This window comes from Ideonella sp., from assembly GCF_041914305.1.
Taxonomy (GTDB): domain Bacteria; phylum Pseudomonadota; class Gammaproteobacteria; order Burkholderiales; family Burkholderiaceae_C; genus Ideonella.
Map to the genome: position 1 here is coordinate 230,687 of NZ_JAYSDQ010000002.1, position 56,486 is coordinate 287,172.

General features: G+C 69.5%; 51 protein-coding genes (2 of these 51 running past the window's edge). 24 read left to right on the forward strand and 27 right to left on the reverse strand.

Annotated elements, in window-relative coordinates:
* Positions 1–657 carry the 3' portion of a hypothetical protein gene (locus ACE3SG_RS03790; protein WP_374562655.1) on the forward strand. The gene continues 249 nt to the left of window position 1, outside the view, so only the last 657 of its 906 coding nucleotides appear in the window; its start codon lies off the left edge, out of view; it ends in the stop codon at positions 655–657.
* Positions 658–671: 14 nt separating this feature from the next.
* On the opposite strand, the gene ACE3SG_RS03795 is transcribed toward ACE3SG_RS03790, so the two are convergent.
* Positions 672–1,802: an HD-GYP domain-containing protein gene (locus ACE3SG_RS03795; RefSeq protein WP_374562656.1), complete on the reverse strand. Its 1,131-nt coding sequence runs from the start codon at positions 1,800–1,802 to the stop codon at positions 672–674.
* 118 nt (positions 1,803–1,920) lie between these two features.
* Positions 1,921–3,573, reverse strand: a complete 1,653-nt coding sequence (locus ACE3SG_RS03800) for a rhamnogalacturonan lyase B N-terminal domain-containing protein (RefSeq protein WP_374562658.1) — start codon at positions 3,571–3,573, stop codon at positions 1,921–1,923.
* Between the two features lie 247 nt (positions 3,574–3,820).
* Between ACE3SG_RS03800 and ACE3SG_RS03805 the strand changes: the two genes are divergently transcribed.
* On the forward strand, positions 3,821–5,080 hold the full coding sequence (locus ACE3SG_RS03805; RefSeq protein WP_374562660.1) for a glycoside hydrolase family 5 protein: 1,260 nt from the start codon (positions 3,821–3,823) through the stop codon (positions 5,078–5,080).
* Positions 5,081–5,131: 51 nt separating this feature from the next.
* Here the strand turns inward: ACE3SG_RS03805 and ACE3SG_RS03810 are convergent, their stop codons facing one another.
* Positions 5,132–6,133: an aldo/keto reductase gene (locus ACE3SG_RS03810; RefSeq protein ID WP_374562662.1), complete on the reverse strand. Its 1,002-nt coding sequence runs from the start codon at positions 6,131–6,133 to the stop codon at positions 5,132–5,134.
* A 154-nt stretch (positions 6,134–6,287) separates the two neighbouring features.
* Between ACE3SG_RS03810 and ACE3SG_RS03815 the strand changes: the two genes are divergently transcribed.
* Together ACE3SG_RS03815 and ACE3SG_RS03820 are read left to right on the forward strand one after the other, a co-directional pair.
* The gene (locus ACE3SG_RS03815) at positions 6,288–7,265 is read left to right on the forward strand and encodes an AraC family transcriptional regulator N-terminal domain-containing protein (RefSeq protein ID WP_374562663.1); all 978 of its coding nucleotides are present in this window, start codon (positions 6,288–6,290) and stop codon (positions 7,263–7,265) included.
* Positions 7,265–7,900 (forward strand): VOC family protein, encoded by a 636-nt coding sequence (locus ACE3SG_RS03820; protein WP_374562664.1) that lies wholly within the window; start codon positions 7,265–7,267, stop codon positions 7,898–7,900. The genes ACE3SG_RS03815 and ACE3SG_RS03820 overlap by 1 nt, the downstream gene beginning before the upstream one ends.
* A 5-nt stretch (positions 7,901–7,905) precedes the next feature.
* Here ACE3SG_RS03820 and ACE3SG_RS03825 read toward each other — a convergent pair whose 3' ends face one another.
* Entirely contained in the window at positions 7,906–8,520 is a 615-nt protein-coding gene (locus ACE3SG_RS03825) for a DUF2239 family protein (protein WP_374562665.1), read from the reverse strand.
* 220 nt (positions 8,521–8,740) lie between these two features.
* Between ACE3SG_RS03825 and ACE3SG_RS03830 the strand changes: the two genes are divergently transcribed.
* From ACE3SG_RS03830 to ACE3SG_RS03890, 13 genes are read left to right on the forward strand one after another with little or no spacing between them, the layout of a single operon-like run.
* Positions 8,741–10,306 (forward strand): PilN domain-containing protein, encoded by a 1,566-nt coding sequence (locus ACE3SG_RS03830; RefSeq protein WP_374562666.1) that lies wholly within the window; start codon positions 8,741–8,743, stop codon positions 10,304–10,306.
* Positions 10,306–11,124 carry a hypothetical protein gene (locus ACE3SG_RS03835; RefSeq protein WP_374562667.1) on the forward strand — a complete coding sequence of 273 codons (819 nt, stop codon included), beginning with the start codon at positions 10,306–10,308 and terminating at the stop codon, positions 11,122–11,124. The genes ACE3SG_RS03830 and ACE3SG_RS03835 overlap by 1 nt, the downstream gene beginning before the upstream one ends.
* A 2-nt stretch (positions 11,125–11,126) precedes the next feature.
* On the forward strand, positions 11,127–11,684 hold the full coding sequence (locus tag ACE3SG_RS03840; RefSeq protein ID WP_374562668.1) for a hypothetical protein: 558 nt from the start codon (positions 11,127–11,129) through the stop codon (positions 11,682–11,684).
* On the forward strand, positions 11,681–13,342 hold the full coding sequence (gene mshL, locus ACE3SG_RS03845; protein WP_374562669.1) for a pilus (MSHA type) biogenesis protein MshL: 1,662 nt from the start codon (positions 11,681–11,683) through the stop codon (positions 13,340–13,342). The genes ACE3SG_RS03840 and mshL overlap by 4 nt, the downstream gene beginning before the upstream one ends.
* 21 nt (positions 13,343–13,363) lie before the next feature.
* Entirely contained in the window at positions 13,364–15,073 is a 1,710-nt protein-coding gene (locus ACE3SG_RS03850; protein WP_374562670.1) for a GspE/PulE family protein, read from the forward strand.
* 6 nt (positions 15,074–15,079) lie between these two features.
* Positions 15,080–16,330: a type II secretion system F family protein gene (locus tag ACE3SG_RS03855; protein WP_374562672.1), complete on the forward strand. Its 1,251-nt coding sequence runs from the start codon at positions 15,080–15,082 to the stop codon at positions 16,328–16,330.
* Between the two features lie 48 nt (positions 16,331–16,378).
* Entirely contained in the window at positions 16,379–16,855 is a 477-nt protein-coding gene (locus ACE3SG_RS03860) for a hypothetical protein (protein WP_374562674.1), read from the forward strand.
* 51 nt (positions 16,856–16,906) lie between these two features.
* Entirely contained in the window at positions 16,907–17,278 is a 372-nt protein-coding gene (locus ACE3SG_RS03865; RefSeq protein WP_374562675.1) for a prepilin-type N-terminal cleavage/methylation domain-containing protein, read from the forward strand.
* A 37-nt stretch (positions 17,279–17,315) separates the two neighbouring features.
* Positions 17,316–20,675 carry a DUF6701 domain-containing protein gene (locus ACE3SG_RS03870; protein WP_374562676.1) on the forward strand — a complete coding sequence of 1,120 codons (3,360 nt, stop codon included), beginning with the start codon at positions 17,316–17,318 and terminating at the stop codon, positions 20,673–20,675.
* Positions 20,675–21,163 carry a Tfp pilus assembly protein FimT/FimU gene (locus ACE3SG_RS03875; protein WP_374562677.1) on the forward strand — a complete coding sequence of 163 codons (489 nt, stop codon included), beginning with the start codon at positions 20,675–20,677 and terminating at the stop codon, positions 21,161–21,163. Before ACE3SG_RS03870 ends, ACE3SG_RS03875 begins: the two co-directional genes overlap by 1 nt.
* On the forward strand, positions 21,160–21,633 hold the full coding sequence (locus ACE3SG_RS03880; protein ID WP_374562678.1) for a prepilin-type N-terminal cleavage/methylation domain-containing protein: 474 nt from the start codon (positions 21,160–21,162) through the stop codon (positions 21,631–21,633). Before ACE3SG_RS03875 ends, ACE3SG_RS03880 begins: the two co-directional genes overlap by 4 nt.
* On the forward strand, positions 21,630–22,535 hold the full coding sequence (locus ACE3SG_RS03885) for a type II secretion system protein J (RefSeq protein WP_374562679.1): 906 nt from the start codon (positions 21,630–21,632) through the stop codon (positions 22,533–22,535). The genes ACE3SG_RS03880 and ACE3SG_RS03885 overlap by 4 nt, the downstream gene beginning before the upstream one ends.
* Positions 22,532–22,996, forward strand: coding sequence for an MSHA biogenesis protein MshP (locus tag ACE3SG_RS03890; RefSeq protein WP_374562680.1), 465 nt, complete (start codon positions 22,532–22,534; stop codon positions 22,994–22,996). Before ACE3SG_RS03885 ends, ACE3SG_RS03890 begins: the two co-directional genes overlap by 4 nt.
* Positions 22,997–23,271: 275 nt before the next feature.
* Here ACE3SG_RS03890 and ACE3SG_RS03895 read toward each other — a convergent pair whose 3' ends face one another.
* Together ACE3SG_RS03895 and ACE3SG_RS03900 are read right to left on the reverse strand one after the other, a co-directional pair.
* Positions 23,272–23,619, reverse strand: a complete 348-nt coding sequence (locus ACE3SG_RS03895) for a four-helix bundle copper-binding protein (protein ID WP_374562681.1) — start codon at positions 23,617–23,619, stop codon at positions 23,272–23,274.
* A 67-nt stretch (positions 23,620–23,686) separates the two neighbouring features.
* The gene (locus ACE3SG_RS03900; protein WP_374562682.1) at positions 23,687–24,127 is read right to left on the reverse strand and encodes a heavy metal-responsive transcriptional regulator; all 441 of its coding nucleotides are present in this window, start codon (positions 24,125–24,127) and stop codon (positions 23,687–23,689) included.
* Between the two features lie 99 nt (positions 24,128–24,226).
* On the opposite strand from ACE3SG_RS03900, the gene ACE3SG_RS03905 reads away from it, so the two are divergent.
* Positions 24,227–25,123: an MBL fold metallo-hydrolase gene (locus tag ACE3SG_RS03905; protein WP_374562683.1), complete on the forward strand. Its 897-nt coding sequence runs from the start codon at positions 24,227–24,229 to the stop codon at positions 25,121–25,123.
* A 70-nt stretch (positions 25,124–25,193) separates the two neighbouring features.
* On the forward strand, positions 25,194–26,804 hold the full coding sequence (locus tag ACE3SG_RS03910; RefSeq protein ID WP_374562684.1) for a diguanylate cyclase: 1,611 nt from the start codon (positions 25,194–25,196) through the stop codon (positions 26,802–26,804).
* A gap of 30 nt (positions 26,805–26,834) precedes the next feature.
* Here ACE3SG_RS03910 and ACE3SG_RS03915 read toward each other — a convergent pair whose 3' ends face one another.
* Entirely contained in the window at positions 26,835–27,173 is a 339-nt protein-coding gene (locus ACE3SG_RS03915; protein ID WP_374562685.1) for a nuclear transport factor 2 family protein, read from the reverse strand.
* Between the two features lie 162 nt (positions 27,174–27,335).
* On the opposite strand from ACE3SG_RS03915, the gene ACE3SG_RS03920 reads away from it, so the two are divergent.
* The gene (locus ACE3SG_RS03920; RefSeq protein WP_374562686.1) at positions 27,336–27,527 is read left to right on the forward strand and encodes a hypothetical protein; all 192 of its coding nucleotides are present in this window, start codon (positions 27,336–27,338) and stop codon (positions 27,525–27,527) included.
* Positions 27,528–27,737: 210 nt separating this feature from the next.
* Here ACE3SG_RS03920 and ACE3SG_RS03925 read toward each other — a convergent pair whose 3' ends face one another.
* Entirely contained in the window at positions 27,738–29,849 is a 2,112-nt protein-coding gene (locus tag ACE3SG_RS03925) for a phosphocholine-specific phospholipase C (protein ID WP_374562687.1), read from the reverse strand.
* A gap of 158 nt (positions 29,850–30,007) precedes the next feature.
* On the opposite strand from ACE3SG_RS03925, the gene ACE3SG_RS03930 reads away from it, so the two are divergent.
* Positions 30,008–31,048 carry a ligase-associated DNA damage response exonuclease gene (locus ACE3SG_RS03930; protein WP_374562688.1) on the forward strand — a complete coding sequence of 347 codons (1,041 nt, stop codon included), beginning with the start codon at positions 30,008–30,010 and terminating at the stop codon, positions 31,046–31,048.
* Entirely contained in the window at positions 31,045–32,817 is a 1,773-nt protein-coding gene (locus ACE3SG_RS03935) for an ATP-dependent DNA ligase (protein WP_374562689.1), read from the forward strand. Before ACE3SG_RS03930 ends, ACE3SG_RS03935 begins: the two co-directional genes overlap by 4 nt.
* Here ACE3SG_RS03935 and ACE3SG_RS03940 read toward each other — a convergent pair.
* The 6 genes from ACE3SG_RS03940 to ACE3SG_RS03965 all read right to left on the reverse strand — a co-directional run bounded on the left by ACE3SG_RS03940 (position 32,798) and on the right by ACE3SG_RS03965 (position 37,654).
* Positions 32,798–33,952, reverse strand: a complete 1,155-nt coding sequence (locus ACE3SG_RS03940) for an FG-GAP repeat domain-containing protein (RefSeq protein WP_374562690.1) — start codon at positions 33,950–33,952, stop codon at positions 32,798–32,800. The two genes, ACE3SG_RS03935 and ACE3SG_RS03940, sit on opposite strands and share 20 nt — an antisense overlap.
* Positions 33,953–34,363: 411 nt before the next feature.
* The gene (locus ACE3SG_RS03945; RefSeq protein ID WP_374562691.1) at positions 34,364–35,047 is read right to left on the reverse strand and encodes a hypothetical protein; all 684 of its coding nucleotides are present in this window, start codon (positions 35,045–35,047) and stop codon (positions 34,364–34,366) included.
* A 167-nt stretch (positions 35,048–35,214) separates the two neighbouring features.
* Positions 35,215–36,054 (reverse strand): hypothetical protein, encoded by an 840-nt coding sequence (locus ACE3SG_RS03950; protein WP_374562692.1) that lies wholly within the window; start codon positions 36,052–36,054, stop codon positions 35,215–35,217.
* A gap of 75 nt (positions 36,055–36,129) precedes the next feature.
* Positions 36,130–36,678, reverse strand: a complete 549-nt coding sequence (locus ACE3SG_RS03955; RefSeq protein WP_374562693.1) for a hypothetical protein — start codon at positions 36,676–36,678, stop codon at positions 36,130–36,132.
* A 184-nt stretch (positions 36,679–36,862) separates the two neighbouring features.
* The gene (locus ACE3SG_RS03960; RefSeq protein ID WP_374562694.1) at positions 36,863–37,432 is read right to left on the reverse strand and encodes an NADPH-dependent FMN reductase; all 570 of its coding nucleotides are present in this window, start codon (positions 37,430–37,432) and stop codon (positions 36,863–36,865) included.
* A 36-nt stretch (positions 37,433–37,468) separates the two neighbouring features.
* Positions 37,469–37,654 carry a hypothetical protein gene (locus ACE3SG_RS03965; protein ID WP_374562695.1) on the reverse strand — a complete coding sequence of 62 codons (186 nt, stop codon included), beginning with the start codon at positions 37,652–37,654 and terminating at the stop codon, positions 37,469–37,471.
* A 137-nt stretch (positions 37,655–37,791) separates the two neighbouring features.
* On the opposite strand from ACE3SG_RS03965, the gene ACE3SG_RS03970 reads away from it, so the two are divergent.
* Entirely contained in the window at positions 37,792–38,247 is a 456-nt protein-coding gene (locus ACE3SG_RS03970; protein ID WP_374562696.1) for a PA2169 family four-helix-bundle protein, read from the forward strand.
* Positions 38,248–38,312: 65 nt separating this feature from the next.
* On the opposite strand, the gene ACE3SG_RS03975 is transcribed toward ACE3SG_RS03970, so the two are convergent.
* From ACE3SG_RS03975 to ACE3SG_RS04030, 12 genes are all read right to left on the reverse strand, one after another.
* Entirely contained in the window at positions 38,313–38,456 is a 144-nt protein-coding gene (locus ACE3SG_RS03975) for a hypothetical protein (protein ID WP_374562697.1), read from the reverse strand.
* A 40-nt stretch (positions 38,457–38,496) separates the two neighbouring features.
* Entirely contained in the window at positions 38,497–39,090 is a 594-nt protein-coding gene (locus tag ACE3SG_RS03980) for a DUF4142 domain-containing protein (RefSeq protein WP_374562698.1), read from the reverse strand.
* On the reverse strand, positions 39,087–39,287 hold the full coding sequence (locus ACE3SG_RS03985; RefSeq protein ID WP_374562699.1) for a hypothetical protein: 201 nt from the start codon (positions 39,285–39,287) through the stop codon (positions 39,087–39,089). Before ACE3SG_RS03985 ends, ACE3SG_RS03980 begins: the two co-directional genes overlap by 4 nt.
* A 50-nt stretch (positions 39,288–39,337) precedes the next feature.
* Positions 39,338–40,630, reverse strand: coding sequence for a cation:proton antiporter (locus tag ACE3SG_RS03990; RefSeq protein WP_374562700.1), 1,293 nt, complete (start codon positions 40,628–40,630; stop codon positions 39,338–39,340).
* A gap of 240 nt (positions 40,631–40,870) precedes the next feature.
* Positions 40,871–41,122 (reverse strand): hypothetical protein, encoded by a 252-nt coding sequence (locus ACE3SG_RS03995; protein ID WP_374562701.1) that lies wholly within the window; start codon positions 41,120–41,122, stop codon positions 40,871–40,873.
* Positions 41,123–41,193: 71 nt separating this feature from the next.
* On the reverse strand, positions 41,194–42,747 hold the full coding sequence (rpoN, locus tag ACE3SG_RS04000) for an RNA polymerase factor sigma-54 (protein ID WP_374562702.1): 1,554 nt from the start codon (positions 42,745–42,747) through the stop codon (positions 41,194–41,196).
* Between the two features lie 296 nt (positions 42,748–43,043).
* Positions 43,044–45,203 carry a response regulator gene (locus ACE3SG_RS04005; protein WP_374562704.1) on the reverse strand — a complete coding sequence of 720 codons (2,160 nt, stop codon included), beginning with the start codon at positions 45,201–45,203 and terminating at the stop codon, positions 43,044–43,046.
* A 135-nt stretch (positions 45,204–45,338) separates the two neighbouring features.
* Complete coding sequence (locus tag ACE3SG_RS04010) at positions 45,339–51,659, reverse strand: HAMP domain-containing protein (protein WP_374562705.1); 6,321 nt, start codon at positions 51,657–51,659, stop codon at positions 45,339–45,341.
* A gap of 246 nt (positions 51,660–51,905) precedes the next feature.
* Positions 51,906–52,832 carry a cation diffusion facilitator family transporter gene (locus ACE3SG_RS04015; RefSeq protein WP_374562706.1) on the reverse strand — a complete coding sequence of 309 codons (927 nt, stop codon included), beginning with the start codon at positions 52,830–52,832 and terminating at the stop codon, positions 51,906–51,908.
* A 4-nt stretch (positions 52,833–52,836) separates the two neighbouring features.
* On the reverse strand, positions 52,837–54,198 hold the full coding sequence (locus tag ACE3SG_RS04020) for a sorbosone dehydrogenase family protein (protein WP_374562707.1): 1,362 nt from the start codon (positions 54,196–54,198) through the stop codon (positions 52,837–52,839).
* A gap of 14 nt (positions 54,199–54,212) precedes the next feature.
* Positions 54,213–54,401, reverse strand: a complete 189-nt coding sequence (locus tag ACE3SG_RS04025; RefSeq protein WP_374562708.1) for a DUF6496 domain-containing protein — start codon at positions 54,399–54,401, stop codon at positions 54,213–54,215.
* A 94-nt stretch (positions 54,402–54,495) separates the two neighbouring features.
* Positions 54,496–54,732: a hypothetical protein gene (locus ACE3SG_RS04030; protein ID WP_374562710.1), complete on the reverse strand. Its 237-nt coding sequence runs from the start codon at positions 54,730–54,732 to the stop codon at positions 54,496–54,498.
* Positions 54,733–54,952: 220 nt separating this feature from the next.
* Here ACE3SG_RS04030 and ACE3SG_RS04035 point away from each other — a divergent pair, with 220 nt between their 5' ends.
* A complete protein-coding gene (locus ACE3SG_RS04035) occupies positions 54,953–55,195 on the forward strand; it encodes a hypothetical protein (protein WP_374562711.1) in 243 nt (80 codons plus the stop codon).
* A gap of 52 nt (positions 55,196–55,247) precedes the next feature.
* On the opposite strand, the gene ACE3SG_RS04040 is transcribed toward ACE3SG_RS04035, so the two are convergent.
* Positions 55,248–56,486, reverse strand: the 3' portion of a protein-coding gene (locus ACE3SG_RS04040) for a diguanylate cyclase domain-containing protein (protein ID WP_374562712.1). It continues 534 nt past the right edge of the window; only the last 1,239 of its 1,773 coding nucleotides appear in the window; its start codon lies off the right edge, out of view — the gene reads right to left on this strand; its stop codon occupies positions 55,248–55,250.

The following is a 56,486-nucleotide window of genomic DNA, read 5'->3' on the forward strand; positions in this document are numbered from 1 at the left end:
CGCACCGGCGAGCGCGTGATGGCCGTGATGGCGGTCGATGGCGTCAACATCATCAGCGGGCAGACGGCGTCGTGGAGCCAGAGCGGCTACGTGCTCGCACCCTGGCAGAGCTACGAGATCACCGGCTGGCGCAAGAGCGACGACGAGGTCGCCGCCTTCGAGTTCACCTCGCTGCCGGACTCATATGCCGCGCGCACCGGCCGGCCCGACGACGTGGGCGTGATCGGCGTGGCGGTGTTCACCGAACGTGTGCAGTGGCAGCCCCCGCCCCCACCAGCGCCCCGCGCACCCAGCGTCGGGCGCTTGGAATCGCGCCGCTCGGATGCCGGCAACGGCAGCGCCGCGCCCAGCGGGCTGGCCGACAAGGCGGCTGAGTCGGTGGCCTCGGCCAACGGGGCCGCCCAGCCCGCCGCACCGGCGCCTGCCGAGCGGCTGGGCACCGGCCACGGTGCACGCGAGTCGTCGTACGTGACCAGCACCAACTTCGTTCGCAGCAGCGTACGGCCGGCGGAGATCGTCAGCCTGCAGTACGACTGCTACGAGAACCTCGCCCGCGCCGGCATCGTCCCGCCAGTCGGCTGGGCCGACCCGAGCCCGCGCCCCTTCCCGAGGTCGGCACAGAACTCGGGCTACGTGCCCAACCCGCCCTCGCGCTGAACCCGGCGTGGCGGTCAGGCCGCCATCGCCGCCTCGGGCGAATCGGCAAAGTGCCGCGCGATCTCGCAGCAGTCTTCGAACCCGGCCTCGAAGGCGTCGGCCACTGCGGGGTCGAAATGGCGGCCGCGCTGTTCGAGCACCAGGTCGCGCGCCGCGTTGATCGCCCACGCCGGTTTGTAGACACGTTTGCAGATCAAGGCGTCGAATACGTCGGCCAGCGCCATCAGGCGCGCGGCCACCGGGATGTCGTCGCCCGCCAGGCCTTCGGGGTAGCCGCTGCCGTCCCACTTCTCGTGGTGGCTGCGTGCGATCTGCTTGGCGTAGCGCAGAAAGCTCAGGTCGCTGGCCGAATGCGGCTCCAGCCCCACGTCGCGCTCGGCCTGCTCGATGGCTTCGGCGCCGAGCCGGGCATGGGTCTGCATCACGGCCCACTCGGTGGGCGTCAGATGGCCGGGCTTCAGCAGGATCTGGTCAGGGATGCCGACCTTGCCGATGTCGTGCAGCGGCGCCGACCGCACCATCAGGTCGATTGCCTGCGGGCTCAGCTCGGCCTCGAAGCGCGGGTGCTGCTGCAGGCGGGTGGCCAGGATGCGGACATAGCCCGCCGTGCGACGCAGGTGGTTGCCGGTTTCGTTGTCGCGCGTCTCGGCCAGGCGCGCCAGCGCGTGGATGCTCACATCGCGGATGTGCTGGTTCTCGACCATGCGGCGCGCCACCTCGGCTTCGAGGTCGCGGTTCTGCCGCATCAGGTGGGCACGGGCCTGGTGCAACTCGACATGGGTGGACACCCGGGCCAGCAACACGCGCAACCGGATCGGCTTGGCGATGTAGTCCACCGCACCGAGCTCCAGGCAACGCTCTTCGTCGGCCGTGCCGCCGGCGGCGGTGACCAGGATGACAGGGATCTCGCGCAGGCGCTCGTCGGCGCGCAGGTGCGCGAGCACCCCGTAGCCGTCCATCACCGGCATCATCAAGTCCAGCAGGATCAGCTGCGGCAGCGGGTCGTTGGCCATCATGGCCAAGGCCATCTCACCGGACATGGCGGTACTGACCTGGTACTGCGATTGCAGTGCCGCATCCAGAAGCGCAAGGTTCTGGATGTTGTCGTCCACCACCAAGACTCGTGCCCGCGGGCCCTCGCTCATGGTCTTCTCCCTTTGGCGCCCGCCAGGTGCGCCACTGGGGGCACATCGAAGTGAGCGACCCAACGATAGGCTTCGTCGGGCGAGCTGTCCAGTGGGGGGGGGGCGGCCGCCCTGCCGGTCAGGGGGCGCGCATGAAGTCGAGCGCGTCGTAGGCGAAGCCGGGGCTCAGAAAACCCGTGCCCGACGAGCCGCTGGCCACGCCGAGCGTCAGCAGGTTGTCGCCGACGACGAGCGCGCTCGCCGGCACGGCCACCTGGTAGAGCGTGTTGTTGCCGCGGTAGGTGCCGACCGTCAGCGTGCGCGTCGACGGCTGCGCCGAGGGCGGCAGGATCGGCGCACTCCATTGGTTGATCTTCACCAGCGGCCGGCCGCCGGCAAAGGCCACGGTGATGCCCATGCGCAGCGTGGAGGCGGTCACCTGGTCGGCCGTCAGCGTGAAGTGCACGCTGAGGTTGCCGTTGACCTCTTTCCACTGGTAGGCCGGGAAGTCGCGGCCCGGCCTGGACACGCCGACCGTGTAGGCCGGTGTCGCCCACGCCGCCATCCGCGCGTCGGACGGGTGCATCGTCGTCACCTTGTCGCCGTTCACGAACTCGGCCGGGCTACCGTCCCAGTCGCCAATGCGCCAGACCGCCTGGGCACTCGCCGGGTCGCCGGCGATCTTGAAGGCCTTCACGGTGGTCTTCTGGCCGGCGCCCACCGTCACCGGCCGCTGGTCGACCGCGAGTTCGTTCTTGTAGACCGTCATCGTGTAGTCGCCGGGCAGCAGGCCCGTCGCATCGAAACGGCCGTCGTCGCTGGCGGCCTCGGCCCAGTACTGCGCCGTGGCATTGGCAAAGCCCACGGTGTAGCCGTGCTTCGCATCGCGCCCGCGCAAGCCCAGGCCCACCACCCGCCCGCGCGCCGCCTTGCCCACGAAGCCTTCCAGGCCCATGTTGGCGAACCACGGCGCGTCGACGGCCGGCGGCTTACTGCCGTCGTTGAAGACCAGCGTGTAGCGGTTCAAGATGCCGAGGCGAAACGCCTCGGTCTGCGCCTCGCCGTAGTTGATGATGTAGGTGATCTCCTGGTTGGTGTCGGTGGCCTGGTTCAGCAGGCTGCGGTAGAACGGGCCGCCCGAGTTGCCCTCGTTGTTGTCACGCACCACCCACAGGCCGACGTTCGGGCCGCGTGCGCCGATGGCGTGCCAGTCTTTCAGCCGCTTGTTCGAGTAGTGCTTCGAGCGGGTCGTGCCGTCGGCCAGGCCGAAGATGTCGCCCGACTCGATCGCACCGGTGTTGCCGCGGATGTCCGACGGCTCGGGGCCATCGGGCAATGCGCCGATCGGCACCCGCAAGATGAAGCGCGCGAGGTTCAGCGTGTCCGGCTCGCGCGTGAAACGGGTCGCCATGTAGATGCGCGGCTCGCCGCGTTGTGCCAGGTAGTAATGCGTCAGTTCGCCTGCGCGCACCGTCACCTTGATGTGGTCGGCATCGACCTGCGCGGCCTGCACGTCGACAGCGGCCGTGTTCTTGTAGAGGTAGTCGAAGCCCGAATTGACCTGGCTGCCGCGGCTGGCGTCCTGGTATTGCACGCCCTGGTAGACCATCGAGGCGATGTCGCCCGGCGACTGGGTGCTCGAGCCGTAGTCCGCCCGGCGGATCTTGAACACCAGGCCACCGCCGGTGTCGACGGTGAAGTAGGTCGCGTCGGCGCTCAGGCCAAAGTCCGCCATGGCCATCGCAGGGGCGGCACCGAGCAGCAGCGCCAGTGCCTTCGAGAGTCGGTTCATGTCGAAGCCCACGTGAATTAAATAGTCAGACTATTATTGCAACGCCGCCCCAGCGCGCGGGGGTGCGTTACACCGGCTCACCAAGCCTGGCGCCGGCCTCGCCCCATGCGTGGCAGGCGATCGCAACGCCCGTTGCAGCTGTTACCTCGCTGCGCGGGCGCACCGCAGTTTTTTTCTAGCCATGCCGCCTGCGGCCCACCTACATTGGCCCGCAACAGAGGAGGAGCCCACGGCCATGGTGAACGCAATGTCTGGAATCCGCCGCCTCGTCGGCATCGGCCGATCGCTGTGGTTGCTGGCGGCCTTGTGCAGCGGCACGGCCAGCATGGCGCAGCCGCCCGAATCGTGGCAGGGCCTGCGTGTCAGCGGGCAGAAGATCGTCGACGCGACCGGCAAGAACTTCGTGATGAAGGGCTTCGGGGCCGGCGAGTGGACCAATGTCGAGGCCTACATGATCGAGTGGCCCGATGGCGACGGCAAGTACCTCTGGTACTACGGCCACACTCGCATCCACGAGACCTTGGCCGGCATGATGAGCCCGTCTGCCTACGACAAGTACTGGCAGGACTGGAACCACAACATCATGACGGAAGACGACTTCGCGCGCATGCAGCGCTGGGGCGTCAACACCTTGCGCGTGTCGATCAACCACCACTGGTTGTCGCCGTCCGATGGGGTCTACCTGCAAAGCGGCTGGGACTGGCTGGACCAGATGGTCGCGTGGGGCAAGGCGCACCACATCGCGATCGTGCTGTGCCTGCATGCGGCGCCGGGTGGGCAGAGCAACGAGCTGATGTCCGACACCGTCGACGGGGTGCCGCACCTGTGGACCGAGCCCGATGTCTACCAGCCGTGGACGATTCGCCTCTGGCAGGCGATTGCTGCCCGCTACGCCAACGAAACTGCGGTCGCCGGCTACGAGCTGCTCGACGAGCCGATCATCAACAAGGCCAAGCCACGCAGCGGCGGCGACAAGCTGCGCGCGTTCTACGTGAAGCTGAGCGACGCGATCCGCGAGGTCGACCCCAACCACATCATCTTTGCCTGCGGCACCGAATGGTGCGGCTCACCTGCGGCGATGCGCACGATCCTGCCGCCGTGGGACGACAACATGGCGCTGGTCTTCCACAAGTACTGGGACAAGAACAACCAGGACTCGATCCAGGGTTATCTCGACATCCGCAGCAAGCACAACGTGCCGCTGTTCAACGCCGAGACCGGCGAGAACAGCAACGCGTGGGCGCAAGGCATGGTCGACCTGCTCGACAAGAACAACATCGGCTGGGCGTGGTGGACCTACAAGAAGGTCAACAACGACACCCAGCCCTGCAACGTGCGCGAGCCGGCCAACTACAACAAGGTGCTGGCCTATGTCGAAGGCAAGGGCCCGAAGCCCTCGCAAGCGGCCGCCGACCGCATCATGCTGGAGTTGGGCGCCAACACCGCGACCTCGAAGTGCGTGTGGAACGACGGACTGTTGCAGGCGCTGTTCAACACCAACCATTGACGGGTCGGCAAGGCACCGCGAAGGCGCCCCGCCCTTCTCGCCGAGGCCCGATCAGCCGTTGACGCTCGCCATGCCCGCCGCCGGGTAACGCTCGCCCGCCACCGGGTGCTCGGCCAGCACCTGATCCAGCTTGGCCAGCAACGGTGCGTCGATGGACAGCACGGCCGCCGCCGCGTTCTCCGTCAGCCGCGTGATCTGCCGTGTGCCCGGGATCGGCACGATGTCCGGCCCGCGGCCCAGCAGCCAGGCCAGGGCCAGTTGCGCCGGCGTCAGGCCGTGCTCGGTGGCCAGTGCGTTCACCGCGTCGGCCAAGGCCAGGTTGCGCGCCATGTTGTCGCCCTGGAAGCGCGGGTTCTGGCGCCGCCAGTCGTTGGCGTCCAACGCATCGGCGCTGCGGATCGCACCGGTCAGGAAGCCGCGGCCCAGCGGCGAGTACGGCACCAGCCCGATGCCCAGCTCGCGGCAGGTCGGCAGGATCTCGGCCTCGACGTCGCGCGTCCACAGCGAATACTCGGTCTGCAGCGCGGCGATCGGGTGCACCGCGGCGGCGCGGCGGATGGTGGCCGCCGAGGCCTCGGACAAGCCCAGGTGCCGCACCTTGCCGGCCTTGACCAGCTCGGCCATCGCGCCCACCGTCTCTTCGATCGGCACGGTGCGGTCGACGCGGTGCTGGTAGTACAGGTCGATGTGGTCCACGCCCAGCCGCTGCAGGCTCGCGTCGCAGGCGCTGCGCACGTACTCGGGCCGGCCGTCGACGCGAATGAAGGTGCCGTCTTCGGCCCGCACGTTGCCGAACTTGGTGGCGATCACCACCTCGTCGCGGCGCGCCTTCAGCACCGGCGCCAGCAGGCGCTCGTTGCTGCCCACGCCGTACATGTCGGCGGTGTCGAAGAAGTTGATGCCGATGTCCAGCGCCTGGTTCAGCACCGCGAGCGAGCGCTCGTCTTCGGCCGCGCCGTAGAAATCGGACATGCCCATGCAGCCCAGGCCGATCGCCGAAACGGTGAGATCGCCTCGGCCCAGGTGGCGTCGGGGGTAGGTGGTGGCGGTCATGCTGCGTTCTCCTTGCAGGTCGTTGTCGATGGTCGTCAGCGTAGGCGCCTGCCACCGCGCAGCGATAGTCGATTGCTCGGCCATGCTTGCCTGATCCTCCAGGACCATGCCCCCACGGGTCGCCGCGTCGCACACGCCGCCCCACAATCAGCGCATGGTCGATACCGCCTGGCTCACCCCACCCGAGGCCGTTGCCCACACCCCCGCCTCGGCCCTGCCCCCGCCCGACGAACGGCAGGCCGAGATGGTGGCGATCGCGCGCCAGTTCGCGCTGGCCGAGGGCTCGCACGAAACCACCATCCGCGGCCTGCACCTGATCCGCGCAGACGGCCCGGGGCAGCGCCTGCCCGCTGTCTACGAGCCCGGCGTGGTCGTCGTGCTGCAAGGGCGCAAGCAGGCGCGGCTGGGCAACGAGGTGCTGGGCTACGACCCGCTGCACCACCTGGTCGTGTCGGTGACGATGTTGCCGACCAGCCAGATCCTCGAAGCCTCGCCCGACGCGCCGTACCTGTGCCTGCGCCTGAACGCCGACACCAGCGAACTCGCGTCGCTGCTGCTCGACGCCGGGCCCGCGGGCGCCGCACCCGGCGGCGCGCCGGCGCTCGACCGCGGCCTGCACGTGGCGCGCAGCTCGCCGGCGATGCTGGACGCCGTGCTGCGGCTGCTGCGCCTGCTGCGCACGCCGGCCGATGTGCCGGTGCTGGCGCCGCTGGCGATGCGCGAGATCTTCTACCGCGTGCTGACCGGCGAGCTCGGCCACCGCCTGCGCGCGCTGGCCGTGGCCGAGAGCCAGGCGCAGCGCATTGCCCGCGCGATCGAGCTGCTCAAGCGCCGCTATGCCGAGCCGCTGCGCATCGACGACGTGGCCGAAGCCGCGCACATGAGCGCGTCGAGCCTGCACCAGCATTTCAAGCAGGTCACCTCGATGTCGCCGCTGCAATACCAGAAGAAACTGCGCCTGCACCGCGCCCGCCAGCTGATGATGGCCGAGGGGCTGGACGCGGCCGTCGCCGCGCACCGGGTGGGCTACGAGAGCCCGTCGCAGTTCAGCCGCGAGTACCGCCGCATGTTCGGCGCACCGCCCCGCACCGAGATCCAGCAGGCCCGTGGTGCCGTGGTGACAGCGCGTTGATGCTGCAGCTCGACCACATCACCATCGCCGCCCTCGACTTGGCCAGCGGCGTGGCCTGGGCGCGCGACAAGCTCGGCATCGACATCCCGCCCGGCGGCCAGCACCCGCTGATGGGCACGCACAACCACCTGCTGCGCCTGGCCGACGACCTGTTCCTCGAGGTGATCGCGCCGGACCCGGCCGCCGCGGCGCCAACGCGCGCCCGGTGGTTCGGGCTGGACAGCCCGGCCGCCCGCCAAGCCTTGGCGCGGTCGCCCCGGCTGTGGACCTGGGTCGCGCATTGCAACGATCTCGACCACGCCCTGCGCCACATCGAGGGCAGCGCCGGCCCGGCCGTGCGCGTCACCCGTGGCGCGCTGGCCTGGCGGATCGGCGTGCCGGACGACGGCCACATGCCTTTCGACGGCGCCTTCCCGACCCTGATCGAGTGGCCGCCCGGCCCTCACCCGGCCAGCCGCATGGTCGACCTGGGCTGCAGCCTGCTGACCTTCACCGTGCAGCACCCACACGCCCGGCAGATCGCCGCGCAACTCGAACCCCACTGGCACGACGCCCGGGTGGTGTTCGAGCCCGGCCCGGCTTGCCGCTTGGTCGCCCAGATCCACACGCCGGGCGGCGTGCGGGTGCTGGGCTGAGCAGGTCACAGCTCGTCGCTGAACGCCAGCATCGTCGCGTGGTCCGCCACGTCGGCGGGCCAGGTGGCCACCAGTTCGACAAAACGCTTGCGGTCATGGGCCAGCAAGGCCTGTGTCGCGTCGTCATAACCCGGCAGGTTCGCGGCGATGGTCGCCATGAACTGTTGCGCCCGCTCCTGTGCCTGGCGCCTGTGACCCGTGTCGCCATGGGCTTGCCGCGCCTGGTCGACCAGCTTGCGCAGCGCCACCGAGGCGCCGCCGGGTTGGGCCGAGAGCCACGCCCAGTGCCGCGGCAGCAGCGTCACCTCGCGGGCCACCACGCCCAGCTTCGGCCGGCCGCGCCCACGCGGCTCGCCGGCAGGCTCTTGCGCCTCGTCGAAGGCCGCCTGTGCGGCCGTCAGCCCCAGCAAGGCCGCCAGGCGGGCGACCACTTCGTCGTCGGTACCACGGGTGTCGATGTCGACGCAGCGGCCGGTCTGGTCGTCGAACACCAGCACCGGGCCGGTGGCCCCGCCGTCTCGTGCCCGCTTGGCCCGCAGCGCCACAACCTGCAGCGGCCCCTGGGCGATGCGGCGAACGCCGTCGAAGCCGGTGTACGAGGTGAAGGTGTCGGCGCCCATCGCTGGCCTTTGCAGAGATCGGTTTCTATCCGGGGCAAATGACGGCGTCAACAGGGCCCGGGTGCCCTCGCCCAGCCAGCCCAGCAGGTCACAGGGCAATCGGCATTCCTGCAAGAACGGGCCGCCCCAGCAGGCTTAAGGCTGCATTTCTGGCGCTTTTCGATCGACTGCCCGCGGGCCTGAACACCCACCATTGGCGGCGAACGATCACCACCACCCCGTGCCCACCATTTCAATGCGTCGTCCTGTTGCCACCGGTTGGATCGCCTGCGTACCGCAGGCGGCCGGCCTGCGCCTGGCGCTGGTCGAAACCGGCGAGCGCCCTGTCGTGCGCTGGCTGCACAGCGAGGCGGCCCGGGCATCGGGCGCCGTGCTGCGCCGCGCCCGCCGCGCCGCGCCGCGTGGCCGCTGGGCCAGCGTGGCCCTGCTCGACCGCGGCCAGTACCAGCTGCTGCAGACCGAAGCCCCCGAGATGCCGCCCGAAGAGTGGCGCGACGCGCTGCGCTGGCGCCTGAAGGACCAGGTCGAATTCCCGGTCGATGGCGCCGCCATCGACCTGCTGCCCATGCCGCCGCAGGCCGGGCCGCGCAACCAGCGCACCTTGCTCGCCGTGGCCGCGCCGGCCACCGCCCGCCTGGCCCTGCGCCGCGACGGCGAAGACGCCGGCTGGCAATGGCAGGCCATGGACGTGGCCGAGACCGCCCTGCGCAACCTCAGCGCGCTGCTGGCCAGCCCCAACCGCGGCCACGCGCTGCTGCACCTGGGCGAGACCCATGCGACGCTGGTCATCACCGTGGCCGGCGCGTTGCTGCTGTCGCGCCAGATCGAGGTGCCGCGCGCGCAACTGGCCGATGCCGACGAATTCAACCGCCAGCAAGCGATGGAGCGCGCCGGCCTGGAGTTGCAGCGCACGCTCGACGGCTTCGATCGCGTCTTCAGCCAGGTGGCTGTCGAGCGGCTCGATGTGCTGCCCGGCCCCGGCGCCGAAGGCCTGGCCGATTTCGCCCGCGAACTGCTGTATGTGCCGGTGCTGGTGGCCAAGATCGCCGACAAGCTCGACACCTCGCCGCTGCCGGCCGACACCGACCTGAGCGACCACTGGCTGGCCATCGGTGCCGCCCTGCGCCGCCCCGCCGTGGACGACGCCGCGCCGGTCGCCGCATCCGACACACCGGCCGAGCCCCGCCAGGCCGACCTGAACCTCGACCCGCCGAGCCAACGCCCGCGCCCGCAACCCTGGCGTGCCAGCCAGGGCCTGCTGGCCGTGGCCGGTGGCCTGCTGGGCGCCTGGGCCCTGGCCCACGGCATGGACACCTGGGCCACCTACCGCCAGCAACAGGCCGACGCGCTGGCACAGGCCCTGCCGCAGCAGCGGGCCCAGCTCGAAGCGCGCGACCCCAGCGGTGCCGACGCGATCCAGCGCCTGGCCGCCGAGCGCGACCGCCTGCAGAACCTCGAAGCCGACCAGCGCCGCCTGCGCGCGCAGATCGACGAACACATGAAGCGTGGCGCCAGCGGCTACACGCCCTACTTCATGGCGCTGTCGCGCCAAAGCCAGCCCTCGGTCTGGATCACCGGCTTCAGCGTTGCGCCGAACAACGGCGCGATCGAGCTGCAGGGCCGCATGACCGACGCCGCCGCGCTGCCCGGCTACCTGCAACGCCTGAACCAGGAAGGCAGCTTCAAGGGCCGCCAGTTCGCCCGGCTGCAACTGGCGCAGGGCGAAGGCCTGACCGAATTCACGCTCGCCGGTGTCGGCGCCGATGCACCGGCGGGAGCCAGATGATGGATTGGCAAGACCGCCTGTTCGACCTGCGCCAGCGTGTGCTCGCGCAGGCGCGCCGCTTCGACGCCCGCCCCAAGCGCGAACGCGTGATGATGCTGATGGCCGTGGCCGCGGTGCTGCTGCTGGCGGGCGACCGCTTCTGGCTGACGCCCGCGTTCCGCCACTTCCATGCCGCGTCGTCGGCGCTGACCACCGCCCGTGTCGACCAGCAACTGCTGGCCGACGAATCCGACCGCCGCCGCGTGCAGGGTGATGCCCAGCGCCGCGCGCTCGATGCCGACATCGCCCAATGGCGCCAGCGCACCACCCAAGGTGCGCAAGCCCTGGCCGATACCCAGGCCGGGTTGATCGGGCCCGACCGCATGGTCGCGCTGCTCGAACAGATGCTGCCCAAGCAGGGCGGCGTCAAGATCGTCGGGCTGAAGACACTGGCCCCGCAGGACGCGCGCCTGCCGCTGCCGGCCCAAGCCGCCACACCCGCCCCGGCCACCGCCGGCCTGGCCCTGCCGGCCCTCGCCGCCTCGGCCGTGCCGGCCCTGGCCAGCGCGCTGGCCGCGCCGAACGGCAGCGCCACCCCCAACCCCACCCCGGCCGTGCTGCCGCCCAGCGACGGCGCCCCGCTGTACCGCCACGGCGTCGAGATCACGGTCGAGGGCGCCTATGGCGACCTGATGGGCTACCTCGCCTCGCTCGAGGCCCTGCCCGGCCCGCGCCTGCTGTGGGGCGGCGTCAAGCTGAAGGTCGAAAAGCACCCCACCGTGCAGCTGAGCCTGACGGTCTACACGCTGAGCCTGGACCGGGCCTGGCTGGAGCTGTGACGATGAGCCCATTCACCGCCCTGCGCTGCTTCGTGGTCGGCCTGTTGCTCGGTGTGGTTGCCGTGGCGACCAACACCGCCCACGCCCAGCCCGCCGCCACCGCCTGGGCCGACCCCACCCGCCCGGCCGGCGCCCTGGCGGCCGAGGCCAGCGCCTCGGCGCCGCGCGCGGCCCGTGCCGCCAGTGCCGCATCGGCAGCCGCCGCCGCCCCGCAACTGCAATCGTTGCAGGTCAACGCCAATGGCCAGTCGACCGCGCTGGTCGATGGCCGCGTGGTCCAGGCCGGCGACACGCTCGGCGGCGCCCGCATCGTCGCAATCGATGCCGACGGCCTGACGCTGCGCGACGCCAAGGGCCGCACCGAACGGATGCTTCTGATCTCTGCGTCGATCGCCAAGCGCGACAGCAGCACGCCGGCGCCGATGGCGACGGCCCCCCACGATGCGCGGCCGGCCACGGCCCCCAGCAACGGATCGCGGCCCGTGGCCGCTCTTGCGACCGGTGCAGCAGTCACTGCCGGCCCCATTGGTCGCGGCGGACGCGAAGGACAACGCCCATGAACTTCACCCTTGCCCCTGTTCGCCGACACCTCACGGCCCTGGCTGCCGGCCTGGCCCTGGCCACCGGCGCCCACGCCGCCGACCCCGGACGCTTCGACCTGTCGGTCAACAACGCGCCGGCCGCGCAGGTCTTCATGCAGATCGGCACCGGCACGCCCTACAGCATGCTGGTCACGCCCGAGGTCTCGGGCAACGTCTCGGTCACGCTGAAGAACGTGACCGTGATCGAAGCGCTCGAATCGCTGCGCGACCTCTACGGCTACGACTTCAAGGTCACCGGCACCCGCGTGCTGGTGCTGCCGAACACGGTGCAGTCGCGCCTGTTCAAGGTCAACTACCTGCCGGGCCGCCGCCAGGGCGGCTCTGACCTGCGCGTGAGCACCGGCTCGGCCGCGATGTCCGGCGCCGGCAGCCCCACGCCGAACGGCAGCAACAACAACGGCAGCAGCAACGGCAACAACACCAGCAACCCGTCGACGCCGGGCCAGAGCAGCCGCCCCATCTCTGACAGCGCGCAGGTCCGCACGACCAGCGACGCCGACTTCTGGACCGAAGTGCAGGCCTCGCTGAACGCGCTGGTCGGCAACACCAACGGCCGCGGCGTCGTGCTGAACCCCGCCGCCGGCGTGATCGTCGTCAAGGCGACGCCGGCCGAGCTGCAGCAGGTCGAAAAGTACCTCGGCGCGATCCAGCTGTCGATCGAGCGCCAGGTGATGCTCGAAGCCAAGATCATCGAAGTGCAGCTGTCCAAGGACGCGCAGGCCGGCATCAACTGGGCCGGCTTCGGCCGCGTGCTGGGCGACAAGCTCGCCGGCTCGTTCGGCGTGGTCGGTGCCGGCACGGTGCTCGGCACGACCGGCGCGATCGGCAACAACGACGTGGCCGCCACGCCGGCCAGCAACCTGACCACCAACGCCACCGGCCGCGGCTTCTACGGCCTGGCCCTGCAGTCGCCCAACTTCGCCGCGCTGATCAACTTCTTGCAGACGCAGGGCGACGTGTCGGTGCTGTCGAGCCCGCGCATCGCCACGCTGAACAACCAGAAGGCGGTGCTCAAGGTCGGCAGCGACGAGATGTTCGTCACCGGCATCACGACCAACACCACCTCCTCCGGCAACAACACGGTCTCGTCGCCGACCCTGACGCTGACGCCCTTCTTCTCGGGCATCGTGCTCGACGTGACGCCGCAGATCGATGCCGAGGGCGTCGTGATGCTGCACGTGCATCCGGCCATCAGCAACGTGGCCGAGAAGACCAAGGCGATCGACCTCGGCTCACTGGGCAACTACCGCCTGCCGCTGGCCGCCAGCACCGTCAACGAAAGCGACAGCATCGTGCGCATCGGCGATGGCCAGATCGTCGCGATCGGCGGCCTGATGGTGCAGACGAACTCCAACAACAAGAGCGGCGTGCCCGGCCTGCAAGACGCGCCGCTGGTCGGCGGCCTGTTCCGCCAAACCAGTGACCTCAGCTCCAAGCGCGAGCTGGTGATCCTGATCAAGCCGACGGTGATCCAGGGCGACGGCACCAACTGGCCCGACGCGCCGACCGCGCAGATGGGCGCCGGCACGCCCACCGCCCGCATCGACGACGCCGCCACCAGCCGCGTGTCGGTCCCCGGCTCGGGCCTGAAGCTCGACAACACGCTGACCCGCTGACGTTTTCGAAAAGCGACACCGATGGCCCGCCCCGAACGCATCCGACTCGGCGACCTGCTGATCCAGGAACAGCTGATCTCGCAAGAGCAGCTGGAAAAAGCCCTGGCCGAACAGAAGCAGTCCGGCCGCAAGCTGGGCCGCATCTTCATCGACTCGGGCTTCGTCACCGAAGTCCAGATCGCCAAGGCCGTGGCGCGCCAGCTGCGTGCGCCCTTCGTCGAGCTGACCGGCCGCATCATCCGGCCCGAGATCGCCCGCCTGCTGCCTGAGGGCCAGGCCCGGCGCATGCGCGCCCTGCCGCTCGAAGAGACCCCCGCCGGCCTGCGCGTGGCGATGGCCGACCCGACCGACATGGCGGCCTGGGACGAACTGAACCGCCTGCTCAAGCGCGAGATCGACCTCGCCGTGGCCGCCGAGAGCCAGCTGCTGGCCGCGCTCGACCGCAGCTACCACAGCACCGAAGAGATCGCCGGCCACGCCCAGGCCCTGCAGGCCGACCTGGCCAACGTGACGCAAGAGTTCGGCGACCTGCTGGGCCTGTCGACCGCCACCACCGAAGACGCCCCCGTTGTTCGCCTGCTGCACTCGGTGTTCGAAGAAGCGCTGCGCGTGCGCGCGTCGGACATCCACATCGAGCCGCAAGAGCGCACGCTGCGCATCCGCTTTCGCATCGACGGCGTGCTGCATGTGCAGACCGAAGCCGACCCGAAGATCGCCACTGCGGTGGCGCTGCGCCTGAAGCTGATGTCGGGCCTGGACATTTCCGAGAAGCGACTGCCGCAAGACGGCCGCTTCCACGTCAAGCTGCGCAACGGCACGGTCGACGTGCGGATCTCGACCATGCCGACGCAGTACGGCGAATCGGTGGTGATGCGTCTGCTCAGCCAGAGCGGCGGCCTGCTGTCGCTGGACAAGGTCAACCTGCCGCCGGCCGTCGACCACGCGCTGCGCCGCGCCATCGCCCGCCCCAGCGGCATGGTGCTAGTCACCGGCCCCACCGGCTCGGGCAAGACGACCACGCTGTACGCCGCGCTGAACGAGCTGAACGACAACGAACGCAAGATCATCACCGTCGAAGACCCGGTCGAATACCGCCTGGCGGGCATCAACCAGGTGCAGGTGATGGACAAGATCGACCTGAGCTTCGGCCGCGTGCTGCGCGCCGCGCTGCGCCAAGACCCGGACGTGATCCTGGTCGGCGAAATGCGCGACCAGACCACCGCCGAAATCGGCCTGCGCGCCGCGCTGACCGGCCACCTGGTGCTGTCGACGCTGCACACCAACGACGCACCGTCCACCCCGATGCGGCTGATCGACATGGGCGTGCCGCGCTACATGGTCGCGATGTCGCTGGCGATGGTGTTGGCGCAACGGCTGGTGCGCGTGATCTGCAGCCAGTGCTCTGAAGACTACACCCCCGACCCGCACCAGCACGAATGGCTGCGGCTGGAGCTGGGCGACAAGGTCGACCACCACCGCTTCCGCCATGGCCGCGGCTGCCCGGTCTGCAACGACACCGGCTACTCGGGCCGCACGGGCGTCTACGAGTTCATCGAGATGACGCAGGAGCTGGTCGAGACGATGAACCACGGCCACGCCGCCGACTTTGCCCGCGCCGCCAAGAAGCAGATGGGCAAGCTGACGCTGCGCGGCGACGCGGTGCGCCTGGCGACCGAAGGCCGCACGACGATCGAAGAAGCGATGCGTGTGGCGACGCAGCTGGACGGGTAACGCGGAATGATGCGTTTCGCGTACACCGGCCGCAGCGCGGCGGGGCCCGTCAATGGCACCCTTGAAGGGGCCGATGCCAATGCCGTGGCCGACCTGCTGCTGGCGCGCGGCGTCACGCCGCTGCGCATTGAGGCCGAAGCGGGCGCGGTCGAGGTCGTCGAAGGCGCCCCGACCCCGGTACTGGAACGGCTGAAGGCGATGCTGCAGCCGCCCGTGCACACGGTCGACCTGATGCTGTTCTGCCGCCAGCTGCACACGCTGATGCGCGCCGGCGTGCCGATCCTGCGCGCCCTGCTCGGTCTGCAGGAATCAGCCACCCACCCCGGCATGAAGGCCTGCCTGGCCGAGGTGCGGCGCAGCCTTGAATCGGGCATCGAGCTGTCGATGTCGTTCGCCCAGCAGTCGCAGTTGTTCAACGGCTTCTTCGTCGCGATGGTGCGCGTCGGTGAAATGACCGGCCGGCTCGACGAGGTGTTCGACCGCCTGTTCCAGCACCTCGAGTTCGAGATGTTCATGCACCAGCAGGTGAAGTCGGCGCTGCGCTACCCGAGCTTCGTGATCGCCGCGATGGTGGCGGCCATCGGCGTCATCAACGTGATGGTGATTCCGGCCTTCGCCGGCGTGTTCGCGACCTTCAATGCCGAGCTGCCGCTGCCGACCAAGATCCTGCTGGCCACATCCAAGTTCACGGTCGATTTCGGCTGGCTGATCGCCCTGGCCGGCATCGGCGCCTTCTTCGGCTGGAACACCTGGCGCCGTACGCCCGCCGGCAAGCTGAAGTGGGACGAGTTCGTGCTGAAGATGCCGGTGGCCGGCAAGATCGTCCGCAAGGCGATGCTGGCCCGCTTTGCGCGCGGCTTCTCGATGGCGCTCAAGAGCGGCGTGCCGATCGAGCGCGCGCTCGCCGCCGTGTCGCAGACAGTCGAGAACGCCTTCATCGCCAAGCGGGTGGACGGCATGCGCGAAAGCGTCGAGCGTGGCGAATCGATCACCCGCTCGGCCGCGGCCACGGGTGTGTTCACACCGGTGGTGCTGCAGATGATCGGTGTCGGCGAAGAGACCGGCGCGATCGATGAGCTGATGGAAGAGGTGGCCGACCTGTACAGCAACGAGGTCCAGTACGAGCTGAAGACCTTGAGCCAGCAGGTCGAGCCGATCCTGATCGTCTTCCTCGGCGCCCTGGTGCTGGTGCTGGCGCTCGGGGTGTTCCTGCCGATGTGGGACCTGGGGCGTGCCGCCTCGGGCAACCATTCCTGACGACGGCGATGAATGCGCATGTGGTCCGCCCGCCTTCGTTCACCCCGCATGCGGGGCCTGTCGCGGCTCGAATTCGCGGTGGCCGTGGTGCTGGTCGGCGTGCTGATCGCAGTGGCGCTGCCGCGGCTGGCCTCGTCGCGCGTCGCGGCGCGCCAGGTGCGGCTGAAGATGCTGATGGCCACCACCCAGGCCACCGCCAACCTGTTTCACCTGCGCTGCGAATCGCAGCCGCCGGCGCCCGGCGGTCTCGACCCGGCCTGCGGCGAGCTGCCCTTGCAGGGCCAGAAAGTGGTCGGAATCCACGGTTGGCCGGCCGCCAGCGCCGATGGGATAGCGGTAGCCGTCAATTCCTGGGGCGACACGGCCGATATCGACTGGCGACCCGACCGGATCGACGGCGTTCCCGCCCTGCGGGCACGCTTGAAGCCCACGGCAGTTGCCGGCGAATGCGAGTTCATCTACGCCCAGGCGGCATCGCCGGGTGCGGCCCCCCGCATCGAGCTGATAGATGCCACCTGTCCCTGAAGTAACTCTCGAAACCTGTTCTCCCGCCCTTTTTCTCATAGGAGTTTTGACATGAAACGTATGCAAGCCGGCTTCACGATGATTGAACTGATCGTCGTCATCGTCATCCTCGGTGTCCTGGCCGCCGTGGCCATGCCCAAGTTCGTCGACGTGTCGGGCGACGCCAAGGCCGCCGCCCTGCAAGGCGTGGCCGGTGCCGCCACCTCGGCCATGAACGTCAACTACGGCGCCCGCAAGGTCAACACGGGCAAGGGCTCGGCCGTCACCAACTGCACCGACGCCGCCACGCTGATGCAAGGTGGCCTGCCCACCGGCTACACGATCACCGCCGCGGCGATCGCCCCGGACGCGACCGTCAGCTGCACGATCACCCAGACCTCGGGCGGCGCCACCGCGACCTTCACCGGCCTGGGCATCCTCTGACGCCACGATGCCGCATTGCGCGGCATCATGGGCGCCTATGCTGAGCCACCTGGCCCACCAGCTCAAGAACGCGGCCCCGCTGTCATGGCGGGCCGCGTTTTCTTTGCTTCTGGCGCTGCTGTGCGTGCTGCCGCTGTCGGCCCGAGCGGCCACCTACACCTTCAAGAGCGACACCTATGCATGGGAAACCACGACCAACGCCCTGGTCTGGGACAGGCTGTGCACGGCCTACCCGGGTGACGACGACCAGGCCACCATCACCCTGACCGGCGGCTTCACCTTCACGTTTGCCGGCACCGCCTACTCGTCGCTGCGGGTGCTGGCCAACGGCGCCATCCAGTTCGGGGCCGACACCGGCTTCATGCGCACGTACACCAACACCGCGCTGCCGGCTGGCGCCGCCGCCGCCCGCTCGGGCTGCGCTGCCGGCAACACCGCTCGGACCATCATGGGCTACTGGGACGACCTGGACCCCAGCCACGCTGGCTCGGGCGGCGTCACCTGGCAGCAAAAAGGTACCGCGCCGAACCGCTACCTGGTCGTCTCTTGGAACGGCGTCTACCAGTACTCGACCACCACGCCCTACAGCTTCCAGATCGTGCTGTACGAGAACGGCGAGTTCAAGTACCAGTACGGCAACGACAACGCCACCGGCGCCTCGGCCACCATCGGTGTCCAGGTCTCCGACACCGACTACACCCAGTACTCGTACAACAGCGGCTACAACGCCAACGGCAGCGCGATCCGCTGGTTCATCCCCAGCGGCACGCCCACCCGCCTGGCCGAGTACCGCATGGACGAATACTCCTACACCGGCAAGGTCGGCGAGGTGAGCGACTTCACCGGCAACGGCTACAGCGGCGTGCGCGTGGGCTCGGCTGCCAGCAATGCCAGCGGCTACGTCTGCCGCGGCATCGACATCCCTGCCAACACCGACACCTCGATCTCGGCGGTCGACACCACGATCGATGTCGACTCTGCCCTCGGCGCCGACGGCGGCATCAGCTTCTGGTACCGCAACAACGCGGCCTGGAACACCTCGCCCGAGGCGATGCTGTTCGACGCCAGCGGCTCGGCCAGCCGGCCGTTCTTCCTTGCGCGCAAGAGCACCGGCGCGCTGCGCTTCGTCGTCGCCGATTCCGCCGGCGCGCTGGTGGACGTGACCTCCAGCACGCGCACGACCGCGGCCAACACCTGGACGCACATCGCCGTGACCTGGCGCCTGAAGAGCGGAGCCGGCCAGAGCACGGCCCGCATCTTCGTCAACGGCGTGCAGGTCGGCGCGGTCAGCGCCACGACCAACGGCATCATCGACACCAGCCTGCTGACGCTGTTCCTGGGCGATAACCGAACCACGGCCATCCCGGCCAACGCCACCTCGGCCTCGGCCAATGGCCGCCTCGACGAAGTCAGCGTCTACAACTACGAGATCAGCGCGCTCGAGATCGCGTCCGACATGGCGGTCAGCCACAGCTGCCTGCCGCCGCTGCACCATGTGGAGATTCGCCACGCCAGCGGCACCGGCCTGACCTGCACGCCCAGCACGCTCACCGTGGCCGCCTGCCAGGATGCCAGCTGCGCCACCGCCTACACCGGCGGCCTGACCGGCACGCTCACGGCCACCGGCACCCCCAGCGTCGTCTGGCCCGCCGGCGCCAACTTCACGATCGCCTCGGGCGCCAGCACCACCACCACCAACGTGCAGGTCACGACACCCGGCAGCGTGGTGTTCGGCACCTCGGGCCTGAGCGTCACGCCATCCAACTCGACCAGCTGCAACTTCGGCAGCCCGGCCTGCACCTTCACCGCCAGCGACGCGGGGCTGCTGTTCGACGTGCCCGACCACGCCGCCGACGCGTTGCAGACGGTCAGCGTGAAGGCGGTGCGCAAGTCCGACAACGCCTTGAGTTGCACGCCAGCCTTCGCCAGCACCAGCAAGATGATCAACTTCAGCTGCGGCTACACCAACCCGGGGACTGGCACGAAACCCGTCGTGGTCGGGAGCACCACCATCGCCTGCGGCGGCGCCGGCCAGGGGGTGATGCTGGCGTTCGACGCGACCGGCACCGCCAGCACCACGGTGCAGTACGCCGACGCGGGCCAGATGAGCGTGACCAGCAAGTACACCGGCAGCGGCAGCGACGCCGGGCTGGTGATGACGGGCAGCGACAGCTTCGTCGCAGCGCCGTCGTCGTTCGCATTCACGTCGTACCCCACGCCACCCGCCACGGTCAAGGCCGGCGTCAACTTCTCGGCCACGCTGACGGCGCGCAACGCCAATGGCGCGGCCACACCGAACTTCGGCCAGGAGACCACGCCGGCCGCTCCCACGATCACGTTCACCAAGGCCTTGCCCGCCGGCGGGGCCAGCGGCAGCTTCACCGGCAGCTTCGGCAGCTACAGCGGCGGCAGCGCCACGGCCAGCAATCTGCAATGGAGCGAGGTCGGCCAGGCTGACCTCACGGCGACGCTGACCAACTATCTGTCCAGCGGCCTGAACGCCACCGGCACCACCGGATCGACCGGCGCCGTCGGGCGCTTCATCCCCGACCATTTCTTGCTGCAGGTGGCCGAGCCCACCGCCTGCCCCGGCGCCACCTTCTACTACGCCGGCCAGCCGATCAACACCGTCACGATCACCGCACAGAACGCGAGCAACGGCCAGACCAGCAACTACACCGGTGCCTTCGCCCGCGCCACGACGATCAGCGATGCGAACGCACTGACCGTCGGCAGCTTCAGCAACAACGTGGTGGCGGCTACGTCGTTCACCAACGGCGTCGCCACGCTGTCGACATCCGCCGTCGGCCCCATCTACTCGTTCACCACCAAGCTGACCGCGGAAAGCGCCATCAAGCTGCGCGCCACCGACACCGATTCGGTCACCGGCAGCGCCACCGGCAACACCAGCATCCGCAGCGGCCGGCTGGTGCTGTCCAACGGCTATGGCAGCGAGAAGAGCACGCTCACACTGCAGGCCCGCACCGACTACTGGAGCGGCGCGGCCTGGGTGAAGAACAGCGACGACAGCTGCACGTCTGTCCCGGTCACGGCACTGGCCTTGTCGAACTACCGCGACTACAAGGGCAACGCAGGAAGCTGGACGACGACTGGCTCTGCGATCACGATCACCAGCGGCAGCGGCACGCTCACGCTCACCGCCCCGACGGGCGGCGCCACCGGCACGGTCGACCTGGCGCTGAACCTGGGCAGCACCGCCGCCGATCAGTCGTGCCTGTCGACCCACCCCGCCACCACAGGCGCCGGCCTCGCCTGGCTGCGCTCGAACTACGGCAGCTGCGCCGCCACCTGGGACCGCGACCCCTCGGCACGCGCCGCCTTCGGCGTCTACAGCCCTGAAACCCGCAAGACCGTCCATGTGCGCGAGATCTTCTGATGTGCGCGAGATCTTCTGAATCGACGCCGCAGCGCGGCTTCACGATGATCGAGCTGATCGCCATCCTGATCCTGGTGGGCGTGTTGGCGGCGGTCGCCATGCCCAAGCTCGACACCGCGGTCAGCCTGCGCAACGACACCGCGCGCGACGAGGTGCTGGCCGCGCTGCGCTACGCCGGGCAGACAGCCCAGTCGCACCGCCGCCTGGTCTGCGCCGATGTGAGCGCCACCGCGGTCACGCTGCGCATCGCGACGAACCGGCCCGCATCGGCCTGCGACACCGCGCTGACCGGCCCCGACGGCAGCGCCAGCTTCACCAGCAACCCCGGCTCGTCGACCTTCACGCTCTCGCCCAGCGGCACGATGTACTTCCAGCCCGACGGCCGCGTGACCAGCGACGGCGCCGGCACCACCGCCAGCGCCCGATCGCTCGCGATCACCGGCGTCGGCAGCATCACCATCGGCGGTGAGACGGGCCTGGTCCGATGATGCGCCGCCCCGCCACCACACGCCGGCCCCAGCTCGGCTTCACGCTGGTCGAGATGATCATCGCGATCGTCATCCTCGGCGTGGGCCTGGCCGGCGTGGCGGTGGCGTTCTCGGTGGCGATCGGCCGCAGCGCCGACCCGGTGATCAACCAGCAGCTGCTGGCGATCGCCGAAGAGATGATCGAAGAGGTGCAGCTCAAGCCCTACCTCGCCGCGGCCAACAGCGCGCCCGCCGGCTGCGCCCGCGACACCTACAACGACGTGTCGGACTACAACGGCTACACCACCAGCGGGCAGATCTGCACCGTCGACGGCGTGGCGGTCACGGCGCTGGCGGGTTACTCGGTCTCGGTCGGCGTGGCCACGGCCACCTTGTCGGGCGTGGCCGAGGCCAAGCGCATCACCGTCACCGTCACGCGCGGCTCGCAGAGCCTGACGCTGGTCGGCTGGCGCACGAATTTCGCCGCATGAAGAACCTCAAGAAACGAAGCGCCGTTCCCAGCCGGCGTTGCCTTGGGGGCGCGCAGAGGCAACGCGGCTTCACGCTGATCGAGCTGATCATGGTGATCGTGATCGGCGCGGTGCTGGCCGCCACGCTCGCCGTCTTCCTGCGCCCGGCCTTCGACAGCTGGATCGCGCTGCGCACCCGGGCCGAGCTGTCGCACCAGGCCACCAACGCCTTGCGCCGCATGCGCGACGAGGTGCGCTCGGCCGTGCCCAACTCGATCCGCAGCCCCGGCTCGCAATGCGTGGAGCTGGTGCCCACGCTGACCGGCGCGCGGCTGCGGCGCGACACCGACACCGTGACCGCCGGCGCGATGCCGCTGGACACCAGCGCCGCGACCACGCAGTTCGACGTGATGACCACGTTCTCGACCACGCCCAGCGTCGGCGACTATGTGGTGATCGACAACCAGAACCCGGGCGACGTGTACAGCGGCAGCAACCGGGCGGCGATCTCGGCTGTTGCGGCCCCGCCCAAGGCGGCATTCGGGCGCCACCGCGTGACCGTGGCCTCGACCCAGTTCCCCGCCGGCTACGACGGCAACCGCATGGTCGTCGTGCCGAACAGCCAGCAGGCGGTGTTCTACGTCTGCGAGGGCGCCGACGGCACGCTCGATTCGTCAGGCAACGGCAAGGGCGTGCTGGCACGGCTGTCGCACTACGGCTTCAACAGCGGCTACCCCGGCAGCTGCCCCAGCGCGGCCAGCGGCGAGGTGCTGGCCAGCTCGGTCAAGTCATGCCGCTTCATCTACGACCCGGCCCAGGGCGCCACGCAGCAAAGCGGCTTCGTCTCGATGCAGATCGAGATCACCCGCAATTCCGAAACCGCCGGCCTCGTCGTCGGCGCCCATGTGGCGAACGTGCCATGACGCCGCGCCACCCATCGACAGCGCATCGCCAGCATGGCCTGGGCGCCATCGCCGCGATCATCGTGCTGGTGCTGCTCGCCGCGTTGTCGGCCGCCGTGGTGCGCATGAGCACCGCGCAGCAAATGGGCAGCGCGCAAGAGGTGAGCGCCGCCCGCGCCTCGCAGGCCGCGCGGGCCGGCATCGAGTGGGGGCTGTACCAGGCCTTCCGGGGTGGCTGGACAGCCTGCGCCGGCAGCACCCAAACGCTGGACCTGAGCGCCGACCTCGGCATGCGCGTCACCGTGACCTGCAACTCCACCCTCTACAACGAAGGCGAATCATCGCCGGGCACGAAGCAGACGGTGCGTGTCTTCACGCTCGATGCGGTGGCCTGCAACAGCAGCGGCAACTGCCCAGACGCCAGCCGATCCACCGGCCCGACCTACGTCGAGCGGCGGATGCAGATCCACGCCAGCAGTTGAGCGTGCCGACTGCGGCGCGGCCACCTCGCCGGCCGCAGGATCGCTGTTTGCCCCCAGGCCATGCCTTGCCCCAGGAACACCCGTGAACGCCCGACATGACGCCCTGCTCGCCCTGACCGCCAGCGTGCCGTGGCCGCTGCCCCTCCAGGAGGGGTCCCCAGGCGTGCCCCATGACGTGCTCGGGAACGCGCCGCCCGCCTCGCCGCCACCGGCGCCCTCCGATCAGCCACCGCCGGGGCAAGACCCACCGGCGCCGAGCGCCGGCTGAGCGCGGGTCAGGTGTGCCGCTCGGCGGCGTGCTTGGCGCAAGCCTCGGCGCAGCGCTCGCAGGCCTGGCGGCAGCGCACGCAGTGGTCGGCCTGGTGCTTCGCGCATTCCGCGGCGCAGGCCCGGCACAGGTGCTGGCACAGCGCGCAGAAGTCGCCGTGGTGGATCGACCGCCGCGCCAGCGCCTTCAGCGTGGCGTCGCAGGCGTCGGCGCAGTCGAGGTTGATCAGCGCGCACTGCGCCATGTGCGGGTTCACGTCGTGCAGGTCAGACGCTGCGCAGTCCAGGCAGGCGCGCAGCGCGTCCTGGCAGGCGGCGATGCAGGCGCTCAGATCGTCGTGGGCTTGTTGAACCATCGTCATCTCCCGTGTTGGTGGATGACCTTGCGCGGCAAGCGGGGTGCCCACGCGCCGCGGGCAGCCCTCAGGCCCGGCGCCGGCGCGGCCCCGCCAGGCGGCGCACCGGCGCAGGCGCCGTCGCCTTGGCGGTGGCCTGCTGCACGGTCACCTCGGCCTGCGGCTGGCACCGCAGCGAGCCCAGCGTGGCCAGCACCTCTTTGCGCAGGTTGCGCAGCTGCTTGATGTGGCCGTCGATCTCGGCCAGCTTCTTGTTCAGGTGCGACTCGATCTCGGCGCGCTGCACCTGGCCGGCGTTCAGCCGCGGCAGGATCCAGCGGATCTCGGCCAGCGAAAAGCCCAGCGCCTGCGCGCTGCGCACGAAGCGCACCCGCTGCGCGTCGGCGTCGCTGTAGACGCGGTAGCCATTGGCCGCGCGGCCCGGCGGCGCCAGCAGCTTCTCGCGCTCGTAGTAGCGCAGCGTGTCGGGCGACACGCCGGTCAGCTGGGCCAGGGCACCGATGTTCATGCGAGCTCCATGAGGGCTTGACCTTGGAGCTTACTCCAGGCTTTAGCCTTCGGGCCCGTTGACGCTTTTCTGCCTTTCCTGCTCGAACCCACCACCCCCATGCTCAAGACCACCTTCGCCGCCCTCGCCTTCTGCCTCGCCAGCCTCACCGCTTCGGCCGCCGACGAGCCGCCCGCCGCGCCCGCCAGCGTGCGCTTCGCCATCGTCAAGACCGCCTCGCTGCAGACGCACGAGTGGCTGCTGTTTTCCGGCGGCCGCTTCGAGCCGGCCGAGACCGCGTTCTCGGCCTTTCTCATTCAGCATGGCAACGACCGGTTCCTGTTCGACAGCGGGCTGGGCAGCCAGGTCGATGCGCAGTACGCCGCCGACATGCCGGGCTGGAACCGGCCGTTCTTTCGCTACGACCAGCCGGTGCGGCCGGCGAAAGACCAGCTGGCCGAGGCCGGCATCGGGCCCATCACGCGCATCGTCGTGAGCCATTCGCACTGGGACCACCTGAGCGGCCTGTCGGACTTTCCGCAGGCCGAGGTCTGGCTGGCCGCCGCCGAGCATGCGCTGGTCAACCAGCCGAGCCAGGCGGTGGGCGGTGTCTGGCCCTCGCAGGTGGCCGGCATCACCGGCTGGAAAGACATCGTCTTCGACCGCGGGCCGTTCGAAGGCTTCGATGCCAGCCACGACCTGTACGGCGACGGCCGCGTGGTGCTGGTGCCGATGCCGGGCCACACGCCGGGCTCGGTCGGCCTGTTCGTGACCACCGATTCGGGCCGGCGCTTCTTCTTCGTCGGCGACGTGGTCTGGAACGCCGGCGCGCTGAAGACCGGGGCGCCGAAGCACTGGGCCGCGCGGCTGTTCGTCGACCACGATGTGGCGCAAACCCAGGCCGCGATCGAGTTGATCCGCGCGGCGATGGCCCGCGACCCGAAGCTGGTGGTGGTGCCTGCGCACGATGCCAAGGTGCAGGCCGCGCTGGGTCTCTTCCCGGCTTGGGTGCAATAGTCGTCGCAAACCCCGAGCATTTGCGACGCAGGCGGTCAACTCGGCATGGAGATTGCCGTAAATACCGCCCATGACCCGTCCCCCGACCGAGATTGGCCCCCTGCACGCCGCGCGCGCCGCGGTGGATGCCGGCAACATGCACGAAGTCTCATTGCTGGCCGGGGCGGCCTGGCGGGCCGCGGCGCAGGCCGACGACCAGAGCCGGGCCGAGGCGGGCTACCTGCTGACGATGGCGCAGTTTCGCCTGGGGCGTTGGCCGGCCGTGATCGACAGCGGCGAGGCCGCCTCGGCGCTGCTGCACCGCACCGGCGAGATCGCGCGCCAGGTCGAGGTGCTGCGCTGGGTGACCATCGCCGCCAGCGAGCTGGGCCGCTTCGACCTCGCCTTGACCTGCGCCAACGAATCGTGCCGCGTGGCCGAGGCCGCCGGCCAGAAGGGGCCGCTCGCGCTGTCGCTGATGGCGCTGGGCATCTGCATCGAGCGCATGGGCGACCCGTGGCAGGCCCACCGGCTGGTCGAAGAGGCTCGCCTGCTGATGCAGGGCGAGAGCAACCCCTACGCCCAGAGCATGATCCTGAACAACCTGTGTGCGTCGTACATCGGGGCGTTCTACCTGCTGCGCGACGGCGCCACGGCGGCCGAAGCCCGCTCGGTGCTCGAAAAGGCCGTGGCCCATGCGCGCGAGGCGATGCCGCTGGTGGCGCAGATGCCGAACAACCCGATCCTGTGCGCGATCGTCGAAGGCAACCTGGCCGAGGCGCTGCTGCACCTGGGCGAGCGCGCCGAAGCCGAGCGCCTGCTCGACAGTGCGCTGGGCCGCGTGATCGAACAAGGCAACACGGCCCATGGCTGGCGCATCCGCTATGCGCGCGGCGAGCTGCTGCTGGCCCGTGGCGACGCTGCCGGCGCCAGCCGCGAGCTGACCGCGCTGTGGCAAGAGCTGGAAGGCAGCGAGCAGACCAACACCCTGACCCGCGTGCACGATGCGCTGTACCGCAGCTGGAGGGCCCAGGGCGACCAGGGCCGCGCCCTGGCCCATCTCGAGGGTTTCGAGGCGCTGGAACGCAAGCGCGTGGTGGCGCAGCTGCAGGCCCAGTCGCGCCTGTTCGTGACCCGTGTCGAGGCCGAGCGGGCGCGCTTCGAGGCACAGGCCGAGCGGCTGCGCGCGGCCGAGTTCGAATCCGAATCGCAGCGCGACCAGCTGACCGGGCTGGGCAACCGCCGCCACCTCGACCGCCGCATGCCACCGGTGCTGGCCTCGGCCGCGAGCGCGGTCAGCCCGCTGAGCGTGGCGCTGGTCGACCTGGACCACTTCAAGCACATCAACGACCGCTTCGGCCACGCCGTCGGCGACCAGGTGCTGGTGCGCATCGGCGACCTGCTGCGCGCCCACACCCGCGGCAGCGACATGCTGGTGCGCCTGGGTGGCGAAGAGTTCCTGATCGTCTTCACCGAAACCGCGCTGCCGCTGGCGCAAGAGGTGAGCGAGCGCCTGCGCGAGCGGGTGCAGGCGCACGACTGGTCGACCATCGCGCCCGGGCTGACGGTGACACTGAGCATCGGCCTGACCTCGGCCCCGCCCTACGACCTGGCCACGCTGTCGCAATCGGCCGACCAGGCGCTCTACCAGGCCAAGAGCGCGGGCCGCAACCGGGTGCTGGTCTGCGCCGAGCCGGCGTGAGGGCTGTGGCCTGATGGCCCGCCCCGCGGCCTACTGCGGCGCGAACATCCAGGCGCTGCGGATCAGCCCGTCGCGCACCACATAGGCCGCCACCGCCTCGACCACCCCGTCACCCAAGCCGGTGATGCGCTCGTGGTCGATGACCTTGTCGCCCAGCACCGTGCGGTGCACCAGCTCGGCATGCAGCGCCGGCAGGTTGAAGCGGTGGTCGCGGTAGAACTCGCCGAGCGCCTGCCGGCCCTTGAGCGCCGGCGTGGTGGCCGGCACGCGGTACAGCTCGGCGTCTTCGGCATAGGTGGCGACGAAGGCCGCCAGGTCGTGGCGGTTGTAGGCGTCGAGCTGGCGTTGAACGATTGCTTCGGGGCTCATCGGCTGGCCGTGGTGCTAGCGGGTTAGAAGTGCGCGAAGCACCGGCCTTTTCCGGCGCTTGCGCATGCGAGCGCCGCAGTCTAATGCCCGCAACGGCAATGCAGCAGGCTCGACCACGATCGCAGCAGCGCACCGGCCGGCGAACCCACGGGAGCTCCTGCCATGTCATCACCAATGAACGCGATCCACTTCAAGGCGGATCTCCATTCCCCCTTCAGCCGCGACTCGCTGCCGCAGATCCTCGGCCCGCGAGACCAGCGCGACTGGATCCTCTCGTCGCTCGACCTGCGCGAGGGCTGCAACGTGCGAGAAGTGCTCGAGACCTTGCCGGCCGAGCTGTGGGACCTGTTCTGACCCGCTGAAGACCGCGGCCGGGCCGCCGCGAGACGGCCCGGCCGCCGATCAGCGATTCAGGGCGACGCTGAATGAGTCCCCGCGAGGCGGCGCGCCCTGGTTTGGGATGGGCTGCAAGGCGCAAACCACAGCCATAGCTCGTGCTATGGCGAGGATTTGCAACGCAGCAGACCGCCCAAACCAGGGATGCGCGGCCCGCGTGGGACTTGTTCAGCGTTGCCTTAGCCGCAGGTTGCCCAGTGCCGGGTCGCTCGAGCTGGGCAGCCCGTTCTCGACGTGGCCGGCCAGTTGCACCTCGAAGCCGGTGTCGCCGTCGACGGTCAGCACCAGGTCGTACCAGCCGAAGGTGGGCGCCAGGTCCCACTGCAGCGTGCCGCGTGCGTCGGCCGCCAGCTCGATCGACTGGCTTTGCCCGCTGTAGCGGTCGAGCGCATGGACCACCGCCTTGCGTGAGGCCAGGTTGTGCAGGTCGAGCTTCAGCGTCTGCGCCTTGGCGCCGTAGACGTCGCGCACCTCGAGCTGCGCCTTCTTGTCGCCGCTCACGCTGCCCTTGTAGCCGCGCAGAAAGCCGTTGGGCCCACGCACCGTCAGGTCGTAGCTGCTGGCACCGACCGCTTTCACCGGCCAGTTGCCGAACAGCTTCTTGCCCGGCTCCACCGTGTAGCTGCGCGGCAGGTCGCCGGCGCGGCCCGAGTGCACCTGGAACACCGCGGTCGCATCACCCACGTTGCCGAAGCGCAGCCGGTAGCTGCCGTCGGCCGCCACCACGTGGCCACGCGCGTGCAGCGCATACGGCAGCGCGCGGGCGCGGCGCAGGCCCGGCTCCTGCTGCGGCAACTGGTCGTCTTGCGGCGCCACCACGTGGTAGCTGTCGTGACGCACCAGGTCGGGCGGGAAGTACGCGTCGGTGCTGGGCAGCGGCACCAGGCCGGCATCGGGGTTGGCGAAGTCGAAGGCCGAGGTCAGGTCGCCGGTCACGGCGCGGCGCCACGGCGTGATGTTGGCCTCGGTCAGGTCGGGCTTGCCCTGGCCGAAACGCGCCTCGAGGAAGCGGATCACCGAGGTGTGGTCGAAGACCTGCGAGTTGACCCAGCCGCCCTTGCTCCACGGCGAGACCACCAGCAGCGGCACCCGCATGCCCAGGCCGTAGGGCCCGGCCGAGTAGCTTGAATTGCCGGCAAAGATCTCGTTGACGGTCGACACGGTGGAATCACCCTGCGCCGGGGTCTGCGGCGGCACCGGCGGCGGCATGTGGTCGAAGAAGCCGCCCTCCTCGTCGTAGTTGATCAGCAGCACCGTCTTGCTCCAGACCTCGGGGTTCGAGGTCAGCGTGTCCAGCACCTGCGAGATGTACCAGGCACCGTAGTCGGCCGGAAAGTTCGGGTGCTCGCTGTAGGCCTCGGGCGCGACGATCCAGCTGACCTGCGGCAGCTGGCCGCTGGCCACGTCTTGCTTGAACAGGTCCATCAAGTGGTTCGGGTCGCGGCCCTGGTTCTTGATGCGGGTACCGGTCTTGCCGTGGTCGGCCAGGGGGTTGCCGGGCTTGGCGTTCTGGAACTGATGAAAGTACAGCAGCGAGTTGTCGCCGTAGTTGCCGATGTACGCATCGCCGGTCCAGCCCCACGAGTGCGCGGCGTCGAGGCCCTCGCCTTCGTCCTGGTAGACCTTCCACGACACGCCGTTGCGCTGCAGGCGCTCGGGGTAGGTGCTCCAGTCGTAGCCGGCTTCGGCGTTGGTGATGACCGGGCCGCCACCCTTGCCGTCGTTGCCGACCCAGCCGCTCCACAGGTGGTAGCGGTTGGGGTCGGTCGGGCCCATCAGCGAGCAGTGGTAGTCGTCGCAGACGGTGAACGCATCGGCCAGCGCGTAGTGGTAGGGGATGTCGCTGCGCACGTGGTACGTCATCGCGCTCAGGCCCTTGTTCGGCACCCACTGGTCGTGGCGGCCCTTGTTCCACGCGGCGTGGGTGTCGTTCCAGCCGTGCGGCGGGTCGGGCAGGAAGGTCAGGCCCAGGTTCTCGACCGGCGGGCGGAACGGCAGCAGCTCGTCGTTGCCGCTGGGCTGGTGCCACACGGTTTTGCCCGACGGCAGCTTGATGACGCGCGGGTCGTTAAAGCCGCGCACGCCGCGCAGCGTGCCGAAGTAGTGGTCGAACGAGCGGTTCTCCTGCGTCAGGATCACGACGTGCTCGACATCGTTGATCGTGCCGGTGCGGCGGTTCGCCGGGATGGCCAGCGCGCGGGCGATGCTGGGCGGCAAGGCGCCGGCAGCGGCACCTGCGCCCATCATCTGCAGAAAGGAGCGGCGGGAAGCTTCGGTCATGCGGTGACTCCTCGTGGGTGGTGGAGCATCGGCCTCGTGGTGAGGGGACAGGGGCCGTTTGCGAAGGCGCGTACGCTAGGACGAATCTTTGACAGCACGGTGTCAGTGCGTAAGCCCTTCGACGGCCGAAAGTCATTGCTTGCGATAGCCTGCGATCGATGACCACGGATCTGATCGTCCAGCGGCCCGAAGGCCTGTACTGCCCGCCGGGCGACTTCTACATCGACCCCTGGCGGCCGGTGGCCCGCGCGGTCATCACCCACGCCCACAGCGACCATGCGCGCTTCGGCCACGGCCACTACCTGGCCGCGGCAAAGTCCGAAGGCGTGCTGCGCTCGCGGCTGGGCGAGATCAGGCTGCAGACGCTGGGCTACGGCGAGGTGGTCGATCACCACGGCGTGCGATTGAGCCTGCACCCGGCCGGCCATGTGCTGGGCTCGGCGCAGGTGCGGGTCGAGCATGGCGGCCAGGTGTGGGTGGCCTCGGGCGACTACTTCGTCTCGGGCGCCGACGACAGCAACACCACCTGCGAACCCTTCGAGCCGGTGCGCTGCCACTGCTTCATCACCGAGTCGACCTTCGGCCTGCCCATCTACCGCTGGCAGCCGCAGCGCGCGGTGTTCGACGACATCAACCGCTGGTGGCGCGCCAACGCCGACGCCGGCCGCGCGAGCCTGTTGATGGGCTACAGCTTCGGCAAGGCGCAGCGCATCCTGGCGGGCGTCGACCCCGCGATCGGGCCGATCGTCGTGCACGGCGCGGTCGAGCCGCTGAACGAGGCCTACCGAGCCGCCGGCGTGGCGCTGCCGCCCACGCTGCACGCCACCGAGGTCGACAAGGCCGCGCTGTCGCGCGCGCTGGTGGTCGCCCCACCGTCTGTGCAAGGCTCGGCCTGGACCAAGCGCTTCGGCGACTACAGCGACGCCTTCGCCAGCGGCTGGATGCAGCTGCGCGGCGCGCGCCGCCGCCGCGCGGTCGACCGCGGCTTCGTGCTCAGCGACCACGCCGACTGGCCGGGCCTGCAACGCGCCATTTCGGCGACCGGCGCCGAGCGCGTGATCGTGACCCACGGCTACGAGGCGATCATGGTGCGCTGGCTCGAAGAGCAAGGGCTGCAGGCGGGGGCGTTCAAGACCGAGTACGACGACGAGCGGGCCGACGTGCAAAAGCCTGGTGGCGACGTGGCGGGCAACGAATGAAACGCTTCGCACAGCTTTTTGAAGAGCTGGACGCCAGCACCGCGACCAACGCCAAGGTCGATGCGCTGAAGCGCTACTTCGCACAGGCCAGCGACGCCGATGCCGCCTGGGCGGTGTACTTTCTCTCGGGCGGCAAGCCGCGCCAGGTGGTGCCCACCGGCATATTGACCGAGCTGGCGCGGCAGCAGGCCGGCATCGCGCCGTGGTTGTTCGACGAGTGCTACCAGGCCGTGGGCGACCTGGCCGAGACGATCGCCCACGTGCTGCCCACCGCCACCGAAACCAGCGATGTCGGCCTGGCCGAGTGGGTCGAGCGCCGGTTGCTGCCGCTGCGCGAAGCATCACCCGAGCAGCAGGCCGAGCGCATCGCCGCCTACTGGGCCGAGCTGGACGCGACCGGCCGCTTCTTGTTGACCAAGCTGATCGGCGGCGGCTTTCGCGTCGGGGTCAGCAAGCTGCTGGTGCAGCGGGCGCTGGCCGCGCACGTCGGCATCGATGCGAAGCTTGTCGCGCAGCGCATGATGGGCTACACCGACAAATCGGCCCGCCCCGACGCCCGCGGCTACCGCGCGCTGCTGTCGAGCGATGCCGCGTCGGCCCCGGCCGATTCGGGCCAGCCCTACCCGTTCTTCCTCGCCCATGCGATGGAGGGCGCGCTGCACGAGTTCGACACCCGCCTGGGCCCGCCGGACGACTGGCTCGTCGAATGGAAGTACGACGGCATCCGCGCCCAGGTGGTGCGGCGCGCGGGCCAGATCTGGGTCTGGTCACGCGGCGAAGAGCTGGTGACCGAGCGCTTCCCCGAGATCGTGCACCTGGCCGGCCAATGGCCCGACGGCACGGTCATCGATGGCGAGATCCTGGTCTGGATGCCGGGCGCGCAAGGCACCCACCAGCCCGCGCCGTTCAACCTGCTGCAGCAGCGCATCGGCCGCAAGACGCTGAACAAGAAGGTGCTGGCCGAGGCACCGGTCAGCCTGATGGCTTACGACATCCTCGAATGGGACGGTGACGACCTGCGCAGCCGCCCCCAGCGCGAGCGCCGCGAGCTGCTCGAGGCGCTGGCCGCGCACGCCAAGGGGCTGATGGTGTCGCCGGTGGTCGAAGGCGGCAGCTGGCCGGCGCTGGCCGCGCTGCGCGAACAGTCGCGCGAGCGGGGTGTCGAAGGCTTCATGCTCAAGCACCGCGAGGCCCGCTACGGCAGCGGCCGCACGAAGGCAGAGGGCACCTGGTGGAAGTGGAAGATCGAGCCGCTGTCGGTCGACGCAGTGCTGATCTACGCCCAGGCCGGGCACGGCCGGCGCGCCAGCGTCTACACCGACTACACCTTCGCAGTGTGGAGCCGCACGCCGCGCGACGCGGCCGAGGCGCAGGCGGTGGTCGATGCGATCGCGCGGCGCGAGCCGCCGCAGCCGGGCGGCCTGCAGCTGGTCGCCTTCGCCAAGGCCTACTCGGGCCTGACCGACGAGGAGTTTCGCGAGGTCGACCGCGTGATCCGCGCGACCACGCTGGAGAAGTTCGGCCCGGTGCGCAGCGTCAAGCCCACGCTGGTGTTCGAACTCGGCTTCGAAGGCATCAACCGCAGCACGCGGCACAAGAGCGGCATTGCCGTGCGGTTCCCGCGCATGCTGCGCATCCGCGACGACAAGCCGCTGCACGAGGCCGACACGCTGGCCACGCTGCAGGCGCTGATGAACACCGGTTCACCCGCGCCCGCCCAAGAGCCTGACGACGACGGCAGTGCGCCGCTCAGTGACCCCAGCCGATGACGTAGTTCGGCCCGTGGTATTCGACGCCGCCGTTCTCGAGCAGCACCTTGTTGCCATCGACCGTGTCGGCGAGGTGGCCGCAGCCTTCGTAGTCTTGCGTCATCTGGGTGCGGGTCCAGCCGTTGCGCGACTTGGCCTGGTAGACCAGGTCGGGCGCCTTGTCGCGCAGCGTGGTTTCGCATGACACGTCGGCCAGCACCACGTAGACATCCGGCCGACCATCGGCATTGAAGTCGCCGACGGTCAGCGAGCGGCCGACGGCCGGCAAGGTGTCGGTGAAGGCCGGCCGCACGAAATACGGCGCCTTGCCGGTGTTGAGCCAGATCTGGAACTGGCCGGTCGAGGTGATCAGCACCAGGTCGTCGCGGCCGTCGCCGTTCATGTCGGCCAGCTTGGCGACCGTCCACTCACCCTTGATCGCGGTGGACGACAGCTCGTCGAAGTCGCCCTTGCGGTTGTTGATGTAGATGTGGCCGGTGCCCTTCTCGTGGCAGACCAGCAGGTCGTCCCAGCCGTCGTGGTTGACATCGCCCTTGGCCACGCACTGCGCGCCGCGCGCGCCGGTGGCCAGCGTGGTGGCCTCGACGAAACGCTTGCCGCCCTGGTTGAGGAACAGGTGGTTGATGTTGATCTGGCCGTCGTCGCGGATGGTCGACAGGTTGCTCAGGTAGATGTCGGGGTAGCCGTCGTGGTTGAAGTCGAGAAAGATCGGCCAGCGCCCACGGCCATACGGGTCTTCGGCGCCGAAATCCACCGCCTGCGTGAAGACACCGTCGGCGCCTTGCATCCACAGCTCTTTCGGCCCCTGGCCGGTGCCCTTTTCGGCACCGACCGCGCAGTACAGGTCGAGCCGGCCGTCGAGGTTGACGTCGGCCGCGTCGCAGTCGTGGCGGTCGACCCAGTCGAAGATCTGGTTCGACGGCACGTAGCCGCCGGGCGACCAGTACCAGATGCGGTCTTCCGAATGGTGGCCGGTGACGAAGATGTCGTCATGGCCGTCGCGGTTGAAATCGGCCACCACCGAACCCCAGGCCTTCGTGGTCTCGATCAGATCGGCCTTGTATTGCGCCTGCGCCGGCAGCGAAAAAGCAGCCAGCAGCACGCCGCCCGCAACAAATTTTGCAAGCTGTTCCAATGAAATAACCTCCCAGAAGGGCGACATGGCTCTCCCATCCCCGGGAAAACCAGGACTGGATTGTGGTGTGGGGTGGTGGCAGCCCGGAAATCACGATTTCGAGGCAGCTTCGTCGCATTTTGCACGGCCCGCGCACCGCCTCCTGGCGGCCCGGCATCGGTGGGTATGCGGATTGCTCACACAGGCCTGAGCGCGGTAGAGCCGCAGGGGCGCAGGGCCCCAGGCGGGCGAGACGCGCCATCGGTTTTCGTGTGAGTGATTGAGTCTGGCCTGCCCGCGCCCAGGGTGCGGGCCGTTCAGGCCGCCCGCGCGAAGGGCTTGCCGGGGGGCTTGTCTTTTGCGCGGGCACCTTTTTTCAAGGTGTGCCCACACGACGGGCCCTGCCGGGCCCGCATTTTTTGAGCGCCGTGCTCAGAGCTTGGGCAAAGGCGCCGTGGCCGGGGTGACCGACGTGGCCAGCTTGGTCTGGGCCAGCGGGGCCTGGGCCATGGTCGCGGGCTGGTCGGGCAGCACGTAGACCACGCCGCGCTGGCGGCCCAGCGTCGGGCCGACCACCTGGTCGAAGAAGGCGCCGCTGACGATCACGCAGCCTTGCGAGATGCGGTTGTCGTCGGGGGTTGGCGAGGCCAGCCGCTCGGGGCGGCGCTCGGCCGGGTGGGCCGGTCGCAGGCGGTGGATCGCGAAGGCCGCGTCGTAGTCGACCCAGACGATCGCCTCACCCTTGTTGTTGTGGCCCGGCTCCGAGTCGAAGCGCCCGGCCGGCGTGGTGCGCTCGGCCGAGGGGATGTAGCCGCCGGCCTTCTTGCCGATGTCGGGCGCGCTGTCGTCGCCTTTGGCCAGGCCCAGCAGCACGGGCGTCGTGCCGCGCAGCACGCCGTCGGCGCCGAAGACATAGATGCGCGCGTTCTTCTTGTCGACGATGGCCACCGGGCGGCCCTGGGCGTCGCCCTGCTCGAAGGCGATCTGCGCCATCGAGCGGGCATCGGCCGATGCGCTTTCTTCGAGAAAGTCGACCTTGATGGCGGAGGCCTCGACACCGGCGAAGGCACCGGCTGCCGAGACCCAACACAGAGCCGCCAGGCATGTCGCACGCATGCCTTTGAATCCCACCACACCCATCGCGTCTGCTTCCCTTGCCCATCGAAGACGAGCCGGGCGTGTGGACCCGGCTCAAGATGGGGGAAATGCTAAACGCAAGGACGGTAAGCAATCGCGACAACAGCCCGGCAAGCCGGGCGTATTTGCCGTCAAACAGGGTGGCTTTACACGGCGGAAACCCCTGGGGGAGACACCAAGTGGCTCAGAGAGCTGGTGGAGACAAGGTGGTATGGCGTCTCGATGCCCGGGAACACCTGGTTCAGCGGTTTGACCTCGGGCAGCACATAGACCACGCCGGGGTGGGCCTGGAACATCGGCCACACGACCTGCTCGAAAAAGCTCACCGGCAGGTTGATGCAGCCGTAGCTGATGCGGTTGTCGCTCGCAGTGGGGGTGGCCAGGCGTTCGAGCCGGCGCTCCTTCGGGTTGGTCGCGCGCACCCGGTGCATCGACACCGCCGCGTCGTAGTCGACCCAGACCACGTCTTCTTGCGACGCATTGCGGCCACGCGCCGCCACAAAACGGCCGGCGGGCGTGGTGCGCTCTTGCGGCTTCACGTCGGCGATGGCCTTGTCGCCGATGCCCGGCACGGTGTCGTCACCGGCGGCGTAGCCCAGCAGCACCGGGCTCGCACCGCTCAGCTTGCCGCTGGGGTCGAAAACATAGACGCGGGCATTGCGCTTGTCGAGGATGACGAAGTGCTGCACGCCGTTGTCGGCCGAATCGACCACCCACTGCGCCAGGCGCCGCACGTCTTTCGATGGGGTTTCGCCGCCCCAGTCGAGCCGGCGTCGAATGACCGCCGGCGCCGGCACCACTGCTTGCGGCAGCGCGGGCGCCACGCCGGGCGGCGCGGTGGCCACCGCGGCGGGGTCGATGGCCGGCGTGGGCACCGAGCGCTGGGGCAGCAGGTGGTGGCGCATCGGCACCGCCACGGCCAGCACGACCGCGCCGATCAGCAGGCCTTGCTTGAGCCCTTCGGTCACATCGCGACTGATCATCATTCTTTGAACTCCTCACGGCCGCGGGCCCGGCGGCGACCTGCGCTGCCGGGCCTCGCGTCACCTCAGCGGGCGGTATCAGTTGCGGTCCGGGCGCGGGGTGCGTTCGGTGTCGGCGCTGTTGTTCTTGCCCATGTTGTAGATCGGGTCGTTGGGCGAGTTCAGGTCGATGTGGGTCTCGGCCGGCGCAGTGCTGGTCGACGGGCTGCCGTTGCTCTGGTTGACGGCGTCCGTGGTGTTGGCCGGCGTGGTGCCGCTGGTTGTGTCGTAGCTGCTGGCCGGCGGCGTGCTGGTCGATGCGGGCGGCGTGCTGGTCGTGTCAGCGGCCCACGGGCTGTTCGCATCGGTGCTCGGCGGCGTGGCGGTCGACGACGTGGAGGCCGACGAGGTGGTGGTGTCGGCGGGCATCGTGGTGGCCGGGCCGGCGGCCGTGGGGGCGGCGGTCTCGTACGGGTTGTTGTCGGTCACGCTGTCGTGCGCCCAGTGCTTGGGCACCGAGTTGTCGACGGCGCCGTTGATGTTCGCGTTCGGGTAGGCGCCTTCGTCCGAGCTTTGCGCATAGGCGAAGCCCAGGGTGGCCACCATGGCGGCGGTGGAGACGGCGGTGATCAGTGACTTCTTGGACATGTGTAACTCCTTGCTGTGTGTGTACCCCCATGGGGTGGCTGGAAGCGGGTTCCGCTGGACCGGAGGACTGCCCGGTGCAACCGACTCTAGGCTTCGCGCCTGGGCTTGCGGGTCCTCCGCCGGAGCGTCTGCCTGTAGGAAAAAACCGCGTCGATGCGAATGAGGCTGTCGGGGGCCACCGGCCTCAGGCGCGGCTCGCGGCCTGCTTCGCGCCGCCGTGCACATCCACGAACGCGCGGTACGCGTCCATCCAGTGCTGCAGGAAGGCGCGGGTCTTGTCGTCAGTGACGTCGCCGGCCTGCGTGATCAGGCCTTCGCGGTAGTGCACGAAGGCCTCGGGCTGGTTCAGCGTCGGCACGTCCAGGTAGGCCAGCACGTTGCGCAGGTGCTGCTGTGCCATCGCCGTACCGATCGCGCCGATCGAGGTGCCGATGACCCCGGCCGGCTTGCCGGCGAACGAGTTCTTGCCGTAAGGGCGCGACGCGGTGTCGATCGCGTTCTTCAGCACGCCGGGGATCGACCGGTTGTATTCAGGCGTCACGAACAGCAGCGCGTCGGCGGCTTCGATCTCCTGCTTCAGGCGCCTGGCCTGCTCGGGTGGCGCCGCGTCGTGGTCCTGGTTGTACAGCGGGAGGTCGCCGATGGCGATGTGCTGGTAGACCCAGTCTTGCGGGCCCATGCGGGCCAGCGCGCGGGCCAGCTGCAGGTTGAACGATTCGGCCCGCAGGCTGCCGACGAGGATGGCGACTTTCATTGGGGGGTCCGTTCGCGCGGTGGCGCAGTGGGTGGGCTACGGGGTATCGAGTGCGGCGCCCGGGTCTTCTTCACCCGCGACCGACTCTTCGCTGAGATCGGCGGGTGCGATCGACGGGTCGACGCGCCGGCGTGGCACCGGCAGCGGCGCAGGCGCTGGCACGTCTGCGGCCGGTGGCCGATCGGCGCGCTCGTCTTGAGCCAGAGGGCGTTGGGCAGTCATCACCCATCGGGCAGCAATCGACATGCCCGGATGAGGTGGCGGCGTGACGCCACCGCGGGCATGCGGCGTGCCGATCAAGCGGCGGACGCCCCTCGGGGCGCCTGACAAACCACCCTCGCCACACCAGAAAGGCCATCATGGAACATTCCGACCTGATCGATACCCTGAACCACCTCGTCTCGACCTGCAAAGACGGCGAGTACGGCTTTCGCAGCTGCGCTGAGCACGTCAAGAGCGAGAGCCTGCGCAGCGTGTTCAACGCGCGCGCCGACGAGTGCCGCCAGGCCGCGTCCGAGCTGCAGGCGCTGATCCAGCAGAACGGCGGCAAGCCCGACGACGGCGGCACCGCCACCGGTGCCATGCACCGCGGCTGGGTCGCCGTGAAGGGCACGTTGACCGGCTACAGCGATCTCGCGATGCTCGAAGAGTGCGAGCGCGGTGAAGACACGGCGCTCGAGCGCTATCGCCAGGCGCTGCAAGAGCCGCTGCCGCCGGAGGCGCTGCTGGTGATCCAGCGCCAGTACGAAGGCGTCAAGCGCAACCACGCCCAGGTGCGCAGCCTGCGCGACACCGCGCGCGCCGCGGCGTCCTGACCTGGCGCTCAGCCCAGGGCGAGCGCAGGCCGCTCGCCCTGGACGACGCTGATTTCGACGTTGCTTTAGCGGCTGCAGCCCGCCGGCGGTGCTGGCTCGGGCTGCGGCACCTCCATCGGCAGATCACCCGGCGTGGCCGGCATCTCAGGCGGTGGAGGCGGCGGCACCGTGTCCGGTGGCGGCGGTGTCACGTGAAGCTGCAGCAACATGCGGTGTCCTTTTCGGCAAACCTTGCGGGCGAACGGTGAACTAACGACCCAGCGTGACGTTCGGGCCCAATGCGCGGGCGGCCTGCAGGTGCTCGCGCAGCATCGGCAACGCGGCCGAAGCCCAGGCTTTCAGCTCGGCGTCGCGGCCGGTCAGGGCCTGCTGGTCAAAGCTCGCCACGGCGCGCTGATGGTCGGCCACCAGCTGCTTGCCATAGGCCTGGTCGAACTCGTCACCGGTCAGGCGCGCCAGCTGGTCGAGCACGGCCTGGCGTTCGCGGCCCAGGTGGCTCGGCCACGCCACGCCGCGCGCCGCGGCAATGCCTTGCAGGCCCGCGTTGAGTTGCCCGTGGTTTTGCACCAGGCGCTCGGCCAGGCGCTTGATCTCGCCGCCGCTGGCGCGCGCCTGCGCCAGGCGGCTCAGTTCGACTTCGAGCAGGCCATCGGCCGCCGCCGTGCGCACGAACTTCTGGTCCAGCGTGGTCAGTGCGGTCGGCGGCGCGTCGGCCGCCGGGCCCTGCGCCAACACGCCGACGCTGAGGCTCAGGCAGCACACCGCCACGCAGGCCAGCGCCTTCAGGCCGGTCACGGCGAACGACAACTCGCCGGCCGATGAGGGGGCGGTGGGCGGCTTCACAGGTACACGCTGCCGAAGGGGTTGGCGCGCAGCAGTTGGCGACACACCATCTGCGTCGGCTGGGGCTGCGCCGGCGGGTCTTGCACCGGCACCGGCGGCAACCACGGGTCGGGGTCTTCGATGTGGCGGCGCGATGGCTCGGGCGGCGCAGGCGGGTGCTGCGGCAGTTCGGGGTTGGGGGTGATGGGCACGGGCATGATGCCCAGGGCGGCAAGCGCCGTGCCACGCGCCGCCGGCGGGCCGCTCGTCAGCCGGCGTCTTCGACGGGGCGGGGGCCGCGGCGCGTGCGCCGATACAGCCGCATGATCGGCGTGGCCGACGAGCCGTGCATCAGCACCGACAGCGCGATGGTGACCAACACCGCATCGGCCACCAGCTTCATCTGCGGGCCGTCGGCGCCTTGCGCCACCGCGAAGGCCAGGTAGTACATCGAGCCGACACCGCGGATACCAAACCACGCCGCCAGGCGCCGCTGCGACGCGGTCAGCGCCATGCCGGGCGTCGTCGCCATCACCGCCAGCGGCCGCGCGACGAAGCACACAAAGAGCGCGATGCCGATGCTCAGCGGCGTGAACGCGTCGTCGCTGATCAAGGTGCCGACGACGATCATCACCACCATCTCGGCCAGCTTCTCGATGTCGAGCGTGAAGTCGAGCACCGCCTTGGCCATGTAGGCGCTGGCTTGCTGCGGGTGGGCCGCTGCCTCGGGCCCGAGGCGCGCCACCTCTTGCAATGCCTGGGCATCGTCGGGGCTGTCCTGCCGCTCGACCTGGCGCACTGCCAGCCCGGCCGCGAACACCGCCAGGAAGCCGTACACCGCCAGCAGCAGCGCCAGGCCGTAGGTCAGCGCGATCAGGCCCAGCGTCAGGAAGCTCTCCATGCCCAGCGCCTGCTCGCGCTCGCGCCGCAGCCACACCACCAGTCGACTGAAGGCGAAGCCCAACCCACCGCCGAGCAGCAGGCCGCCCAGCGTGGGCCACAGCACGTCACGCTGCCACCACAGCGCCCCGGAAGGGCCCAGCGTGTGCAACCCCATCAGGCCGAGCGCCAGCATCACGAACGGTGCCGCGGTGCCGTCGTTCAGGCCGGCTTCGGCGGTGAGGCTGAAGCGCAGGCGGTCGCGGTCGAGCGCATGCTCGACCTGCACGTCGGACGCGAGCACCGGGTCGGTCGGCGCCAGCGCCGCGGCCAGCAGCAGCGCAGGCCCCAGCGCCAGCCCCATCGCCCAGCCCGCGCCGAACAGCAGCGCGATCGTGACCAGCATCGTGATGGTGGCCATCATCAGCGGCACGCGCCACAGCCTGTCTCGCGGCGGCACGCGCAGCCGCAAGCCAACGGCGAAGATCGACACCAGCACCGCGGCTTCGGTCAGGTGCTCCAGCAGCGCCGCGTCGCGGCGCAGGTCGAGGTCGAGAAAGCCGAAGACCTCGGGCCCGAGCAGGTGGCCGACCACGAGGTACAGCGCCGCGGCGCACACCGGCATGTCGCGGCGCCAGGTGTCGGTCAGGCCGATCAGGATCAGCAGCAGACCGACGATCACGAACCAGCTAGTGTCCTGTCCCACAAATAACTGCCATTGAGATTCGACCAGATGGCGATGATGGTGCGTCCGGACGGCTGGGCAGATACCCAGCGTATCTGCCCTGGTGGCCGGGCGCGCGAGCGCGCCATCTGGTCGAACCCACTTTCGGCATTTCTGGCGGGCCGAAGCCGGGGCGCTCGCAGCGTTGCCAAGCCAGGCAGATACCGCCTGGTATCTGCCTGGCTCGGCGCCTCGCGATCATCCCCATTGCGGCCCGTCGCAATGACAGTTATCTGTGGGACAGGACACTGGCCACGGGCGCGCGCACTCGGCAAACGTCAACACCTGCGCTGCCGCGAACAGCCAATCCGCCAGCTCGCGCGACGATGCGTCGCCCCGCAGCCCGGGGTGCCAGGCGCGAACGATGGCAATGTCGCGGGCCGCGTCCTCATGGGCCTGCTGCCGCAGGCCTTGCAGCTGCGTGGCGAGGTCTCGGCTCGGTGCTTGCATCAAGGGCTCCTGCCCGGGTCTGAAGCAACCGTTGTGCCCGTGCCTGCGCAGCGCACGCGCAACGCGGCGCCTCAGGCCCTGCCGCGGCGGCGCTCGATCGGGTCGATGCGCAGCAGCTGGCGGTACTTGGTGACCGTGCGCCGGGCGAGCCGCACGCCCTGCTGCGCCAGCTGGCGCGCGATGTCGGCATCGGACAGGGGCGCGTCGGGCGACTCGGCTTCGATCATGTCCTTGATCAGGCTGCGCAAGGCAGTGCCCGAGCAGGTCTTGCCGCTCTCGGTGGTCAGTGCGCGCGAGAAGAAATACTTCAACTCGAACACGCCCATCGGCGTCATCATGAATTTATTGTTGGTGACCCGCGAGACGGTCGACTCGTGCAGCCCCAGCGCATCGGCGATCTCGCGCAGGCCGAGCGGGCGCATCGCCATCGGGCCGTGGTCGAGAAAACGGTGCTGGCGCTCGACAATCGCCTCGGCCACCTGCACGATGGTGGCAAAGCGCTGCTCGACGTTGCGCAGCGTCCAACGCGCTTCCTTCAGATGGTCGGCCAGGGCCTGGTCGTTGGCCCGGCGATGGCGCTGGAACAGCTCGGCGTAGACGCGGTTCATGCGCACCCGCGGCACCACCGCGCTGTTGAGCTGCACGGCCCACTGGCCGCGCACCTTGCGCACGATCACGTCGGGCACCACGTACTGCACCTGCGCCGGGCCGCAGCGCCAGCCCGGCCGCGGGTCGAGCCGGCGGATGCGCTCGCACACCGCCTCGATCTGCGACTGCGGCTGGTGGAGCGTGCGCGCGAGCTTGGCCACGTCGTGCCGCGCCAGCGATTCCATGTGCTCGTTGACGATGGTGCGAGCCAGCGCGCGCATCTCGGGGCACTCGACCGCCTGCAGCTGCAAGGTCAGGCATTCGGCCACGTTGCGGGCGCCCACGCCCGCCGGCTCCAACGACTGCACGCGGCACAGCGCGATCTTCACCTCTTGCAGCGTGGCGGGTGGCGTCATGTCGGTGAGGTCGACGATCTCGTCGAGCGACACGCGCAGGTAGCCGTCGTCGTCGAGCGATTCGACGATGGCGCGTGCCAGCGCCGCGTCGCGCTCGGGCAGCGACAGCAGGTCGAGCTGCGAATGCAGCTGCGCGGCCAGGGTCAGCTCGGCGGCCATCAGATCGAGCGCGCTGATGTCGCCGTCTTCGGCGCGGCGCAGCCGGGTGAGGCCGTCGCCATGCCACGAGTCATTGCTGACGGCGTCGAGAAGGGCCTCCGCGGTCTCGGCCGCTGAAGCGTCGACACCATCGGGCAATGGCAGGTCTGGCGCCGAGATGATTTGTGAGCCGTCGAGGCCGTCCAGGCCATCGAAGCCATTGCCGCCCTCGAAGCCATCGCTGCCGAATCCGTCGGCGTTGCTGGCCGCGTGGTCGGGCTCGATGCGCTCGCTGTCGGCCGCGGCGCCAGGCTCGCTGCCCTCGCCTTCCTCGCCTTCGAGAAAGGGGTTGCGGCCCAACACCGACTGCACTTCGTGTGCGAAGTCGGTGGATGACAGTTGCAGCAGCCACACGGCGCGTTGCAGGCGCGGTGACAGGGCTTGCTGCTGGCGTTGTTCGGTGTGTCGCTGGATGGAAAGCATGCCGTGTCTCGTCGATCAGGTTGACGGTGAATAACGCCTTCGTTGCATGCTTCATGCCGGATCGGCGCGCTGTTGCATCAAGTCACGCCTGTAAGCGAAACAGCCCCCCAAACAGCCTGTTCACCGGGCTGCACGGGCACGCCAACTGCCGCGATCGCTGACGACTGTTTCGAACGCGCCGACCGACCGCCCAAGACCCTGCGGCCGGCTTGGTCAGCGCGTGAGAAGAATTGCCAGCAAGCGGTCAGGTTTACCGATTGCTGCCGCCCTCGGGCGCAGCGTCTCGGCCGGCCGCATCAGGGGCGGCGAAAGGCATACAAGGTGGCCTTGCCTGCCGCCGCCGTGCCGCCTGTTTCGGCCGGTGCGGGCGCCGGCGCGGACGGCAGGTCGGGCAGGTCGCGTGCGATCAGCGCGTCCAGCACGGCCGGGTCGACCGGCTTCAGCAGATGCTCGTCGAAGCCCGCGTCGCGGCCGCGTTGGCGGTCACCGGCCTGGCCATAGCCGGTCAAGGCCACCAGCAGCTTGTGCCGCGTGGCGGGCAGCTGGCGCATGCGGCGCGCGACCTCGTAGCCGTCCATCATCGGCAGCCCGATGTCCAGCAACACGATGTCGGGCGCGAAGTCTTCGACCATCGCCAAGGCCTCGATGCCGTCGTGGGCGGTGCGCACCTCGTGGCCCGACAGCGTCAGCATCGCGGCGGTGGTGTCGGCCACGTCGGCGTTGTCTTCCACCACCAAGATGCGGCGGCCCGGCGCCGGCAGGGCCTGCGCTGGCTCACCCTGCGCCGCCGCGTCGGTCGGCTGGCTGTGCACCGGCAGGTAGACCCGAAACTCGGCCCCCTTGCCGGGCCCGGCGCTCAGCGCTTCCACACGGCCGCCATGCAGCTTGACCAGCAACTGCACGAGCGTCAGCCCGATGCCCAGGCCACCCTGGCTGCGGTCGAGCGCACGGTGACCTTGCTCGAACAGGTCGAACACGCGCGGCAGCAGATCGGCCTCGATGCCCATGCCGTTGTCGCGCACGCTGATGACCGCCCGCCCTTCTTCATCGACCGCCACGGCGACGTGCAGGCTGCCGTCGTCTTGCGTGTACTTGATCGCATTGCTGAGCAGGTTGCTGACCACCTGCTGGATGCGGGCCCCGTCGCCCTGCACCGACACCGGCGCCGCCGGCAGCGCCAGCGTCAGCAGTTGCCGGCGCGCGCTGATGAACGGGCGCTGCGCCTCGACGCATTCGGCCACCAGCGCGCCCAGGTCGAGCACCGTGGGCTGCAGCACGATCTTGCCCTGGCTGATGCGCGCCACGTCCAGCAACTCGTCGACCAGGCGCGTCAGCTGGCGCACCTGGCGGTCGGTGATGTCGGTGGCCCACTTGAGCGTGGTGTCGTTGGGCGCCTTGCGGCGGATCACCTCGACCGCGTTGCGGATCGGCGCCAGCGGGTTGCGCAACTCGTGCGACAGCATCGCGAGGAACTCGTCCTTGCGTCGGCTGGCCTCTTCGAGCCGCGCCTCGGCCTGGCGCCGCTCGGCGATCTCGAGCTGCAGGCTCTGGTGCAGGCGCGCCGCCGCGAAGACGATCGCCGCCCGCATGGCCACTTCGTCCAGCAGCGCATCGCCCAGCGGCGTCAACGGGCCCTGCAGCAGCATCGCACCGAGCACCCGGTCGCCGTGGCACAGCGGCACCACCCGCAGCGCACCGCGCACCACCGTGCCGGCGGCGGCGGGGTCGCCGGCCGCCGGCAGGCCGTCGTTCAGCGCCTCCAGCTCGGCCAGCGTCAGGCCGTCGGGGTCCACGTCGACCGTGCGGCTGGCGCCGTCGCGCCGGCGCACCGCGTGCTGCACCCGCATGCGCTCGTCGACCAGCACCACCGCCGCCGCGTCGCACAGGGCCGGCACGGCCAGCGCCATCAGCTTGTGCAGGCCGGTCGACACATCGAGCACGCCCGACAGCGAATGGCTCAGCTCGGACAGGTAGGCCGAGCGGCGCGTCGACTCCTCGGCCACCTGCAGCGCGGCGGCCGATGCGGCCAGCGCCACGCGCTCGTCGGCCTGGCGGGCGATGCGCTTTTGCAGCACGTGCAGCTCGACGAACACCCGCACCTTCGAGCGCAGGATCTCGGGCACCACCGGCGACAGGATGTAGTCGACCGCGCCCAGCGAGTAGCCGCGCGCGGTCTGCAGCTCGTCGGCGTACGAGGTGATGAAGATGATCGGCGTGTGGGCCGAGCGCCGGTGCCGGCGGATCAGCGCCGCGGTCTCGAAGCCGTCGATGTCGGGCATGTTGACATCGAGCAGGATCACCGCGAACTCGTGCTTGAGCACCTCGCGCAGCGCGTCGGTGCCCGAGCGGACGAAGATCATGTTCTGGTCCAGGTCCTCCAGGACGGTCTTGAACACCAGCAGCTTTTCCTGCAGGTCGTCGACCACCAGGATGTTGGCTCGATCAGCGCTGTCCATCACCGCACTCGCCTCTTGCTGCATTCCAGGCGCGCGAAGCGCCGCCGCCCATCCAGTGGCGTGCGCGGATCCGGCTTTGCCGGTCCGCTGCGCGAGCCCCCATGGGGGCAGGCCCCGGCAGGGGCCGTGGGGGCCTCATCTGCACAACCAGCCCCGCAGCACCGCCAGCAGGTTCATCGGGTCGACCGGCTTGGACAGGTAGTCCCAGGCCCCCGCCTCGATGCACTTCTGCCGGTCGCCCTTCATCGCCTTCGCGGTCACCGCCACCATCGGCAGCTCGCGCCCGCGCGGCAGCTTGCGGATCTGCTGCATCGTGGCGATGCCGTCCATCTCCGGCATCATGATGTCCATCAGCACGATGTCGATCTCGGGGTCGGCCTCGACCAGGCGGATGGCCTCGCGGCCGTTGTCGGCCGAAACGATGATCATGCCGACCTCGTCCAGCACGGTGGCCAGGGCAAAGATGTTGCGCATGTCGTCGTCGACGATCAGCGCCTTCTTGCCTTTCAGCCCGTTCTGCGCGGCCAGGTCCTGCTCGATCTCGCGCCCTTCCTGCTCCGACAACAGCCCCGGCCCGCGGTGCAGCCAGAAGGCGATGTGGCCCCGCAAGCCCTTGGCCGAATCGGCCTCGCGCTGGCCATAGCCGCCGGGGCTGCGGCTCCAGGGCGAGGTCTCCGAGCGGCGCTGGCGGTACAGCACCACCGGCAGTTGGCACACGCTGTGCCGCTCGGCCACCGCGTCGAGGATGTCCTCGGGCCCGAAGTCGGCCACCGTGTCGTCGACCAGCACGCAGTCGGCCCCCATCAGCAGGTGGCGGGCTTGCGCCGCATCGTCGGCGAGCAGCGGCTGCACGTCGGCTTCGAGGTCATCGACCAACTGGTCGCGCATCGGCGATGGCGGCATCACCACCGCCAGCCGCTTGACCGGCCGCTCGACGTAGTTGAGCAACTCGTCGATCGCGGCCTTGGCCTCGTCGGCCGATTGCAGCGGCTTGGACAGGAAGCCGATCGCGCCGGACTGCAGCGCGCGGTCGCGCGCGTCGTCGGTCGACACCACGCAGATCGGGATGTGGCGCGTCGCCGTGTCGGCCTTCAACCGGTCGAGGATGCGCCAGCCCTCCATGTCGGGCAGGTGGATGTCGAGCGTGATCACGCTCGGGTGGTACTCGCGTGTCATCGTCAGCGCGCTGGCACCGGTGCCGGTCACCAGGCCCTTGAAGCCGCTGGCGCGCGCCGATTCGAGCATCACCTTGGCGAAGCCGAGCTCGTTCTCGACGATCAGGATCACGCGGTCGCCGGCGCCGATGTCGTCACGGTCGTCGTCAGCCTGGTTCGCAAACAGCACCGGCGCCACCGTGTCGAGCGGGTCGGGCTCGGGCTGCGGCGCGCGCGCCACCCGCTGCGGCGCCGGCGCGCGCGGCGGCGGGGCCTCCAGCCGGGTTGCGGGCGATGCGTCGCCGGCCGCCTCGGCCGGGGCAGGCCGGCCGTGGCGCGTGGTGCGGCTCGGGTTGTAGCTTTGCGGCAGGTAGAGCGTGAACACGCTACCCTGCCCCGGCGCACTGACCAGGCGGATCTCGCCGCCGAGCAGGCGCGAGAGTTCGCGGCTGATCGCCAGGCCCAGGCCGGTGCCGCCATATTTGCGGCTGGTCGAGCCATCGGCCTGCTGGAAAGCCTCGAAGATGATCTGCTGCTTGTCGGGCGAGATGCCGATGCCGGTGTCGGCCACCGAGAACGCGATCACCTGCGCGGCGCGGTTGAGCTCTTCGTTCTCGGGCGACCAGCCGCTGGTGGCCTGCGCGATGCTGAAGGTCACCTGGCCGACATGGGTGAACTTGAACGCGTTGGACAGCAGGTTCTTGATGATCTGCTGCAGCCGCTTCACGTCGGTCACCAGGCTCTTGGGCAGCGGCGGCTCGAGCTGCACGACGAAGTCGACATGCTTGGACTCGGCAAAGTGGCGGAAGCCCCGCTCGATCGAGCGGTGCAGCTCGTCGATGCGCAGCTCGCTCACATCCACCGCCACCGTGCCCGATTCGATCTTCGACAGGTCGAGGATGTCGTTGATCAGCATCAGCAGGTCGTTGCCCGAGGCGTGGATGGTCTTCGAGAACTCGACCTGCTTCGGGCTCAGGTTGCCGTCGGGGTTCTTGCACAGCTGGTCCGACAGGATCAGCAGCGAGTTCAGCGGCGTGCGCAGCTCGTGTGACATGTTGGCCAGGAACTCGCTCTTGTATTTCGAGGTCAGCGCCAGCTGCTCGGCTTTTTCTTCCAGCGCCTGGCGGGCCTGCTCGACCTCGGCGTTCTTGCGCTCGACCTCCTGGTTCTGGTGGGCCAGCAGGCGCGCTTTGTCCTGCAGCTCCTGGTTGGTCTGCTGCAGCTCTTCTTGCCGGCTGCCCAGCTCGGCCGCCAGCGATTGCGATTGCTTCAGCAGGTCTTCGGTGCGGGTGTTGGCCTCGATCGTGTTGATCACGATGCCGATCGATTCGGTCAGCTGGTCGAGGAAGGCCTCGTGCACCGGGTTGAAGTGCTCCAGCGACGCGAGCTCCAGCACCCCACGCACCTGGCCCTCGAAGACCACCGGCAGCACCAGCACGTCCATCGCCGCGTGCTCGCTCAGGCCCGACGCGATGCGGAACGCCTCGCTCGGCGTGTTGGTCAGCAGGATCTTGCGCTTGTCGATCGCGCACTGGCCCACCAGCCCCTGGCCCAGGTCGACCAGCTTGCCGTGGGCGCTCTGCCCGCCGCTGGCATAACTGGCCAGCAGCTTCAGCTGCGGCAGCTCGACGCTCGCGCTCATCACGTAGAACTCGGCCTGCTGCGCGCCGACCACCGGCGCGAGCTCCGAAAGAATCAGCTGGCCCACCGTGACCAGGTCTTTCTGGCCCTGCAGCATGCGGCTGAACTTGGCCAGGTTGGTCTTCAGCCAGTCCTGCTCGGTGTTCTTCTGCGTGGTGTCCTTCAGGTTGCGGATCATCTCGTTGATGGTGTCCTTCAGGGCCGCCACCTCGCCCTGCGACTCGACCGTGATCGAGCGCGCCAGGTCGCCCTGCGTCACCGCGGTGGCCACTTCGGCGATCGCCCGCACCTGCGTGGTCAGGTTGGCGGCGAGCTCGTTCACGTTCTCGGTCAGGCCCTTCCAGGTGCCCGCGGCGCCCGGCACCTTGGCCTGGCCGCCCAGCTTGCCCTCGACGCCCACCTCGCGCGCCACCGTGGTCACCTGGTCGGCAAAGGTCGCCAGCGTGTCGATCATCGAGTTGATGGTCTCGGCCAGCGCGGCGATCTCGCCCTCGGCCTCCACCGTCAGCTTGCGCTTCAGGTCGCCGTTGGCCACCGCCGTCACCACCTTGGCGATGCCGCGCACCTGGCTCGTCAGGTTGCCGGCCATGAAATTCACGTTGTCGGTCAGGTCTTTCCAGGTGCCCGACACGCCCTTGACCTGGGCCTGGCCGCCCAGCCGGCCTTCGGTGCCCACCTCGCGCGCCACGCGGGTCACCTCGGCGGCGAACGACGACAGCTGGTCGACCATCGTGTTGATCGTGGCCTTCAGCTCCAGGATCTCGCCCTTCACGTCGACCGTGATCTTCTTGCTCAGGTCACCGGCCTGCACGGCCTTGGTCACGTCGGCGATGTTGCGCACCTGGCTGGTCAGGTTCGACGCCATCAGGTTGACCGAGTCGGTCAGGTCTTTCCAGGTGCCGGCCACGCCCTGCACATCGGCCTGGCCACCGAGCTTGCCTTCGGTGCCCACCTCGCGTGCCACGCGGGTCACCTCGGCCGCGAACGAGCGCAGCTGGTCGACCATCGTGTTGATGGTGTTCTTCAGCTCCGAGATCTCGCCTTTCACGTCGACGGTGATCTTCTTGCTCAGATCACCGGCCGCCACGGCCGTGGTCACCTCGGCGATGTTGCGCACCTGGCTCGTCAGGTTGCCAGCCATGAAGTTGACCGACTCGGTCAGGTCTTTCCAGGTGCCGGCCACGCCTTCCACCGCCGCCTGGCCACCGAGCTTGCCTTCGGTGCCCACCTCGCGCGCGACGCGGGTGACTTCGGCAGCGAAGCTTCGCAGCTGGTCCACCATCGTGTTGACGGTGTTCTTCAGCTCCAGGATCTCGCCCTTCACGTCGACCGTGATCTTCTTGCTCAGGTCACCGGCCGCCACGGCCTTGGTCACGTCGGCGATGTTGCGCACCTGCGAGGTCAGGTTCGAGGCCATCGAGTTGACCGACTCGGTCAGGTCTTTCCAGGTGCCGGCCACGCCCTGCACGTCGGCCTGGCCACCGAGCTTGCCTTCGGTGCCCACCTCGCGTGCCACGCGGGTCACCTCGGCCGCGAACGACGAGAGCTGGTCGACCATCGTGTTGATGGTGTTCTTCAGCTCCGAGATCTCGCCCTTCACGTCGACCGTGATCTTCTTGCTCAGGTCACCGGCGGCCACCGCGGTGGTCACCTCGGCGATGTTGCGCACCTGGCTCGTCAGGTTGCCGGCCATGAAGTTGACCGACTCGGTCAGGTCTTTCCAGGTGCCGGCCACGCCTTCCACCGCCGCCTGGCCGCCCAGCTTGCCTTCGGTGCCCACTTCGCGCGCGACACGCGTCACCTCGGCCGCGAACGAGCGCAGCTGGTCCACCATCGTGTTGATCGTGGCCTTCAGCTCCAGGATCTCGCCCTTCACGTCGACGGTGATCTTCTTGCTCAGGTCACCGGCCGCCACGGCCTTGGTCACGTCGGCGATGTTGCGCACCTGCGAGGTCAGGTTGCCGGCCATCGAGTTGACCGAGTCGGTCAGGTCTTTCCAGGTGCCCGACACGCCCTTGACCTCGGCCTGGCCACCCAGCCGGCCTTCGGTGCCCACCTCGCGCGCCACGCGCGTCACCTCGGCGGCGAACGACGACAGCTGGTCGACCATCGTGTTGATGGTCGACTTCAGCTCCAGGATCTCGCCCTTCACGTCCACCGTGATCTTCTTGCTCAGGTCACCGGCCTGCACGGCCTTGGTCACGTCGGCGATGTTGCGCACCTGGTCGGTCAGGTTGCCGGCCATCGAGTTGACGGAATCGGTCAGGTCCTTCCAGGTGCCGGCCACGCCCTGCACCTCGGCCTGGCCACCCAGCTTGCCTTCGGTGCCCACCTCGCGCGCCACACGCGTGACCTCGGCCGCGAACGAGCGCAGCTGGTCCACCATCGTGTTGATGGTGTTCTTCAGCTCGAGGATCTCACCCTTCACGTCGACCGTGATCTTCTTGCTCAGGTCACCGGCGGCCACCGCGGTGGTCACCTCGGCGATGTTGCGCACCTGGCTCGTCAGGTTGCCGGCCATGAAGTTGACCGACTCGGTCAGGTCTTTCCAGGTGCCGGCCACGCCTTCCACCGCCGCCTGGCCACCGAGCTTGCCTTCGGTGCCCACCTCGCGCGCGACGCGGGTGACTTCGGCAGCGAAGCTTCGCAGCTGGTCCACCATCGTGTTGACGGTGTTCTTCAGCTCCAGGATCTCGCCCTTCACGTCGACCGTGATCTTCTTGCTCAGGTCACCGGCCGCCACCGCCTTGGTCACGTCGGCGATGTTGCGCACCTGCGCCGTCAGGTTGCCGGCCATCGAGTTGACCGAGTCGGTCAGGTCTTTCCACGTGCCCGACACGCCCTCGACGCGCGCCTGCCCGCCCAACGAGCCCTCGGTGCCCACCTCGCGCGCCACCCGCGTCACCTCGGACGCGAACGAACGCAGCTGGTCGACCATCGTGTTGATGGTGTTTTTCAAGGTCAGGAACTCGCCCTTGACGTCGACCTCGATCTTCTTGCTCAGGTCGCCCTTGGCTACCGCGGTGGTCACGTCGGCGATGTTGCGCACCTGGGCAGTCAGGTTGCCGGCCATCGAGTTGACCGAGTCGGTCAGGTCTTTCCAGGTGCCGGCCACGCCCTTCACGGTCGCCTGGCCGCCCAGCTTGCCTTCGGTGCCCACCTCGCGCGCCACGCGGGTGACCTCGGCCGAGAAGTTGCCGAGCTGGTCGACCATCTTGTTGATGGTCTGCGCGGTGTGCAGGAACTCGCCTTCCAGCGGCCGGCCATCGACCTCCAGCGCCATGCTCTTGGAGAGATCGCCTTGCGCCACCGCGCCGATCACGCGGGCCACCTCGGAGGTCGGGTGCACGAGGTCGTCGATCAGCGAGTTGATGTGGTCGATCGACTCACCCCAGAAGCCACGCGACGCACGCAGCGATGCGCGTTGCTTCAGCTTGCCCTGCTTGCCCACCACCTGGCGCAGGCGGGCCAGTTCCTGGGCCATGTTGGCGTTCTGCTCGACCACGTCGTTGAACGCATCGGCCACCCGGCCGGCCACCCCCGACCAATGGTGCGGAAGGCGCACGCTGGCATCGCCATCACGCAAGGCGATCAAGGCGGTCAGCAAGGTGTGCAGCTCGTGCACGGGCTCGAGCTTGACCGGTGTTTCCATGGCGCTCATCGGCACCCTCCTGGTTGTACGGCGTCCATGCAGGGCGACAGCCGTAGGAGCGCGAGGTGCAGCTTCCGTGCCATCGATGCTCGGGGCAAACCCGAGAAGCGCCGCACCCGGCGGCTGCCGGGCACGCAGGCTGCCAGCCGGGTCGAGCACCGCTCATTCGGCCCCCCGAAGCAAGCCGCGCCCGGAGGGAAGAGTTGCCTGCCGCCGGTAAGCTTTGCCGACAGATTTCGCCGCCGCCCGCTGCGGTCAGGCCAGCACCCGCGTCTCGATGTAGATCCGCCGCACGCGCGGGTAGCGCTCGCGGATCTGCGCTTCCAGCCGGTCCACCGTGGCGGCGATCTCGCGCGCGGTCACCGGCCCGGCAAACTCGACATCCAGCGCCAGCAGCACCTCTTCGGCGCCGACGTACATCGACAAGGGCCGGCCGACCCGCCGCACACCCGGCTGCGCGGCCGCCATCTCGCGGATCGCCGCGGCCGTTTCGCGCTGCAGCCCCTCGCCGACCAGCAGGCCGCGCGATTCGCCGATCAGCAGCAGCGCCACGCCGGCCAACAGCAGGCCGATCAACAGCGACGCGACCCCGTCGAACTCGGGCCGGCCGGTGGCCTGGCTGGCGGCGATGCCGGCCGCTGCCAGGGCCAGGCCCAGCAACGCGGCGCCATCTTCGGCCAGCACGGTGTAGGTCGACGGGTCTTTGCTGCGCCGCAAGGCGGCCCAGAACGGCAGCGAGCCACTGGCCGTGCGGAACTGGCGCAGCGCGACCAGGAAGCTGGCGCCCTCGAACAACGCCGCCATCGCCAGCACCAGGTAGCTCCAGCCCGCATCACGCACCGGCACCGGGTGCTGCAGGTGCAGCACGCCCTGGTAGAACGACACGCCGCCGCCGACACCGAAGATCAGCACGGCCACCAGCAGGCCCCAGAAGAACAGCTCTTTGCCGTGGCCGAAGGGGTGCTCGGCCGACGCGGGCCGGCGGCTGCGATGCAGCCCGACGAGCAACAGCACGCCGTTGCAGATGTCGACGGTCGAATGGATCGCTTCGGACCACATGGCCGAGCTGCGGGTGACCCCGGCAACGATGAACTTGGTGATCGCGATCGCGACATTGGCCGCGATCGCGCCATACACCGGCAGCGCCGAACCGCCGGGCTGGGCGGTCGGCGCGGCGGCCACGGCGTCAGCGCGCCACGGTGGCGTTGGTGACGCGCCAGACGGCGTTGCCCACATCGTCGGCCACCAGCAGCGCGCCCTTGGCATCGAGCGCCACCCCCACCGGCCGACCGTAGGCTTCGCCTTGCGGGCTCAGGAAGCCGGTCAACACATCGACCGGCATCGCACCGGCCGCCGGCTTCGGGCCGTCGAAGGGCACGAAGACGACCTTGTAGCCGCTGCGCGGCTCGCGGTTCCACGAGCCGTGCTGGCCGATGAACACACCGTGCGCATAGGCCGCGGGCAGCGTCGTGCCGTCGGAGAAGGCCAAGCCCAGCGACGCCGTGTGCGAGCCCAGCGCATAGTCGGGCGACACGGCGCGCGCCACCAGGTCGGGCCGCTTCGGCGACACACGCTCGTCGACATGCGCGCCGTAGTAGCTGTAGGGCCAGCCATAGAAGGCACCGTCACGCACCGAGGTCAGGTAGTCGGGCACGAGGTTGTCGCCCAACTCGTCGCGCTCGTTGACCACCGTCCACAAGGTCTTGCTGCCCGGCTCCCAGCCCATGCCGTTGGCGTTGCGCAGGCCGGTGGCGAACAGGCGCTTCTGGCCGCTGGCCACATCGATCTCCCAGATCGCGGCGCGGCCTTCTTCGACCTCCATGCCGCGCTCGGCCACGTTGCTGTTCGAGCCGACGGTGGCATAGAGCTTGGTGCCGGCCGGGTTGGCGATCAGGCCCTTGGTCCAGTGGTGGTTGATCGGGCCGGCCGGCAGGTCGGTCAGCTTGCTGCCGGCGGCGCTGATGCGGGTGTCGCCGGCGTGGTACGGAAAGCGCATCACCGCGTCGGAGCACGCCACGTACAAGCTGTAGGCCCCGTCGTTCTTCGGTTCACCCACCAGCGCCATGCCGAAGGGTGAGTTGAGGTTCTCCAGCAGCACGCTGCGCACTTCGGCCACGCCGTCGCCGTCGGCATCGCGCAGCAGCGTGATGCGGTTGGGGCTGGGCGTGCCGGCCCCGGCCTCTTTCATCTTGGCCTTCATCACCATGCCCTTGAGGCCTTTGCCATCGTCGGGCTTGGGTGGGGCGTTGGTCTCGGCCACCAGCACGTCGCCGTTGGGCAGCACCAGCAGCCAGCGCGGGTGCGTCAGGCCGGTGGCCAGTGCCTTCACCGCCAGCCCTGAGGCGGCCACCGGCGCGGTGCCGGCGGGCCAGGCCCTGGCCTTGGCGACGTTGACGGTCGGGATCAGCTGCTTGTCGGGCTTGGGCAGCGACGGGTTCGGGCCGTAGCCGGGGTCGGCCGAGGTGGGCGCGGCGCTGCTGCAGGCGATGAGCAACGCGCCGCACAAGCCGCAACAGGTGCGGGCCCACGTGGGCAGGGCGATGGGCATGCGGTGGCCGGCCATCAGTGCTGACGGCCCGATTTCTTCGCTGGCACCTTGCCGCCCGCGGCGCGCGCTTCGGACAAGCCGATCGCCACCGCCTGCTTTCGGCTCGTGACCTTGCGGCCGCTGCTGCTCTTCAACTCGCCGTGCTTGTATTCATGCACCGCCTTCTCGACCTTTTCATGGGCCTTCTCGCCGTACTTCGCCATGACATCTCCTTGCGGCGCCGAAGATGGCGCCCGATGCCAGTTCACGGCAAGCGCAATGCCTGCACGGCGTGCCGGTGGCGGCCGGCGCTTGGCGTCAGCGGCGGCGCTGGAACTCGTCGGCCAGCTGCAGATAGCGCGCCTGCTGCCAGCGGCGATAGTCCGCGTTGAGGCTCTGCCACGGGTCGCTGAGCCACGGCGGATCGTCGAGGTCGAAGGCTTCGTTCAGGCCGCCCCAGGGGTGCGGGGCGTGCAAGCCGCTGTCGACAAAGTCGAGCACCGGCGAAAGATCGGCAGGCAGATCGGCATCCAGGTTCGGCTCGGCTTGCTGCATGACCTGTTCCTTTCGTTGGCGGGCCGGCACGGCCAGCGGCGGCTTTGGCAACCGCCGTGCCGGGCACGGCATGCCCTTTGCCCTTGGGCTAGTGCTTGTGTCGTCGGTGCGCCCCGCACGCCAGGCGGCAGTGTGCCCGTTCCCGCCACCCCGAAGGAGAGAGCCCCTTGCGAGCCCAGAGCTTTTGCCGGCGAACCCGGCACCACTGCGGACAGCGTGCGTGACAGCGCCCCGCACGCTCGAGACCGGTCAGCGCGGCCATTCGCTGCCCAGCTGCGTGGCCGACGCGCTGCGCCTGCGTTGCGCGGCCCTGGATGAAACCCTGCGCCAGCGCTGCGGCCCCGACCTGATGCTGGCGCTGCTGAAAGACCTGGAGCGCCTGACGCGCGAACTGCAAGCCGCGCAGGACGCGCAGACCCTGCTGGACCGTGTTCGCTACCGCCCGGGCTGGCACACCGGCTGAGACAAGGGACCAGGGCCGGCGCGCAGGCCGAACCGCCTGCGCCCCGGCGCCTTCAGCTCACCACCGCCACGACACCGCCCGCCTCGCCGCCCGCACCGCGCTCGCTGGCCAGGCAGACCCGCATCCGCCCGCCAGCCTTGGCGCGGTACATCGCCTGGTCGGCCGCGGCGATGAGCTCGATCGCGGTCTCGCCGTCGCTCGGGTAGACGCTGACGCCGATGCTGGCCCCCAGGGCGAGCTCGGTGTCGCCGCGCTGCATCGGCTGCGACAGCACGTCGAGCACCTTGTTGGCCACCACCATCAGGCCATCGACGCTGCCGACCTCGTCGAGCAGGATGATGAATTCGTCGCCGCCCATGCGCGCGACGGTGTCGACCTCGCGCACGACCCCCTTCAGGCGCTGCCCCAGCGTGCGCAGCACGAAGTCGCCGGCGGCGTGCCCCAGCCCGTCGTTGATGACCTTGAAGTTGTCGAGGTCGATGAACAGCAGCGCCAGCTGCCCACCGGTGCGCTTGGCATGGGCCAGTGCATGGTCCAGGCGGTCGAGGAAGAAGCGCCGGTTGTGCAGCCCGGTGAGGCTGTCGTGGCTGGCGAGCCGGTCGAGCTCGCCTTGCTTCTGCTCCAGGTTGGCGAACTGGGCGCGGATCTGCTGTTGCATTGTCTCGATGCTGCGCGCGAGCAGGCCGATCTCGTCCTTGCGCTCGGCCGGCAGGTGGCCCCCCGAAGCGCCCTCGGCAAAGCGCTGCACCGCGTCGACGATCTGGCCCAGCGGCCGCGTCAGCGCGCGCGCCAGCAGGATCGCCAGCAGCACCGCCAACGCGCTGAACGCGATCACGATGCGCACGCTGACCACGCCCAGTTGCTCGCTGTCTTTCAGCACCGCCGCCAGCGGCTGCGCCAGGCCGAGGATGAACTCGTCCTCGCGCTGCAACTCGCTCAAGGGCTGGCGCATGAACGCGACGACCACCGCGCCATCGCCGGTGGGTGTGGCGGTGGTGACCAGCTCGTCCCGCCGGCCTGGGCCGTCGATGGTCATCGCCATCGCCGCGGGGAAGGCATCTTGCAGGCGCGACACCTGCCCGCGGTCGAAGGCAAAAGCCTTGCTCGGGTCGGGGTGGATCAGGAAGTCGCCGGCCGCATTGGTCAGGTACAGCTGCAAGCCGGTGGGCAGGTCGGCCGCCAGCTGGGCGAACAGGCCGTTCAGGTCGACGTTGATGACGACCACGCCGCGCGCCACGCCGTTGGCGTCGTGCACCGGTGCGGCCACCTGCAGCGCCGGCTTGTCCTGGCC

Coding starts and splice junctions, on each gene's coding strand:
- ACE3SG_RS03795 (WP_374562656.1), bottom strand. CDS start 1,802: ATGAGCGAGGGCCCGCGGGCACGAGTCTTGGTGGTGGACGACAACATC.
- ACE3SG_RS03800 (WP_374562658.1), bottom strand. CDS start 3,573: ATGAACCGACTCTCGAAGGCACTGGCGCTGCTGCTCGGTGCCGCCCCT.
- ACE3SG_RS03805 (WP_374562660.1), top strand. CDS start 3,821: ATGTCTGGAATCCGCCGCCTCGTCGGCATCGGCCGATCGCTGTGGTTG.
- ACE3SG_RS03810 (WP_374562662.1), bottom strand. CDS start 6,133: ATGACCGCCACCACCTACCCCCGACGCCACCTGGGCCGAGGCGATCTC.
- ACE3SG_RS03815 (WP_374562663.1), top strand. CDS start 6,288: ATGGTCGATACCGCCTGGCTCACCCCACCCGAGGCCGTTGCCCACACC.
- ACE3SG_RS03820 (WP_374562664.1), top strand. CDS start 7,265: ATGCTGCAGCTCGACCACATCACCATCGCCGCCCTCGACTTGGCCAGC.
- ACE3SG_RS03825 (WP_374562665.1), bottom strand. CDS start 8,520: ATGGGCGCCGACACCTTCACCTCGTACACCGGCTTCGACGGCGTTCGC.
- ACE3SG_RS03835 (WP_374562667.1), top strand. CDS start 10,306: ATGGATTGGCAAGACCGCCTGTTCGACCTGCGCCAGCGTGTGCTCGCG.
- ACE3SG_RS03840 (WP_374562668.1), top strand. CDS start 11,127: ATGAGCCCATTCACCGCCCTGCGCTGCTTCGTGGTCGGCCTGTTGCTC.
- mshL (WP_374562669.1), top strand. CDS start 11,681: ATGAACTTCACCCTTGCCCCTGTTCGCCGACACCTCACGGCCCTGGCT.
- ACE3SG_RS03850 (WP_374562670.1), top strand. CDS start 13,364: ATGGCCCGCCCCGAACGCATCCGACTCGGCGACCTGCTGATCCAGGAA.
- ACE3SG_RS03855 (WP_374562672.1), top strand. CDS start 15,080: ATGATGCGTTTCGCGTACACCGGCCGCAGCGCGGCGGGGCCCGTCAAT.
- ACE3SG_RS03860 (WP_374562674.1), top strand. CDS start 16,379: ATGCGGGGCCTGTCGCGGCTCGAATTCGCGGTGGCCGTGGTGCTGGTC.
- ACE3SG_RS03865 (WP_374562675.1), top strand. CDS start 16,907: ATGAAACGTATGCAAGCCGGCTTCACGATGATTGAACTGATCGTCGTC.
- ACE3SG_RS03870 (WP_374562676.1), top strand. CDS start 17,316: ATGCTGAGCCACCTGGCCCACCAGCTCAAGAACGCGGCCCCGCTGTCA.
- ACE3SG_RS03875 (WP_374562677.1), top strand. CDS start 20,675: ATGTGCGCGAGATCTTCTGAATCGACGCCGCAGCGCGGCTTCACGATG.
- ACE3SG_RS03880 (WP_374562678.1), top strand. CDS start 21,160: ATGATGCGCCGCCCCGCCACCACACGCCGGCCCCAGCTCGGCTTCACG.
- ACE3SG_RS03885 (WP_374562679.1), top strand. CDS start 21,630: ATGAAGAACCTCAAGAAACGAAGCGCCGTTCCCAGCCGGCGTTGCCTT.
- ACE3SG_RS03890 (WP_374562680.1), top strand. CDS start 22,532: ATGACGCCGCGCCACCCATCGACAGCGCATCGCCAGCATGGCCTGGGC.
- ACE3SG_RS03895 (WP_374562681.1), bottom strand. CDS start 23,619: ATGGTTCAACAAGCCCACGACGATCTGAGCGCCTGCATCGCCGCCTGC.
- ACE3SG_RS03900 (WP_374562682.1), bottom strand. CDS start 24,127: ATGAACATCGGTGCCCTGGCCCAGCTGACCGGCGTGTCGCCCGACACG.
- ACE3SG_RS03905 (WP_374562683.1), top strand. CDS start 24,227: ATGCTCAAGACCACCTTCGCCGCCCTCGCCTTCTGCCTCGCCAGCCTC.
- ACE3SG_RS03910 (WP_374562684.1), top strand. CDS start 25,194: ATGACCCGTCCCCCGACCGAGATTGGCCCCCTGCACGCCGCGCGCGCC.
- ACE3SG_RS03915 (WP_374562685.1), bottom strand. CDS start 27,173: ATGAGCCCCGAAGCAATCGTTCAACGCCAGCTCGACGCCTACAACCGC.
- ACE3SG_RS03920 (WP_374562686.1), top strand. CDS start 27,336: ATGTCATCACCAATGAACGCGATCCACTTCAAGGCGGATCTCCATTCC.
- ACE3SG_RS03925 (WP_374562687.1), bottom strand. CDS start 29,849: ATGACCGAAGCTTCCCGCCGCTCCTTTCTGCAGATGATGGGCGCAGGT.
- ACE3SG_RS03930 (WP_374562688.1), top strand. CDS start 30,008: ATGACCACGGATCTGATCGTCCAGCGGCCCGAAGGCCTGTACTGCCCG.
- ACE3SG_RS03935 (WP_374562689.1), top strand. CDS start 31,045: ATGAAACGCTTCGCACAGCTTTTTGAAGAGCTGGACGCCAGCACCGCG.
- ACE3SG_RS03945 (WP_374562691.1), bottom strand. CDS start 35,047: ATGCGTGCGACATGCCTGGCGGCTCTGTGTTGGGTCTCGGCAGCCGGT.
- ACE3SG_RS03950 (WP_374562692.1), bottom strand. CDS start 36,054: ATGATGATCAGTCGCGATGTGACCGAAGGGCTCAAGCAAGGCCTGCTG.
- ACE3SG_RS03955 (WP_374562693.1), bottom strand. CDS start 36,678: ATGTCCAAGAAGTCACTGATCACCGCCGTCTCCACCGCCGCCATGGTG.
- ACE3SG_RS03960 (WP_374562694.1), bottom strand. CDS start 37,432: ATGAAAGTCGCCATCCTCGTCGGCAGCCTGCGGGCCGAATCGTTCAAC.
- ACE3SG_RS03965 (WP_374562695.1), bottom strand. CDS start 37,654: ATGACTGCCCAACGCCCTCTGGCTCAAGACGAGCGCGCCGATCGGCCA.
- ACE3SG_RS03970 (WP_374562696.1), top strand. CDS start 37,792: ATGGAACATTCCGACCTGATCGATACCCTGAACCACCTCGTCTCGACC.
- ACE3SG_RS03975 (WP_374562697.1), bottom strand. CDS start 38,456: ATGTTGCTGCAGCTTCACGTGACACCGCCGCCACCGGACACGGTGCCG.
- ACE3SG_RS03985 (WP_374562699.1), bottom strand. CDS start 39,287: ATGCCCGTGCCCATCACCCCCAACCCCGAACTGCCGCAGCACCCGCCT.
- ACE3SG_RS03995 (WP_374562701.1), bottom strand. CDS start 41,122: ATGCAAGCACCGAGCCGAGACCTCGCCACGCAGCTGCAAGGCCTGCGG.
- rpoN (WP_374562702.1), bottom strand. CDS start 42,747: ATGCTTTCCATCCAGCGACACACCGAACAACGCCAGCAGCAAGCCCTG.
- ACE3SG_RS04005 (WP_374562704.1), bottom strand. CDS start 45,203: ATGGACAGCGCTGATCGAGCCAACATCCTGGTGGTCGACGACCTGCAG.
- ACE3SG_RS04010 (WP_374562705.1), bottom strand. CDS start 51,659: ATGAGCGCCATGGAAACACCGGTCAAGCTCGAGCCCGTGCACGAGCTG.
- ACE3SG_RS04020 (WP_374562707.1), bottom strand. CDS start 54,198: ATGCCCATCGCCCTGCCCACGTGGGCCCGCACCTGTTGCGGCTTGTGC.
- ACE3SG_RS04025 (WP_374562708.1), bottom strand. CDS start 54,401: ATGGCGAAGTACGGCGAGAAGGCCCATGAAAAGGTCGAGAAGGCGGTG.
- ACE3SG_RS04030 (WP_374562710.1), bottom strand. CDS start 54,732: ATGCAGCAAGCCGAGCCGAACCTGGATGCCGATCTGCCTGCCGATCTT.